51 protein-coding genes and 2 tRNA genes (1 of these 53 only partly in view) are annotated in these 57,228 nt (G+C 62.5%); 35 read left to right on the top strand and 18 right to left on the bottom strand.

Annotation, left to right across the window (positions count from 1 at the left end; translation table 11 throughout):
• The 3 genes in view from carB to TZ03_RS25970 are tightly spaced (each overlapping or abutting the next) and all read left to right on the top strand, a layout consistent with a single transcriptional unit that may run on beyond the window.
• On the top strand, positions 1-870 hold the 3' end of the coding sequence (gene carB / locus TZ03_RS25980; RefSeq protein WP_051101223.1) for a carbamoyl-phosphate synthase large subunit. 2,352 nt of this gene lie to the left of the window's left edge; only the last 870 of its 3,222 coding nucleotides appear in the window; the start codon falls outside the window, past its left edge; its stop codon occupies positions 868-870.
• Positions 867-1,349: a transcription elongation factor GreA gene (greA, locus tag TZ03_RS25975; RefSeq protein ID WP_082056730.1), complete on the top strand. Its 483-nt coding sequence runs from the start codon at positions 867-869 to the stop codon at positions 1,347-1,349. The genes carB and greA overlap by 4 nt, the downstream gene beginning before the upstream one ends.
• On the top strand, positions 1,327-1,767 hold the full coding sequence (locus tag TZ03_RS25970) for an MFS transporter (RefSeq protein WP_082056729.1): 441 nt from the start codon (positions 1,327-1,329) through the stop codon (positions 1,765-1,767). Before greA ends, TZ03_RS25970 begins: the two co-directional genes overlap by 23 nt.
• Positions 1,768-1,935: 168 nt before the next feature.
• Here the strand turns inward: TZ03_RS25970 and yhbY are convergent, their stop codons facing one another.
• On the bottom strand, positions 1,936-2,244 hold the full coding sequence (yhbY, locus tag TZ03_RS25965) for a ribosome assembly RNA-binding protein YhbY (RefSeq protein ID WP_051101222.1): 309 nt from the start codon (positions 2,242-2,244) through the stop codon (positions 1,936-1,938).
• A gap of 102 nt (positions 2,245-2,346) precedes the next feature.
• On the opposite strand from yhbY, the gene rlmE reads away from it, so the two are divergent.
• The 16 genes from rlmE to TZ03_RS25885 all read left to right on the top strand — a co-directional run bounded on the left by rlmE (position 2,347) and on the right by TZ03_RS25885 (position 18,314).
• Positions 2,347-2,973, top strand: a complete 627-nt coding sequence (gene rlmE, locus TZ03_RS25960) for a 23S rRNA (uridine(2552)-2'-O)-methyltransferase RlmE (RefSeq protein WP_051101221.1) — start codon at positions 2,347-2,349, stop codon at positions 2,971-2,973.
• A gap of 203 nt (positions 2,974-3,176) precedes the next feature.
• A complete protein-coding gene (ftsH, locus tag TZ03_RS25955; protein WP_051101220.1) occupies positions 3,177-5,081 on the top strand; it encodes an ATP-dependent zinc metalloprotease FtsH in 1,905 nt (634 codons plus the stop codon).
• A gap of 8 nt (positions 5,082-5,089) precedes the next feature.
• Positions 5,090-5,941 (top strand): dihydropteroate synthase, encoded by an 852-nt coding sequence (gene folP / locus TZ03_RS25950; RefSeq protein WP_051101219.1) that lies wholly within the window; start codon positions 5,090-5,092, stop codon positions 5,939-5,941.
• A 16-nt stretch (positions 5,942-5,957) separates the two neighbouring features.
• Positions 5,958-7,298: a phosphoglucosamine mutase gene (gene glmM / locus TZ03_RS25945; protein WP_051101218.1), complete on the top strand. Its 1,341-nt coding sequence runs from the start codon at positions 5,958-5,960 to the stop codon at positions 7,296-7,298.
• Between the two features lie 65 nt (positions 7,299-7,363).
• Positions 7,364-8,119 (top strand): triose-phosphate isomerase, encoded by a 756-nt coding sequence (tpiA, locus tag TZ03_RS25940; protein ID WP_051101217.1) that lies wholly within the window; start codon positions 7,364-7,366, stop codon positions 8,117-8,119.
• A gap of 4 nt (positions 8,120-8,123) precedes the next feature.
• A complete protein-coding gene (secG, locus tag TZ03_RS25935; RefSeq protein WP_051101216.1) occupies positions 8,124-8,522 on the top strand; it encodes a preprotein translocase subunit SecG in 399 nt (132 codons plus the stop codon).
• 21 nt (positions 8,523-8,543) lie between these two features.
• Positions 8,544-8,629 (top strand) — tRNA-Leu (locus TZ03_RS25930).
• Between the two features lie 100 nt (positions 8,630-8,729).
• Positions 8,730-8,806 (top strand) — tRNA-Met (locus TZ03_RS25925).
• 130 nt (positions 8,807-8,936) lie between these two features.
• On the top strand, positions 8,937-9,395 hold the full coding sequence (gene rimP, locus TZ03_RS25920; RefSeq protein WP_003249960.1) for a ribosome maturation factor RimP: 459 nt from the start codon (positions 8,937-8,939) through the stop codon (positions 9,393-9,395).
• Between the two features lie 59 nt (positions 9,396-9,454).
• A complete protein-coding gene (gene nusA, locus TZ03_RS25915) occupies positions 9,455-10,936 on the top strand; it encodes a transcription termination factor NusA (protein ID WP_051101215.1) in 1,482 nt (493 codons plus the stop codon).
• Between the two features lie 27 nt (positions 10,937-10,963).
• Positions 10,964-13,492, top strand: coding sequence for a translation initiation factor IF-2 (gene infB / locus TZ03_RS25910; protein ID WP_051101214.1), 2,529 nt, complete (start codon positions 10,964-10,966; stop codon positions 13,490-13,492).
• Positions 13,493-13,608: 116 nt separating this feature from the next.
• Positions 13,609-14,007, top strand: a complete 399-nt coding sequence (gene rbfA / locus TZ03_RS25905) for a 30S ribosome-binding factor RbfA (protein WP_051101213.1) — start codon at positions 13,609-13,611, stop codon at positions 14,005-14,007.
• A 3-nt stretch (positions 14,008-14,010) separates the two neighbouring features.
• Complete coding sequence (gene truB, locus TZ03_RS25900; RefSeq protein ID WP_051101212.1) at positions 14,011-14,928, top strand: tRNA pseudouridine(55) synthase TruB; 918 nt, start codon at positions 14,011-14,013, stop codon at positions 14,926-14,928.
• 147 nt (positions 14,929-15,075) lie between these two features.
• Complete coding sequence (rpsO, locus tag TZ03_RS25895; RefSeq protein WP_003249971.1) at positions 15,076-15,345, top strand: 30S ribosomal protein S15; 270 nt, start codon at positions 15,076-15,078, stop codon at positions 15,343-15,345.
• A gap of 250 nt (positions 15,346-15,595) precedes the next feature.
• Positions 15,596-17,701, top strand: a complete 2,106-nt coding sequence (pnp, locus tag TZ03_RS25890) for a polyribonucleotide nucleotidyltransferase (RefSeq protein WP_051101211.1) — start codon at positions 15,596-15,598, stop codon at positions 17,699-17,701.
• A gap of 262 nt (positions 17,702-17,963) precedes the next feature.
• On the top strand, positions 17,964-18,314 hold the full coding sequence (locus tag TZ03_RS25885; RefSeq protein WP_051101210.1) for a BON domain-containing protein: 351 nt from the start codon (positions 17,964-17,966) through the stop codon (positions 18,312-18,314).
• Between the two features lie 151 nt (positions 18,315-18,465).
• On the opposite strand, the gene TZ03_RS25880 is transcribed toward TZ03_RS25885, so the two are convergent.
• A complete protein-coding gene (locus TZ03_RS25880; RefSeq protein ID WP_051101209.1) occupies positions 18,466-18,768 on the bottom strand; it encodes a putative quinol monooxygenase in 303 nt (100 codons plus the stop codon).
• A 60-nt stretch (positions 18,769-18,828) separates the two neighbouring features.
• On the opposite strand from TZ03_RS25880, the gene TZ03_RS25875 reads away from it, so the two are divergent.
• Positions 18,829-19,242, top strand: a complete 414-nt coding sequence (locus TZ03_RS25875) for a VOC family protein (RefSeq protein WP_010955354.1) — start codon at positions 18,829-18,831, stop codon at positions 19,240-19,242.
• Positions 19,243-19,481: 239 nt separating this feature from the next.
• On the opposite strand, the gene TZ03_RS25870 is transcribed toward TZ03_RS25875, so the two are convergent.
• The 13 genes from TZ03_RS25870 to dksA all read right to left on the bottom strand — a co-directional run bounded on the left by TZ03_RS25870 (position 19,482) and on the right by dksA (position 38,269).
• A complete protein-coding gene (locus tag TZ03_RS25870) occupies positions 19,482-22,412 on the bottom strand; it encodes a DUF748 domain-containing protein (protein ID WP_051101208.1) in 2,931 nt (976 codons plus the stop codon).
• 77 nt (positions 22,413-22,489) lie between these two features.
• Positions 22,490-23,359: an oxygenase MpaB family protein gene (locus tag TZ03_RS25865; protein ID WP_051101207.1), complete on the bottom strand. Its 870-nt coding sequence runs from the start codon at positions 23,357-23,359 to the stop codon at positions 22,490-22,492.
• 42 nt (positions 23,360-23,401) lie between these two features.
• Positions 23,402-25,336: an acetate--CoA ligase gene (gene acs / locus TZ03_RS25860; protein ID WP_051101206.1), complete on the bottom strand. Its 1,935-nt coding sequence runs from the start codon at positions 25,334-25,336 to the stop codon at positions 23,402-23,404.
• Between the two features lie 201 nt (positions 25,337-25,537).
• Positions 25,538-27,202, bottom strand: a complete 1,665-nt coding sequence (pgi, locus tag TZ03_RS25855; RefSeq protein ID WP_051101205.1) for a glucose-6-phosphate isomerase — start codon at positions 27,200-27,202, stop codon at positions 25,538-25,540.
• A gap of 245 nt (positions 27,203-27,447) precedes the next feature.
• Complete coding sequence (panC, locus tag TZ03_RS25850) at positions 27,448-28,311, bottom strand: pantoate--beta-alanine ligase (RefSeq protein ID WP_051101204.1); 864 nt, start codon at positions 28,309-28,311, stop codon at positions 27,448-27,450.
• The gene (gene panB / locus TZ03_RS25845) at positions 28,308-29,108 is read right to left on the bottom strand and encodes a 3-methyl-2-oxobutanoate hydroxymethyltransferase (protein ID WP_051101203.1); all 801 of its coding nucleotides are present in this window, start codon (positions 29,106-29,108) and stop codon (positions 28,308-28,310) included. Before panB ends, panC begins: the two co-directional genes overlap by 4 nt.
• Before the next feature lie 260 nt (positions 29,109-29,368).
• On the bottom strand, positions 29,369-29,848 hold the full coding sequence (folK, locus tag TZ03_RS25840) for a 2-amino-4-hydroxy-6-hydroxymethyldihydropteridine diphosphokinase (protein WP_051101202.1): 480 nt from the start codon (positions 29,846-29,848) through the stop codon (positions 29,369-29,371).
• Positions 29,845-31,233: a polynucleotide adenylyltransferase PcnB gene (locus tag TZ03_RS25835; protein ID WP_051101201.1), complete on the bottom strand. Its 1,389-nt coding sequence runs from the start codon at positions 31,231-31,233 to the stop codon at positions 29,845-29,847. Before TZ03_RS25835 ends, folK begins: the two co-directional genes overlap by 4 nt.
• 812 nt (positions 31,234-32,045) lie before the next feature.
• Positions 32,046-33,491: a sigma-54-dependent transcriptional regulator gene (locus TZ03_RS25830; RefSeq protein ID WP_051101200.1), complete on the bottom strand. Its 1,446-nt coding sequence runs from the start codon at positions 33,489-33,491 to the stop codon at positions 32,046-32,048.
• A 4-nt stretch (positions 33,492-33,495) separates the two neighbouring features.
• The gene (locus TZ03_RS25825) at positions 33,496-36,471 is read right to left on the bottom strand and encodes a sensor histidine kinase (protein ID WP_177328508.1); all 2,976 of its coding nucleotides are present in this window, start codon (positions 36,469-36,471) and stop codon (positions 33,496-33,498) included.
• The gene (locus TZ03_RS30895) at positions 36,455-36,631 is read right to left on the bottom strand and encodes a hypothetical protein (RefSeq protein WP_003250005.1); all 177 of its coding nucleotides are present in this window, start codon (positions 36,629-36,631) and stop codon (positions 36,455-36,457) included. Before TZ03_RS30895 ends, TZ03_RS25825 begins: the two co-directional genes overlap by 17 nt.
• 243 nt (positions 36,632-36,874) lie before the next feature.
• On the bottom strand, positions 36,875-37,762 hold the full coding sequence (gene gluQRS, locus TZ03_RS25815; protein WP_177328507.1) for a tRNA glutamyl-Q(34) synthetase GluQRS: 888 nt from the start codon (positions 37,760-37,762) through the stop codon (positions 36,875-36,877).
• Positions 37,763-37,825: 63 nt separating this feature from the next.
• Positions 37,826-38,269 (bottom strand): RNA polymerase-binding protein DksA, encoded by a 444-nt coding sequence (gene dksA, locus TZ03_RS25810; RefSeq protein WP_012274224.1) that lies wholly within the window; start codon positions 38,267-38,269, stop codon positions 37,826-37,828.
• 210 nt (positions 38,270-38,479) lie between these two features.
• Between dksA and TZ03_RS25805 the strand changes: the two genes are divergently transcribed.
• Both TZ03_RS25805 and sfsA read left to right on the top strand, forming a co-directional pair.
• Positions 38,480-39,652: a pyridoxal phosphate-dependent aminotransferase gene (locus tag TZ03_RS25805; RefSeq protein ID WP_051101198.1), complete on the top strand. Its 1,173-nt coding sequence runs from the start codon at positions 38,480-38,482 to the stop codon at positions 39,650-39,652.
• Positions 39,652-40,365: a DNA/RNA nuclease SfsA gene (gene sfsA, locus TZ03_RS25800; RefSeq protein ID WP_051101197.1), complete on the top strand. Its 714-nt coding sequence runs from the start codon at positions 39,652-39,654 to the stop codon at positions 40,363-40,365. Before TZ03_RS25805 ends, sfsA begins: the two co-directional genes overlap by 1 nt.
• A 141-nt stretch (positions 40,366-40,506) precedes the next feature.
• On the opposite strand, the gene TZ03_RS25795 is transcribed toward sfsA, so the two are convergent.
• Positions 40,507-40,830, bottom strand: coding sequence for a Rieske (2Fe-2S) protein (locus tag TZ03_RS25795; RefSeq protein ID WP_051101196.1), 324 nt, complete (start codon positions 40,828-40,830; stop codon positions 40,507-40,509).
• Between the two features lie 148 nt (positions 40,831-40,978).
• Between TZ03_RS25795 and TZ03_RS25790 the strand changes: the two genes are divergently transcribed.
• From TZ03_RS25790 to TZ03_RS25775, 4 genes are all read left to right on the top strand, one after another.
• Positions 40,979-41,863 carry a heme/hemin ABC transporter substrate-binding protein gene (locus TZ03_RS25790; protein WP_051101195.1) on the top strand — a complete coding sequence of 295 codons (885 nt, stop codon included), beginning with the start codon at positions 40,979-40,981 and terminating at the stop codon, positions 41,861-41,863.
• Positions 41,864-41,913: 50 nt separating this feature from the next.
• Positions 41,914-42,897, top strand: a complete 984-nt coding sequence (locus tag TZ03_RS25785) for a FecCD family ABC transporter permease (RefSeq protein ID WP_177328509.1) — start codon at positions 41,914-41,916, stop codon at positions 42,895-42,897.
• A complete protein-coding gene (locus TZ03_RS25780; RefSeq protein ID WP_051101193.1) occupies positions 42,897-43,664 on the top strand; it encodes a heme ABC transporter ATP-binding protein in 768 nt (255 codons plus the stop codon). The genes TZ03_RS25785 and TZ03_RS25780 overlap by 1 nt, the downstream gene beginning before the upstream one ends.
• Positions 43,665-43,734: 70 nt before the next feature.
• A complete protein-coding gene (locus TZ03_RS25775) occupies positions 43,735-44,619 on the top strand; it encodes a ChaN family lipoprotein (RefSeq protein ID WP_051101192.1) in 885 nt (294 codons plus the stop codon).
• A gap of 296 nt (positions 44,620-44,915) precedes the next feature.
• Here the strand turns inward: TZ03_RS25775 and TZ03_RS25770 are convergent, their stop codons facing one another.
• Both TZ03_RS25770 and TZ03_RS25765 read right to left on the bottom strand, forming a co-directional pair.
• A complete protein-coding gene (locus TZ03_RS25770) occupies positions 44,916-45,194 on the bottom strand; it encodes a TfoX/Sxy family protein (RefSeq protein ID WP_051101191.1) in 279 nt (92 codons plus the stop codon).
• Positions 45,195-45,432: 238 nt separating this feature from the next.
• The gene (locus TZ03_RS25765; protein WP_051101190.1) at positions 45,433-46,995 is read right to left on the bottom strand and encodes an AAA family ATPase; all 1,563 of its coding nucleotides are present in this window, start codon (positions 46,993-46,995) and stop codon (positions 45,433-45,435) included.
• A 114-nt stretch (positions 46,996-47,109) separates the two neighbouring features.
• Here TZ03_RS25765 and mrcB point away from each other — a divergent pair, with 114 nt between their 5' ends.
• The 9 genes from mrcB to msrQ all read left to right on the top strand — a co-directional run bounded on the left by mrcB (position 47,110) and on the right by msrQ (position 56,971).
• On the top strand, positions 47,110-49,431 hold the full coding sequence (gene mrcB, locus TZ03_RS25760; protein ID WP_051101189.1) for a penicillin-binding protein 1B: 2,322 nt from the start codon (positions 47,110-47,112) through the stop codon (positions 49,429-49,431).
• A gap of 15 nt (positions 49,432-49,446) precedes the next feature.
• Positions 49,447-50,235, top strand: a complete 789-nt coding sequence (locus TZ03_RS25755; protein WP_051101188.1) for a tetratricopeptide repeat protein — start codon at positions 49,447-49,449, stop codon at positions 50,233-50,235.
• Positions 50,235-50,567, top strand: a complete 333-nt coding sequence (locus tag TZ03_RS25750) for a YqcC family protein (RefSeq protein WP_051101187.1) — start codon at positions 50,235-50,237, stop codon at positions 50,565-50,567. Before TZ03_RS25755 ends, TZ03_RS25750 begins: the two co-directional genes overlap by 1 nt.
• A 408-nt stretch (positions 50,568-50,975) precedes the next feature.
• Complete coding sequence (locus TZ03_RS25745; RefSeq protein ID WP_051101234.1) at positions 50,976-52,700, top strand: acetolactate synthase 3 large subunit; 1,725 nt, start codon at positions 50,976-50,978, stop codon at positions 52,698-52,700.
• Between the two features lies 1 nt (position 52,701).
• Positions 52,702-53,193 (top strand): acetolactate synthase small subunit, encoded by a 492-nt coding sequence (ilvN, locus tag TZ03_RS25740; RefSeq protein ID WP_003250040.1) that lies wholly within the window; start codon positions 52,702-52,704, stop codon positions 53,191-53,193.
• Between the two features lie 55 nt (positions 53,194-53,248).
• Complete coding sequence (gene ilvC, locus TZ03_RS25735; protein ID WP_051101186.1) at positions 53,249-54,265, top strand: ketol-acid reductoisomerase; 1,017 nt, start codon at positions 53,249-53,251, stop codon at positions 54,263-54,265.
• 150 nt (positions 54,266-54,415) lie between these two features.
• Positions 54,416-55,267 carry a CDP-diacylglycerol--serine O-phosphatidyltransferase gene (gene pssA, locus TZ03_RS25730; protein ID WP_003250045.1) on the top strand — a complete coding sequence of 284 codons (852 nt, stop codon included), beginning with the start codon at positions 54,416-54,418 and terminating at the stop codon, positions 55,265-55,267.
• 79 nt (positions 55,268-55,346) lie between these two features.
• Positions 55,347-56,360, top strand: coding sequence for a protein-methionine-sulfoxide reductase catalytic subunit MsrP (gene msrP, locus TZ03_RS25725; protein WP_051101185.1), 1,014 nt, complete (start codon positions 55,347-55,349; stop codon positions 56,358-56,360).
• Positions 56,360-56,971: a protein-methionine-sulfoxide reductase heme-binding subunit MsrQ gene (msrQ, locus tag TZ03_RS25720; protein ID WP_051101184.1), complete on the top strand. Its 612-nt coding sequence runs from the start codon at positions 56,360-56,362 to the stop codon at positions 56,969-56,971. Before msrP ends, msrQ begins: the two co-directional genes overlap by 1 nt.
• The last annotated feature ends 257 nt before the right edge of the window (positions 56,972-57,228 follow it).

Here is a 57,228-nt window from a genome sequence, read left to right as displayed (position 1 = left end):
GGCGTTCACTCCGGTGACTCGGCGTGCTCGCTGCCACCTTACTCGCTGAGCAAGGAAGTGCAGGACGAAGTCCGCGTACAGGTCAAGAAAATGGCCCTGGAGCTGGGCGTGGTCGGCCTGATGAACGTGCAGCTGGCCCTGCAGGGCGACAAGATCTACGTGATCGAAGTCAACCCGCGTGCCTCGCGTACCGTGCCGTTCGTGTCCAAGTGCATCGGCACTTCCCTGGCGATGATCGCGGCCCGCGTCATGGCTGGCAAAACCCTGAAAGAGCTGGGCTTCACCCAGGAAATCATCCCGAACTTCTACAGCGTCAAGGAAGCCGTCTTCCCGTTCGCCAAGTTCCCGGGGGTTGACCCGATCCTCGGCCCTGAGATGAAATCGACCGGTGAAGTCATGGGTGTCGGCGACAGCTTCGGTGAAGCCTTCGCCAAGGCCCAGATGGGTGCCAGCGAAGTGCTGCCGACCGGCGGTACCGCGTTCATCAGTGTGCGTGACGACGACAAGCCGCAAGTGGCTGGCGTTGCCCGCGACCTGATCGCCCTGGGCTTCGAAGTGGTTGCAACTGCCGGCACCGCCAAGGTCATCGAGGCGGCAGGCCTGAAAGTGCGCCGTGTGAACAAGGTGACCGAAGGTCGTCCGCACGTGGTCGACATGATCAAGAACGACGAAGTGTCGCTGATCATCAACACCACCGAAGGTCGCCAGTCGATCGCCGATTCCTACTCGATTCGTCGCAATGCGCTGCAGCACAAGATTTACTGCACCACCACCATTGCGGCCGGTGAAGCCATCTGCGAAGCGCTGAAATTCGGTCCGGAAAAGACCGTTCGTCGCTTGCAGGATCTGCATGCAGGACTGAAAGCATGAGCATTACCAAGTACCCAATGACCGTCCAGGGCGCGCGCGCCCTGGAAGAGGAGCACCTGTTCCTGAGCAAGACCGAGCGCCCGCGCCTGAGCCAGGCCATCGGCGAAGCGCGCGAGCTGGGCGACCTCAAGGAAAACGCCGAATACCATGCCGCCCGTGAGGAGCAGGGCATGGTCGAGGCACGTATCCGCGATATCGAAGGCCGCCTGCAGAACTCGGTGGTGATCGACGTGACCACCATTGCCCACACTGGCAAGGTTATCTTCGGCACTACCGTGGACCTGGAGAACACCGAGACCGGTGACCAGGTGACCTACCAGATCGTTGGCGAGGATGAAGCCGACATCAAGAAGGGCAAGCTCTCGGCGAGTGCACCGATCGCCCGCGCCATCATCGGCAAGGAAGAAGGTGATATCGTCGTCGTCAAGACGCCTAGCGGCACGGTCGAGTACGAGATTGTCGAAGTCAAGCACATCTGACCGGCGCCAGCGGGCGCCATCCCTTGAGGGGATCCTCTGGCAACTGGCCCAGGTTTTCTGGGTCGGGGGCCTGTGGGTGTTTCACGTGGGGCTGGTGCCTGCGCTCAAGGTCAGTGGCCTGGCGCCGCTGCTGGTGCAGGATATCGCCGGGCAGATCGACCGCTGGTTGATCGGCGTGGCGCTGCTAGGCTTGTTGACCCAGCTGGCAGTGCTGGCGAGGGTGGACGGTTTGGCGGCCTGGTGGCGGCAGTTCCGTGGCCAGATGCTGTTGCTCGGCTTCGGTGCCTGTGTGGGGTACTACACCTTGCGCTATGGCATTTCCGTGGGTGAGCGCTGGCAGATGTTCTGTTTCCTGGTATTGGGCTTTTCCGGCATCGTGCTGGTGGCCCAGCCGGTGCCGGTCAGGGCGCGGCGCTAGCCCAATGGCTCGGTTCCATGTGGGAGCGGCCTTGTGTCGCGAAAGGGCTGCAAGGCAGCCCCAGCAATATCTGCGCAAGTGCTGATATCCGGGGGGGCCGCTTTGCGGCCCTATCGCGACACAAGGCCGCTCCCACAGGTGCCCTGTCAGGCTGAGAACACCTTGCCGTTACTTGTAACGGTGGATGTTGGACAGCTGCTTGTTCGGCTGTGGGTTCTTGCGGTAGATCAGGGCTTTCTTGCCGATGGTCTGCACCAGCTCGGCGCGGCCGGCCTTGCACAGTTCTGCGATGGTTTCGGCGCGTTCTTCGCGGTCTTCCGAGCGAATCTCGACCTTGATCAGTTCATGGTCGGCCAGAGCGCGTTCCAGCTCGGCGATGACGCCTTCATTCAAACCGTTGCCAGCAACGATCAGGACCGGCTTCAGGTCATGACCAATGGACTTGTATTGCTTCTTCTGCTCGTTATTGAGCGGCATAATCTGACCCTTTCCGTCTGATTCTGTAAAATTGACCGGCATTTTACCCGAGGGCCACCGGCTCCGCCCAGTCAATCACGACGCATATCATCGAGGTGCCCCGTGGTACAACGTTCCAAAAGCAGCGCAAACTGGCTGCGAGAGCATTTCAACGATCCTTTTGTGAAACAGGCGCAGAAGGATGGCTACCGTTCGCGTGCGAGCTACAAACTGCTCGAGATCCAGGAGAAGGATCGCCTGATCCGTCCCGGCATGAGCGTAATCGACCTCGGTGCGGCCCCTGGTGGCTGGTCGCAGGTGACCAGTCGTCTGATTGGTGGCCAGGGCCGCCTGATCGCTTCCGACATCCTGGAAATGGACGCCATCGCCGACGTGACCTTCATTCAGGGCGACTTTACCCAGGACGAGGTGCTGCAGCGTATTCTCGAGGCGGTCGGCGATTCGCATGTGGACCTTGTGATTTCCGACATGGCCCCCAATATGAGTGGTACGCCCGCAGTGGACATCCCGCGTGCGATGTTCCTGTGCGAACTGGCCCTCGATCTGGCGACTCGCGTACTCAAGCCCGGCGGCGACTTCCTGATCAAGATCTTCCAGGGCGAAGGCTTTGACGTGTACCTCAAGGACGTGCGCAGCAAGTTCGACAAGGTACAGATGCGCAAGCCGTCGTCGTCGCGGGACCGTTCCCGCGAGCAATACCTGTTGGGCAGGGGCTTCAAAGGGGCGTGAAAGGTGTCAAGCGGGGTGGCCGATAGTTAATTCCAATCGGCCACTGCGTCAGGATCGTCCGAACTTCGTGTAGTCTAGCTTTCACAAAGGGTTACAGACGGTGCCTGCGTCTGCGTAGGTAATGTAGTAAGTTAGGGCGATGAATATCATGCGAGGCACGGCTGCGTCGTGCGCCGGCCTCAGAGGGTAGCGAATTGAACGACATGGCAAAGAATCTGATCCTGTGGTTGATCATCGCGGCTGTCCTGGTGACGGTGATGAACAACTTCTCCAGCCCTAACGAGCCGCAGACCCTCAACTATTCCGACTTTATCCAGCAGGTCAAGGATGGCAAGGTCGAGCGGGTTACCGTCGACGGCTACATCATTACCGGCAAGCGCGCCGACGGCGACAACTTCAAGACCGTGCGCCCGGCCATTACCGACAACGGCCTGATCGGCGACCTGGTCGACAACCACGTCATCGTCGAGGGCAAGCAGCCCGAGCAGCAGAGCATCTGGACGCAACTGCTGGTGGCGAGCTTCCCGATCCTGGTGATCATTGCCGTGTTCATGTTCTTCATGCGCCAGATGCAAGGCGGTGCGGGCGGCAAGGGCGGGCCGATGAGCTTCGGCAAGAGCAAGGCGCGCCTGCTGTCCGAAGACCAGGTCAAGACCACCCTGGCCGACGTGGCAGGTTGTGACGAAGCCAAGGAAGAAGTGGGCGAGCTGGTCGAATTCCTGCGCGACCCGGGCAAGTTCCAGCGCCTGGGTGGCCGTATTCCGCGCGGTGTGCTGATGGTTGGCCCGCCCGGTACCGGTAAGACCCTGCTGGCCAAGGCCATCGCCGGTGAGGCGAAGGTGCCGTTCTTCACCATTTCCGGTTCGGACTTCGTGGAAATGTTCGTCGGTGTCGGTGCCAGCCGTGTGCGCGACATGTTCGAGCAGGCCAAGAAGCACGCCCCGTGCATCATCTTCATCGACGAGATCGACGCCGTTGGTCGCCACCGTGGCGCCGGCATGGGCGGTGGTCACGACGAGCGTGAGCAAACCCTCAACCAGTTGCTGGTAGAGATGGACGGCTTCGAAATGAACGATGGCATCATCGTCATCGCCGCCACCAACCGCCCGGACGTGCTGGACCCGGCGCTGCTGCGCCCCGGCCGCTTCGACCGCCAGGTAGTGGTTGGCCTGCCGGACATCCGCGGTCGCGAACAGATCCTCAAGGTGCACATGCGCAAGGTGCCGGTCGGCGAGAACGTCAACCCGGCGGTCATCGCCCGTGGTACCCCAGGCTTCTCCGGTGCCGACCTGGCCAACCTGGTCAACGAGGCCTCGCTGTTCGCCGCGCGTTCCAACAAGCGCCTGGTCGAAATGAAAGAGTTCGAACTGGCCAAGGACAAGATCATGATGGGCGCCGAGCGCAAGACCATGGTCATGTCCGAGAAGGAAAAACAGAACACCGCCTACCACGAGGCTGGCCATGCCATCGTCGGTCGCCTGGTGCCTGAGCACGACCCGGTCTACAAGGTGTCGATCATTCCGCGTGGTCGTGCCCTGGGTGTGACCATGTTCCTGCCGGAAGAAGACCGCTACAGCCTGTCCAAGCGCGCCCTGATCAGCCAGATCTGCTCGCTGTACGGCGGCCGTATCGCCGAGGAAATGACCTTGGGCTTCGATGGTGTCACCACCGGTGCTTCCAACGACATCATGCGTGCCAGCCAGATCGCTCGCAACATGGTGACCAAGTGGGGCCTCTCCGAGAAGCTCGGTCCGCTGATGTATGCAGAGGAAGAGGGCGAGGTATTCCTCGGTCGCAGTGCCGGCAGCCAGCACGCCAGTGTATCCGGCGAGACAGCCAAGCTGATCGACTCCGAGGTGCGCAGCATCATCGATCACTGCTATGCCACTGCCAAGCAGTTGCTGATCGACAACCGCGACAAGCTCGAAGCGATGACCGAAGCACTGATGAAGTATGAGACCATTGATGCCGATCAGATTGACGACATCATGGCTGGGCGTACGCCACGCGAACCGCGTGATTGGGACGATGACAAGAACTCGGGCACTCCTGCGGCCCAGGATGATCGTCCGGAATCGCCAATCGGCGGCCCGGCAGCTCAACACTAAGGGCATCTATGAGCTCAGTGCAGTACCCAACCCGGTTGCCTTGCGGCAACCGGGTTCTTGATTTGTCGCGTACCCATGTCATGGGTATTCTCAATATCACCCCCGACTCCTTTTCCGATGGCGGGCGCTTCAACCAGCGCGACGAGGCGTTGCGTCATGCCGAAGCGATGGTTGCCGCAGGCGCCACGCTGATCGACATTGGCGGCGAGTCCACGCGCCCTGGTGCGCGCGCGGTGTCGGTGACCGAGGAGTTGGAGCGGGTGGCGCCCATGGTCGAAGCGATCAGCAGTCGCCTCGACGTGGTCATCTCGGTCGATACCTCCACGCCTGCCGTCATGCGTGAATCAGCGCGCCTTGGTGCCGGGCTGATCAACGACGTGCGTGCCCTGGAGCGCGATGGTGCCCTGGACGCCGCGGCGGATACCGGCCTGCCGGTGTGCCTCATGCACATGCGTGGCGAGCCGGGTAACATGCAGGACGACCCGCATTACGAAGATGTGACTGCCGACGTCACGCGTTACCTTGAGCAGCGCATGGCTGCCTGTGCTGCGGCGGGCATCGACGCGAACAGAATCATCCTTGACCCGGGCTTTGGTTTTGCCAAGACGCTGGCGCACAACCTGAGCCTGTTCAAGCACATGGAAGCGCTCTATCGGCTTGGGCGTCCGCTGCTGGTAGGCGTTTCACGAAAGAGCATGATCGGCCTGACGCTGGAACGTCCGGTCGGCGAGCGGTTGTACGGCAGCCTTGCGCTGGCGGCGTTGGCCATGACCAAGGGGGCGAGCATCCTCCGCGTCCATGACGTGGCCGAAACGGTCGATGTGGTACGCATGATTGCTGCGGTGCAAAACGCCGAATAAGAACATTGGAGTCGCTATGAGCAGAAAATACTTTGGTACCGACGGCATTCGTGGCCGCGTCGGCGAATACCCGATCACGCCCGACTTCATGCTGAAGCTTGGCTGGGCGGCCGGCATGGCCTTCCGCAAGCAAGGCCATTGCCGGGTGCTGGTGGGCAAGGACACGCGTATCTCCGGCTACATGTTCGAGTCCGCACTCGAGGCCGGCCTGTCCGCGGCAGGTGCCGATGTGATGCTGCTCGGGCCGATGCCGACACCGGCCATCGCCTACCTGACGCGTACTTTCCACGCCGAAGCCGGTATCGTCATCAGTGCCTCGCACAATCCGCATGACGACAACGGCATCAAGTTCTTCTCGGGCCAAGGGACCAAGCTGCCGGACGAAGTCGAGCTGATGATCGAGGAGCTGCTCGACCAGCCGATGACCGTTGTCGAGTCGAGCAAGCTGGGCAAGGTTTCGCGCATCAACGATGCCGCTGGCCGCTACATCGAGTTCTGCAAGAGCAGCGTGCCGACCAGCACCAGCTTTGAAGGCCTCAAGCTGGTGGTCGATTGCGCCCACGGTGCTACCTACAAGGTTGCGCCAAGCGTGTTCCGCGAGCTGGGTGCCGACGTGACCGTGCTGCATGCACAACCGGACGGCCTGAACATCAACGAAGGCTGCGGCTCGACCCACATCGAGTCGCTGCAGGCCGCCGTGCTGGTGGGGCATGCCGACCTGGGCATCGCCTTCGATGGTGACGGCGACCGCGTGCTGATGGTCGACCACACCGGTGCCATCGTCGACGGTGACGAGCTGCTGTTCATCATCGCCCGCGATCTGCAGGACCGTGGCAAGCTGCAGGGCGGCGTGGTCGGTACGCTGATGAGCAACCTGGGCCTGGAGCTTGCGCTCCAGGACCTGGGCATCCCGTTCGTGCGGGCCAAGGTCGGCGACCGTTACGTCATGGCCGAGCTGCTGGAGCGTGAGTGGCTGGTCGGTGGTGAAAACTCCGGTCACGTGGTGTGCTGCAACCACACCACCACCGGTGACGCGATCATTGCCGCACTGCAGGTGCTGATGGCGCTCAAGCGCCGTGGCGAAACCCTGGCCCAGGCCCGTCAGGCGCTGCGCAAGTGCCCGCAGGTGCTGATCAACGTACGCTTTGGCGCCAGCAAGGTCGACCCGCTGGAGCACCCTGCGGTCAAGGAGGCCAGTGCCAAGGTGACCGAGGCTTTGGCTGGTCGTGGTCGCGTGCTGCTGCGCAAGTCCGGGACCGAGCCGCTGGTGCGGGTCATGGTCGAAGGCGAAGATGAAAGCCAGGTGCGTGCACATGCCGAAGCACTGGCCAAACTGGTCGGCGAAGTTTGTGTCTGAAGGCGCTTGCCAGCGCAGATCTGGTTGGGTAAGATCTGCGCCCACTTTGACCGACGAGGTAAAGCATGCGTCGCCCCATGGTAGCTGGTAACTGGAAGATGCACGGTACCCGCGCTAGCGTCGCTGAGCTGACCGAAGGCTTGAGCAATCTCGCCTTGCCGAGCGGAGTGGAAGTCGCGGTATTTCCACCGGCCCTGTTCATCAATCAAGTGATCGATGGCCTGGCAGGTAAAGAAATTACTGTTGGCGCACAGAATTCAGCTGTACAACCCGAACAGGGTGCGCTGACCGGGGAAGTTGCTCCGGAACAGCTGGTCGAAGCAGGTTGCAAGTTGGTGTTGATTGGCCATTCGGAGCGTCGCCAGATCGTTGGTGAAACCGACGAAGTGCTTAATCGCAAGTTTGCAGCGGCCCAGGCCAAAGGTTTGAAGCCAGTGCTTTGCATCGGGGAAACCCTTGAAGAGCGCGAGGCTGGCAAAACGCTCGAAGTTGTCGGGCGTCAACTAAGCAGTATCATCGAAGCATTCGGTGTTAAGGCTTTTGCCAATGCAGTAATTGCCTATGAGCCTGTATGGGCCATTGGCACCGGCCTTACGGCCACGCCACAGCAGGCCCAGGATGTGCACGCCGCCATCCGCGGTCAGCTGGCGGCAGAAGATGCTGAAGTGGCTGCGAAGGTGCAGTTGCTCTACGGCGGCAGCGTGAAGGCGGCCAATGCGGCCGAACTGTTCGGCATGCCGGATATCGATGGGGGTCTCATTGGTGGGGCTTCCCTGAACGCAGACGAATTCGGTGCAATTTGTCGCGCCGCAGGAAACTGAACAAATGCTGGAAACAGTCATCGTTGTTTTTCATCTGTTGGCAGCGCTGTCGCTTGTAGTGCTGGTTCTGTTGCAACAGGGTAAAGGTGCCGAAGCAGGTGCATCTTTCGGCGCGGGTGCTTCAAACACCGTGTTCGGGAGCCAGGGCTCTGCAACGTTCCTGAGTAAATTAACTGCTATACTCGCTGCCACTTTCTTTTTGACAGCACTTGGGTTAGGATACTTCGCGAAGCAACAAGCTCACCAGCTTAGCCAAGCAGGTCTTCCAGATCCAGCAGTGCTAGAAGTGAAAGAGCCGCAGAAACCGGCAGTTAATGATGATGTACCGGTGCTCCAGCAACAGCAGAGCGAAACCACCAATAACACTGGTGATGTACCTCCTCCGGCGCAAGAGCAGAAGTAACGGGTTTCAAGTAGTAGTATTGCCGAGGTGGTGGAATTGGTAGACACGCAACCTTGAGGTGGTTGTGCCCATAGGGTGTAGGGGTTCGAGTCCCCTTCTCGGTACCAATTGAAGCTTGAGAGCCCGCTTTAGCGGGCTTTCTTGCAGGTGAAAGTTCGGATTTGACCCTCAAGCGGGTTCGGTCTTATACTTTTGCCCCAGCTTTGTCGCGGGGTGGAGCAGCTTGGTAGCTCGTCGGGCTCATAACCCGAAGGTCGTTGGTTCAAATCCAGCCCCCGCAACCAGCTTCAGCGGAGCCCCTTTTCAGGGGCTTTTTGCTAACCGCACAGTTTTCGGCGTCGTTGTCCAACGGCGCTTTCAGGGATGGGCGCTTCGCCCATTTTTTATTTGCACAGCATGCACGAGGGGGTTCAGGTGTCGAGCAAGCTAGAACAGTTGCAGGCCTTGTTGGCCCCGGTTGTCGAGGGTCTGGGCTATCAGTGCTGGGGGATCGAGTACGTTTCCCAAGGTAAGCATTCGGTACTGCGTATCTACATCGACAAGGAAGGCGGCATCCTGGTGGACGACTGCGAAGCGGTCAGCCGTCAGGCCAGCGCGATCCTCGATGTGGAAGATCCGATCAGCAGTGAATACACCCTCGAGGTGTCTTCTCCAGGCATGGATCGCCCACTGTTCACTCTGGAACAGTTTGCCTCGCATGCCGGCGAACAAGTGAAGATCAAGCTGCGCTCACCCTTCGAGGGTCGTCGTAACTTCCAGGGCCTTCTCCGCGGTGTGGAGGAGCAGGATGTGGTGGTCCAGGTGGACAACCAGGAGTTCCTGTTGCCGATCGACTCGATCGACAAGGCCAATATTATTCCCAGTTTTGACTGAGACGTGCCGGGCCCGGCGGACTATCCGGGCCCAATGGCTTGCGCAAGGCGAGGCGTACGATGAGCAAAGAAGTACTGCTGGTTGTTGAATCGGTATCCAACGAAAAAGGTGTACCGCCCGGCGTCATTTTCGAAGCGCTGGAAGTGGCCCTGGCCACTGCAACCAAAAAACGTTTTGAAGACGAAGTCGACTTGCGTGTGGAAATCAACCGCCACACCGGTAGCTACGAGACTTTCCGTCGCTGGACTGTAGTCGATGAGAACGACCTGGACGATCCAGCGATCGAGACCTGGCTGGACAAGATCAAGGACACCCATCCGGACGCCAAGATCGGTGACGTGATCGAAGAGAAGATCGAGTCCATCGAGTTCGGTCGTATCGCCGCCCAGACCGCCAAGCAGGTCATCGTGCAGAAGGTCCGCGAGGCCGAGCGTGCCCAGGTGGTCGATGCTTACCGCGAGCGCGTCGGCGAGATCATCTCCGGTACCGTGAAAAAGGTTACCCGCGACAACGTCATCGTTGACCTGGGCAACAACGCCGAGGCCTTGCTGGCCCGCGAGGACATCATTGCGCGTGAGACTTTCCGTGTTGGCGTGCGCCTGCGTGCGCTGCTCAAGGAAATTCGCACCGAAAACCGTGGCCCCCAGCTGATCCTGTCGCGCACCGCGCCACAGATGCTGATCGAGCTTTTCCGCATTGAAGTGCCGGAAATTGCCGAAGGCCTCATCGAAGTCATGGCTGCTTCCCGTGATCCGGGTTCGCGAGCCAAGATCGCCGTCCGCTCCAAGGACAAGCGCATCGACCCGCAAGGCGCCTGTATCGGCATGCGTGGTTCGCGCGTCCAGGCCGTATCCGGGGAGTTGGGTGGTGAGCGTGTGGATATCGTCCTGTGGGACGATAACCCGGCGCAGTTCGTTATCAACGCCATGTCGCCGGCTGAAGTCGCGGCGATCATCGTTGATGAAGATGCCCATGCCATGGACATCGCCGTCGCCGAGGACAACCTGGCCCAGGCCATTGGTCGTGGCGGTCAGAACGTTCGCCTGGCCAGTCAGCTGACCGGCTGGACCCTGAACGTGATGACCGAGAAGGACATCCAGGCCAAGCAGCAGGCCGAAACCGGTGACATCCTGCGCAATTTCATCGATGAACTGGAAGTCGACGAGGAGCTGGCCCAAGTGCTGGTCGACGAAGGCTTCACCAGCCTCGAAGAAATTGCCTACGTACCGTTGGAAGAAATGCTCAACATCGATGGCTTTGACGAAGATATCGTCAATGAGCTCCGCGCTCGAGCCAAGGACCGTTTGTTGACCAAGGCCATCGCTACCGAAGAAAAACTGGCAGACGCCCATCCGGCTGACGACCTGCTCTCCCTCGAGGGCATGGACAAGGACCTGGCGGCGGAACTGGCGGTGCGCGGCGTGGTTAACCGCGAAGACCTGGCCGAGCAGTCGATCGACGATCTGCTCGACATCGACGGCATCGACGAAGAGCGTGCCGGCAAGTTGATCATGGCCGCCCGAGCCCACTGGTTCGAGTAATTAGGCGCGGCCTGAGGAGAGAAGTGCATGACGCAAGTCACGGTGAAAGAACTGGCCCAAGAGGTCGAGGCACCGGTAGAGCGCCTGCTGCAGCAGATGCGTGAGGCAGGTCTGCCGCACACCGACGCCGGTCAGGTAGTGACCGACAATGAGAAGCAGACCCTGCTGACTCATTTGAAGAGCAGCCACAAGAGCAAGGCGGAAGAGCCGCGCAAGATTACCTTGCAGCGCAAAACCACCAGCACCCTGCGTGTCGCCGGTAGCAAGAGCATCAGCGTAGAAGTACGCAAGAAGAAAGTATTCGTGCAGCGCAGCCCGGAAGAGATCCAGGCCGAGCAGAAGCGTGAGCTGGAAGAGCGCCGTGCGGCTGAAAATGCCGCTCGCGAGAAGGTCGAGGCCGAAGTTCGCCAGCGCAACGAAGAGCAGGCTCGCCGTCAGGCGGCAGAAGCCCCTGCTGCTGCCCCAGCGCCTGCCGCCAAGCCAGCGCCAGCTCCGGCTGCTGCTCCGGCCCCGGTAGTCGCTGACGCACCTGCGTCGGAAGACGCTGCCGCGCGTGCCGCCGAGCGCAAGAAGGACGAGACCCGTCGCAACGAAAGCCGTACTCGCGATGACGACCGTCGTCGTGGCGAGGCTCCGCGTGTGTCGATCAAGGTCAAGGTCAAGGAGAAGGAAAAGGCGCCGACTCCACGTGCCGCTCCGCGTACCACCGACGAAGAGAGCGATGGCGCTCGTCGTGGTCGTGGTGGCAAGAGCAAGCTGAAGAAGCGTAACCAGCACGGCTTCCAGAACCCGACTGGCCCGGTCATTCGTGACGTGACCATCGGCGAGACCATCACCGTCTCGGAACTGGCCCAGCAGATGTCGGTCAAGGCCGCTGAAGTGGTCAAGTTCATGTTCAAGATGGGCACTCCGGTCACCATCAACCAGGTGCTCGACCAGGAAACCGCTCAGCTGATCGCTGAAGAGCTGGGCCACAAGGTCACCCTGGTCAGCGACACTGCCCTGGAAGACTCCCTGGCCGAATCGCTGAAGTTCGAAGGCCAGGCCGAGTCGCGTGCGCCGGTCGTTACCGTCATGGGTCACGTTGACCACGGTAAGACCTCGCTGCTCGACTACATCCGTCGTGCCAAGGTTGCCGCTGGCGAAGCCGGTGGTATTACCCAGCACATCGGTGCCTACCACGTGGAAACCGACCGCGGCATGGTCACCTTCCTCGATACCCCGGGCCACGCAGCGTTCACTCAGATGCGCGCCCGTGGTGCCAAGGCGACCGACATCGTCATCCTGGTGGTGGCGGCGGACGACGGCGTGATGCCGCAAACCCGCGAAGCCGTTCAGCATGCCAAGGCAGCTGGCGTTCCGCTGGTGGTTGCAGTGAACAAGATCGACAAGCCAGGTGCTGACCTCGATCGTATCCGTAACGAGCTGGCCGTCGAAGGCGTTACCTCCGAGGATTGGGGTGGTGACACGCCGTTCGTCAAGGTTTCGGCGAAGATGGGTACCGGTGTCGACGAACTGCTCGAAGCCGTCCTGCTGCAGGCCGAGATCCTCGAACTGACCGCAACCCCGACCGCTCCAGGTCGTGGCGTGGTCGTCGAATCGCGCCTGGACAAGGGCCGCGGCCCGGTGGCGACCATCCTGGTTCAGGACGGTACCCTGCGTCAGGGCGACATGGTCCTGTGCGGTTCCAACTATGGCCGCGTGCGTGCCATGCTCGACGAGAACGGCAAGCCTGTGAAGGAAGCCGGCCCGTCGATCCCGGTCGAAATCCTCGGCCTGGACGGTACCCCGGAAGCCGGTGACGAGCTGTCCGTGGTTGCCGACGAGAAGAAGGCCCGCGAAGTTGCCCTGTTCCGCCAAGGCAAGTACCGCGAGGTCAAGCTGGCCCGTGCTCATGCCGGCAAGCTGGAAAACATCTTCGAGACCATGGGTCAGGAAGAGAAGAAAACCCTCAACATCGTTCTCAAGACCGATGTGCGTGGTTCTCTGGAAGCACTGCAGGGTTCGCTTGGCGGCCTGGGCAACGACGAAGTGCAGGTACGCGTGATTGGCGGTGGCGTCGGTGGTATCACCGAGAGCGATGCCAACCTGGCACTGGCTTCGAACGCAGTACTGTTCGGCTTCAACGTACGTGCCGATGCCGGTGCGCGCAAGATCGTCGAGCAGGAAGGTCTGGATATGCGTTACTACAACGTGATCTACGACATCATCGAAGACGTCAAGAAGGCCCTGACCGGCATGCTCGGCAGCGATGTTCGCGAGAACATCCTGGGTGTCGCCGAAGTGCGTGACGTGTTCCGTTCGCCGAAGTTCGGCGCCATCGCTGGCTGTATGGTCATCGAGGGTACCGTGTACCGCAACCGTCCGATCCGCGTACTGCGCGACGACGTTGTGATCTTCGAAGGCGAGCTGGAATCGCTGCGTCGCTTCAAGGACGATGCCTCCGAAGTCCGTTCGGGCATGGAGTGCGGTATTGGCGTCAAGAGCTACAACGACGTCAAGGTCGGCGACAAGATCGAAGTCTTCGAGAAAGTCCAGGTGGCTCGTACCCTTTAAGGGCGAGCGAGCCGCAAGCCCCCGCTACAGGGCGGTTTGCGGCACCTCTTCAGGTAGCGCCCGGTCAGGCATTCGTCTGACCGGGCGTTTGCCGCTTTAAGTTACAGGTAGCAAGAATGGCCAAAGAATATAGCCGTACCCAACGTATTGGCGATCAGATGCAGCGCGAGCTGGCCGAGCTGATCCGTCGCGAAGTCAAGGACCCGCGTGTCGGCCTGGTGACCATCACCGCCGTCGACGTCAGCCGTGACCTGGGCCATGCCAAGGTGTTCATCACCGTCATGGGCGAGGAAACCCCGGACGCCGTGCAGCAGTCGCTCAAGGCACTGAACAGCGCTGCCAGCTTCCTGCGTTTGCACTTGGGGCGCTCGATGCAACTGCGCAGCGTGCCGCAACTGCACTTCCACTTCGATGAAAGTGTCAGCCGCGGTGTGCACCTGTCGGCGCTGATCGAGCGTGCAGTGGCCGAAGACCGCCTGCACAAGGAAGCCGACGAGCCGGACACCAAGGAGTAAGCGGTGGCCCAGGTCAAACGTATCCGCCGCAACGTCAGCGGCATCATCCTGCTCGACAAGCCGCTGGGCTTCACCTCCAACGCCGCCCTGCAAAAGGTGCGCTGGCTGCTCAACGCGGAAAAGGCCGGCCACACCGGTAGCCTCGACCCGTTGGCAACCGGTGTGCTGCCATTGTGCTTTGGCGAAGCGACCAAGTTTTCGCAGTACCTGCTCGATTCCGACAAGGGCTACGAAACCGTCATGCAGATGGGGCAGACTACCAACACCGGCGACGCCGAAGGCGAGGTGCTGCAGACCCGCGAGGTGACCGTTGGTCGTGCCGATATCGAGGCGCTGCTGCCACGTTTTCGTGGCCAGATCAGCCAGATACCGCCGATGTACTCGGCGCTCAAGCGTGACGGCCAGCCGCTGTACAAGCTGGCACGTGCAGGAGAGGTAGTGGAGCGCGAGGCGCGTTCTGTTATCATTGGCCGCTTGGAGTTGCTCGAGTGTGAAGGCACCCGTGCACGGTTGAGCGTAGGCTGCAGCAAAGGCACCTATATCCGCACCCTGGTGGAGGATATCGGTGAGGCCCTTGGTTGCGGCGCCTATGTCGCCGAGCTGCGCAGGACCCAGGCCGGGCCCTTCGCGCTGGCACAGACGGTCACCCTCGAGGAACTCGAACAAGCCCACGCCGAAGGCGGCAACGAAGCGCTCGATCGCTTCCTGATGCCATCGGACAGCGGCCTGCAGGACTGGCCCCTGGTGTGCCTGTCCGAGCACAGCGCGTTCTACTGGCTGCATGGGCAGGCGGTACGCGCACCGGACGCGCCACAATTTGGCATGGTCCGGGTACAAGATCACAATGCGCGCTTCATCGGTATCGGTGAGGTGAGCGAAGACGGGCGCATTGCGCCGCGTCGGCTGATTCGGTCGGAATGACCGAAACCGCGGGGTAAGGCCGTTGCCGAACCCCACGGCATCAAGGGTGGCTGTCAGTAGGCACGGTCACACCTTTTTTATTAATACAGGGATTTGTCCCTGGCCTATTGGACCCCGCGTGCGGGATCCGTTATCAGGAGAAGCCAAATGGCCCTCAGCGTTGAAGAAAAAGCTCAGATCGTTGCCGAATACCAGCAAGCCGCCGGCGATACCGGTAGCCCGGAAGTGCAGGTTGCTCTGCTGACCGCCAACATCAACAAGCTGCAAGGCCACTTCAAGGCCAACGACAAAGACCACCACTCCCGTCGTGGTCTGATCCGTATGGTCAACCAGCGTCGTAAGCTGCTGGACTACCTGAAGGGCAAAGACACCACTCGTTACAGCGCCCTGATCGGTCGCCTGGGTCTGCGTCGCTAATAGCGGCCTGGCCAGTGGTGTGCATGGCGTGTCGCAGGCTTCGGCAGGGCTGTTTTACAGCGCTGCCGTTGGACACGCCACGCGTATCTCCGAGGTTGGCAGCCTGGCAATGCTGAGCGGTTTTTCCGCTTGGCGCCAGGCTCCCAGCCTCGTGTTGTATCTGGACGGTCAATGGGGCCGACTCCCCGTTCTGCCCAAGAATTCGCAAGAAACCAGTTCCCCCAAGAGCCACTGAAAAAGGTAGGAAACCGTGAACCCGGTAATCAAGACTTTCCAGTTCGGTCAATCGACCGTTACTCTCGAAACGGGCCGTATTGCCCGTCAGGCAACCGGCGCCGTGCTGGTTACCGTCGACAACGACGTCACCGTGCTGGTGACCGTGGTCGGCGCCAAGCAGGCTGATCCAGGCAAGGGTTTCTTCCCGCTGTCGGTTCACTACCAGGAAAAGACCTATGCCGCCGGCAAGATCCCAGGTGGCTTCTTCAAGCGTGAAGGCCGTCCTTCCGAGAAAGAGACCCTGACCTCGCGCCTGATCGACCGCCCGATCCGTCCGCTGTTCCCGGAAGGCTTCATGAACGAAGTGCAGGTCGTCTGCACCGTGGTTTCCACCAGCAAGAAGACCGACCCGGACATCGCTGCGATGATCGGTACCTCGGCCGCCCTGGCCATTTCCGGCATTCCGTTCGAAGGCCCGATCGGCGCTGCCCGCGTTGCCTTCCACGAAAGCACCGGCTACCTGCTGAACCCGACCTACGAGCAACTGGCTGCCTCGAGCCTGGACATGGTCGTTGCCGGTACCTCCGACGCCGTACTGATGGTTGAGTCGGAAGCTCAAGAGCTGACCGAAGACCAGATGCTGGGTGCGGTGCTGTTCGCCCATGACGAATTCCAGGCTGTTATCCAGGCTGTCAAAGAGCTGGCTGCCGAAGCTGGCAAGCCGACCTGGGACTGGAAGCCAGCCGTTGCCAACACCGAGTTGTTCAACGCTATCCGCGCCGAGTTCGGCGAAGCTGTTTCGCAGGGCTACACCATCACCGTCAAGGCCGACCGCTATGCGCGCCTTGGTGAACTGCGCGACCAGGCGATCGCCAAGTTCTCCGGTGAAGAAGGCCAGCCTTCGGCTGCGGAAGTAAAAGACATCTTCGGCGAAATCGAATACCGCACCGTTCGCGAAAACATCGTCAACGGCAAGCCACGTATCGACGGCCGCGACACCAAGACCGTTCGTCCGCTGAACATCGAGGTGGGCGTTCTGCCGAAGACTCACGGTTCGGCACTGTTCACCCGTGGCGAAACCCAGGCCCTGGTCGTTGCGACCCTGGGTACTGCCCGTGACGCCCAGCTGCTGGATACCCTCGAAGGCGAGAAGAAAGACCCCTTCATGCTGCACTACAACTTCCCGCCGTTCTCGGTGGGCGAGTGTGGCCGCATGGGCGGTGCTGGCCGTCGCGAAATCGGTCACGGCCGTCTGGCCCGTCGTTCGGTCCAGGCCATGCTGCCTGCCGCTGACGTGTTCCCGTACACCATCCGTGTGGTTTCGGAAATCACCGAATCCAACGGTTCCAGCTCCATGGCTTCGGTTTGTGGTGCTTCCTTGGCGCTGATGGACGCTGGTGTGCCGATGAAGGCGCCGGTTGCCGGTATCGCCATGGGCCTGGTCAAGGAAGGCGACAAGTTCGCGGTCCTGACCGATATCCTGGGTGACGAAGACCACCTGGGCGACATGGACTTCAAGGTAGCCGGTACCGCCAAAGGCGTCACCGCGCTGCAGATGGACATCAAGATCAACGGCATCACCGAAGAGATCATGGAAATCGCCCTGGGCCAGGCCCTGGAAGCGCGCCTGAACATCCTCGGCCAGATGAACCAGGTCATTGGCCAGTCGCGTACCGAACTGTCGGCCAACGCCCCGACCATGATCGCGATGAAGATCGACACCGACAAGATCCGTGACGTCATCGGTAAAGGCGGCGCCACCATCCGCGCCATCTGCGAAGAGACCAAGGCTTCGATCGACATCGAAGACGACGGCTCGATCAAGATCTTCGGCGAAACCAAGGAAGCGGCAGATGCTGCCAAGCAGCGCATCCTGGGCATCACTGCCGAGGCCGAGATCGGCAAGATCTACGTCGGCAAGGTCGAGCGCATCGTCGACTTCGGCGCCTTCGTCAACATCCTGCCTGGCAAGGACGGCCTGGTGCACATCTCCATGCTGAGCGATGCTCGCGTCGAGAAAGTCACCGACATCCTGAAAGAAGGCCAGGAAGTCGAAGTGCTGGTACTGGACGTGGATAACCGCGGCCGTATCAAGCTGTCGATCAAGGACGTTGCCGCGGCCAAGGCCTCGGGCGTCTAAGCGACTGCCACGCAACAAGAAAAGGGTTCTTCGGAACCCTTTTTTTGTGGGCGACGGGAACTGTTTGCGGACTTGCATCTTGCATGCAGGTTTACCGCATGGATTGCAAAATGCACGACTTCGAGAATAGCGGTTTATTTATAACTGTTTGATTTAAAAGGAAATAAATGGGGCAGAAAAGCTGGCACAGCACATGCAACTACCTTCATACCTGCCGCCAGGACATACGGCGCAGACCTTTCGAAAAACAGGAGTGACTCACATGAAGAAGTTCGCCATTGCTGCCGCTACTGCTACCGCTCTGACCCTGACCATGGCTAACGCGGCATTTGCCCAGCAATCCACCCAGGCCCCGATGACGCTTGCGGCCGGTGAGGTGACCAAAACCAAGGAAGCGGCCTCCGATACCTGGATCACCACCAAGGTGAAGGCTGACCTGATGACCGAGAAAGGTGTGCCTGGCAGCGATATCAAGGTTGAAACCAACAAGGGTGTCGTGTCGCTGTCTTCTGACACGGCGGTAACCGATGCACAGAAAGAAATGGCAATTGCCATTGCCAAGAAGATCAAAGGCGTGCAGGCCGTATCGGCTGATGGCCTGAAATCCGAATAAGGGACGTCCCATCGGCCAAACGGACTTGGCCACCATTCAGAAAAGGGGCCGCTTTGCGGCCCTTCGCGGGCACGCCCGCTCCCACAGGGATCGCGCTGACCCTGTGGGAGCGGGCGTGCCCGCGAAGGGCTGCAAAGCAGCCCCTTTTCACTTAATACACCGGATTACGCGCAACCACATCACTCTCGAAGCATTTCTGTTCAACGATCAGCGGGTCCACCAGCGGCCGGCTGTCGCGAAAGTGGGCAGTCTGGGTATGCGCTTCATACGCCGCATCATCGCGGTAGATTTCGTACAGGTAGATCACCTCGGGGTCGACCCGGTCCTGCGACACATCGAACACCAGGCAGCCTGGTTCGGTGGCGACGGAGGCCGCGGCGTTGACCTTGATGGCAGTCAGAAAATCCTCCGCGCAACCGGGTTTCACGCGTGTCTTGATGAACAGGCTATACACATGGCTCTCCTTTTGTTTTAAATTCAATATTGAATTGTATACAAAAATGGAGTTTCGCTAATGTCCGAATTGCCTGCACGCCCTGGCCGCCTCAACGGCCTGCGCCATATTGCCTTGCTGGTGCCCAACCTGGAGGAGTGCGAACGTTTCTACGTCGATGTGCTGGGCATGGAAGTGCTGAACCGCGCCAACGAAGACCTGGTTTACCTCACCTGTGGCAACGACAACCTGTCGCTGGGGCGCGGGGCAGGGGCGGCCAATGGCCTGCAGACCTTGGACCATTACGGCTTCATCGTCGATAGCGTGGAGGAGCTGGAGGCCTGGTACCAGTACTTCAAGGCCCATGGCGTAACCTTGCTGGACCGGCCGTTCAACCACGGTGACGGCGCGCGCAGTTTCCATTTGCTGGACCCGGCGGGGAACAAGGTACAGCCGCTGTATCACCCGGCGGTGTCGGGGCAGCGGTTGGTTTGACGCCTGTCAGGACCTCTTCGCGGCTGAAGCCGCTCCCACAGGTATAGCGTGAGTCCAAAACCTGCACAGTACCTTGTAGGAGCGGGCTCGCCCGCGAAGAATCCAGCGCGGGGGATGGCACCGGCTTTGCCGGTGTTCGCGGGCATGCCCGCTCCCACAGGTACTGTGCAGGTTTTGGGCTCACGCTATCCCTGTGGGAGCGGGCGAGCCCGCGAAGAGGTCGGTCCTGTTAGCGGAGACTATTCGGCATCCAAGTGCATCGGCGTCACCACCCGCCCATCGCTTTCAGGCTGCCCCAGGCTGGTATCGATGAAGTACACCCGGTCATCCTCCAGCTTGCCCTTGTCCACCAGATAGTCCTTGATGCTGCTGGCCCGGTCCTGGCCCAGGGTGCGCAGCAGGGCGGTACTCTCGGCCCAGGACTTGATCACCGCCTCGCGCAGCTTGGCGGTGCGCTCGTCGCGGCCCAGTTGCTCCCATTCGGCAGGCGGTTGCTGCTTCAGGCGGGTGCGGTAGATGCCTTCGAGCATCGCCGGCTTGTCGCTGTCGTCGACCACCAGCATCGAGGCATTGGCCGGCACCTTGTCACCCCGGCGCTGCAGTATCTTGTACCAGGTGGCCTGGTATTCACGCTCCAGGCGCTGCTGGGCAATCAGCGGGCCATCGCTGGCCTGGGCGCTGGTGCCTTCGATTTCCAGGCGCAGTTCCGGGCGCTCTTTCAGGGCCGCCGCCAGCTTGTCCAGGGACGCCTGGGCATCGCCACTGAGCTCGCTGGAGCCCGGGGCGAAGGCCACGTTGCCCAGGTCTTCCGAGCCACCGCCAGCAACCAGCCCGCCAATGAACTTGAATGGCGCCTGCGCCGCGCGCAGCACCAGGTTGCGCAGGGTTTGCCAGACGATCGGCATGACGCTGAACTGCGGGTTGTTGAGGTCGCCGGACACCGGCAGCTCGATCGAGATCTTGCCCTCGGTATCCTTCAATAGTGCTACCGCCAGGCGGATCGGCAGGTCGACCGCGTCCGGGCTGTCGACCTTCTCGCCCAGCTGCAGTTGCTCCACCACCACCTTGTTCTCCGCCTTGAGCTGGCCCTTGGTGATCAGGTAGTGCAGGTCGAGGTTGAGCCGGCCCTTGCGAATGCGGAAGCCCGCGAACTTGCCGGAGTAGGGCGTCAAGGTGGTCAGCTCGACGCGCTTGAAGCTGGTGGCGATGTCCAGGCTGGCCAGCGGGTCGAACGGGTTGAGGGCGCCCTTGATGGTGACCGGGGCGTAGCGGTCGACCTTGCCCTTGACGTCGACCTTGGCCGGCACCGGCTTGCGGTTGTCGATGGTGCCGATCTGGCCGTTGAGCTGCTGGATGGCGGTGGCGAAGTGGGGGGTGAGGGACAGGTCGGCGAAGTTGGCCGAGCCGTCGTTGATGTCGATCTGGCCGATGTGGATACCCAGCGGCTTGTCGCTGCTGGCCGGCTTGGCCTGGCTGGCCGTCGGGGCGCTCGCCGGCTGCGGGATCAGCAGGTCATTGATGTTGGTGGTACGGTCTTCGTTGATGATGAAGCGCGCATAGGGCTGTCGCAGGGTCACCTTGTCGATCGACAGCGCATCGCCGTGCACGTAGGACAAACCGTCGACGTTGACCTGCTGCCATTTGACGAAGTCGCGGCTCTTGATGGTGTCCAGGGTGTGCAGCTGGCTCACCTGTGCCTTGCCAGTGACGCTGAAGGCCAGCGGTGCGGTGTTCTTCAGGTCCACCTTCAGGTCGCTGGCGAGCATGCCGCTGCGCAGCTCCAGGAGGATGAACGGGCTGATATAGGCTTGCGCCACACGCAGGTCGATGTCGCGGATGCTCACGTCCAGCTTGGCCCATATGGGCGCCAGGTTGACCTGCCCGGCCGCCTGCAGCTTGCCTTGCTTGCCCACGCCGGTATCGAGCTTGATGGTGAAGGGCGACTGGTTGAGGCTGTCGAAACCTTGCAGGTCGGCGTTGAGCGGGCCGATATCCAGGGCTACCGGCTCCTTCTGGCTGCGGTCTGCCAGATGCACCAGATAGTTACGCAGCTGGACGTCCTTGAGCAGCACTTGCCACGGCTTGTTCGGCGCTTTGGCGGCTTGTTCTTCGGGCGTGGGCTCGGCGGCGGCTGGCTTGGCCTTTTCCTGCGGCGTGGCTTTGGCGGGCTGGCTGGCAAACAGCTTCTGCCAGTCGAGCTGGCCGTCCTTTTCCAGTGCAGCCCAGGTTTCCAGCTTTTCGCTGCGGATCTTGCCCACGGTGACCAACTGCTTGACCAGGTCGACGGATGTCTCGCTCACCTCCAGGCTGGCCAGGCGCGCCAACGGACGGCCATCCGGTGCCTTGATGGCGAACGGCGCGATGCGGACCGAAGCGTTGTCCAGCAGCAGCTCGGTTTGTTTGGCGAGGTTGAGCTTATAGTGGGTGTCGAGGTTGAACACGCCGTCTTCCAGCACCAGTGGCACGGCATCGCGTACATAGGGCCAGAACAGCTTCATCTTGCCGTCGGTGACCTTCAGCGTGCCCTCGGAGGCGATCGGCGACAGGCTCAGGGTGCCTTTCCAGTCGATGCGCCCGCCGTTCGGGCCCAGGGCCACCAGGGTCATGTCGGCATTGTCGTTGGGCAAGGTGCTGAGGTTGTTCAGCTCCAGGTTCATGTTGTCGTAGAGGAACTCGATCGGCTCGCTCGGGCGTTGGTCCTGGAAGTGCAGGTAGCCGTCGCTGAGCTTGATGCTGCCGATACGCAGCGGGAACGGGTCGCTGGGCGGCTCATCAGGCTTGGTTTCGCTGGCGGGCAGCTTGAACAGGCGAGTCAGGTTGAGCGTACCGTCCTTGGCGAACAGCACTTCGTTGCGTGGCTTGTCGAGCTCCACCGCGTCCAGGTGCAGGGCACGCGTCCACAGGCTGTCGAGCGAGAGGTTGGCGTACAAGCGGTCGAAGCCGACCTGCTCCTTGCCGGGTTCGCCAATCTGTAGGCCCCAGAGCGTCAACTCCAGGCTGAAGGGGTTTAGCTCGACCCGTTCGAGATGCGCCGGCACGGTCGCGTACTGGGCCAACTGCTGGTTGGCGATGCGCAGCGCGACACCGGGGAGAATGAAAAAGCCGAGAAGGCTGTACAGCGCTACGAGAGCTAGCAGGGCGCCAACGGCGCGAGTCAATCCTTTGTACATGTGTCGCTTCGTCTGTCTAAGCAAGAGTGCTTGGAGTATGGCAGGTTAAATCAGTTCCGCTGGCGCGACCATTTCGCTCACTCGATGCCCATGCGGCGTTTGGCCCGGTGTGCCGAGCCGTCGCGCATGGCCCAGCGCAGTATCGGTGCGGTGCGTCGCAGGCCCAGGCGGATCATGCGCTGCTGCAGCGGGCCCTGCTGCAGGCCGAGCATGGCCTGGGCCCAATCAGGCAGCAGGTCGATGCCGGCGTACAGCATCAGCTTGCCCACCGGCTGTGCCAGGCGGCTGGGGGCCGGGGCGTCGAGCAGGATGTCGACTACCTGGTGGCTGCGGGCGTCGCATTGCAGGTGCGGGCGCATGCGCTGCAGGTAATCCTCGACCTGCAGGCACGAGCGCGGTACGTCACGGGCGCCCAGGCGCTCGGCGATCAGGGCGATTTCGTCGTAGTAGGCATCCTGTCCGGCGCGCGTCAGGTGCGGGTCACGGTAGCGAATATGGGCGGCGAGGAAGCTGCTGACTTCGGCAACATGAACCCAGGTCAGCAAATCCGGGTCGCTGGCCGCATAGGGGCGGCCGTCCGGTGCGGTGCCGGTGACTTGCAGGTGAATGGTGCGTACCTTGTCGATCAGCCATTCGGCATCGCGGCTGGCGCCGAAGGTGGTGCCAGAGATGAACTGGCTGGTGCGGCGCAGGCGGCCGAGCAGGTCTTCACGGAAGTTGGAGTGGTCCCACACGCCGGCCAGGGCCAGCGGATGCAGTAACTGCAGCATGAGCGCGCTGATGCCGCCCACCAGCATGCTCGGGAAGTCGCCGTGCACCCGCCAGCTGATGCTGTGCGGGCCGAACAGGCCGGGGTCGCCCTTGGGCGATTCCAGGTCGAGCTGGCCGAGGGCCAGCCCGGTTAGGCTCATGACCTGGGTTTCGATGCGGCGTCGAAGGGCTTCCATGGCGACCTGTGGCTCAGGGCGGCCACGAGCAGCGGCCGCCGGTTACTGGTTGAGGCGTTTGTCGATCAGACCCTGCACCACGCTGGGGTCGGCCAGGGTCGAGGTGTCGCCCAGGTTGTCCAGCTCGTTGCAGGCGATCTTGCGCAGTATACGCCGCATGATCTTGCCTGAGCGTGTCTTGGGCAATGCCGGGGCCCACTGGATCAGCTCGGGTTTGGCGAAGCTGCCGATTTCCTTGCTGACCAGGGCCAGCAGCTCGGCTTTGAGCGCACCGTCCGGGGTCACGCCATTCATGGGGGTGACGAAGGCGTACACGCCCTGGCCCTTGAGGTCGTGGGGGTAGCCGACCACGGCGGCCTCGGCGACGCTGTCATGCAGCACCAGCGCGCTTTCCACTTCGGCGGTGCCGATGCGGTGGCCGGAAACGTTGATCACATCGTCGATGCGCCCGGTGATCCAGTAGTCGCCATCGGCATCGCGGCGGGCACCGTCGCCGGTGAAGTAATAGCCGGGCATGGGCTTGAAGTAGGTGTCGACCATGCGCTGGTGGTCGCCATAGACGCTGCGGATCTGCCCGGGCCAGCTGGCCTTGATCACCAGCAGGCCGGCGCCGGGGCCTTCGATGAGTTTGCCTTTGTCATCCAGCAGCACCGGTTGCACGCCGAACATGGGTTGGGTGGCGCAACCGGGCTTGAGCGCCTGGGTGCCGGGCAGCGGGGTGATCATGATGCCGCCGGTTTCGGTCTGCCACCAGGTATCGACGATGGGGCAGCGCTTCTGGCCGACTTCCTCGAAGTACCATTCCCAGGCTTCCGGGTTGATCGGCTCGCCGACGCTGCCGAGCAGGCGCAGGCTTTGCCGCGAGGTGCCCTGCAGCGGCCCTGAGCCTTCGCGCATCAAGGCACGCAGGGCGGTCGGCGCGGTGTAGAAGATGTTCACCTGGTGCTTGTCCACCACCTGCCAGAAGCGCGAGGTGTCCGGGTAGTTGGGCACGCCTTCGAACATCAGCGAGATCGCGCCATTGGCCAGCGGGCCAAAGACGATATAGCTGTGGCCAGTAACCCAGCCCACATCAGCGGTGCACCAGAACACCTCGCCGTCGCGGTAGTCGAACACCACCTTGAAGGTGAGGGTGGCCTGCAGCAGATAGCCGCCAGTGGTGTGCAGCACGCCCTTGGGCTTGCCGGTGCTGCCGGAGGTGTAGAGGATGAACAGCGGGTCTTCGGCGCCCATCGGCTCGGGTGGGCAGTCGTCGCCGGCCTTTTCGGTCACCTCGTGGTACCACAGGTCGCGGCCTTCGGCCCAGGCGACATCGCCGCCGGTGCGGCGCACGACGAACACGCTGCTGACCGCGGGGCAGCTGGCCAGGGCTTTGTCGACGTTCAGTTTCAGTGGGATGCGCTTGCCACCGCGCACGCCTTCATCGGCGGTGATCACGGTGCGGCAGTCGGCATCGAGAATACGGTCGCGCAGGGCATCGGGCGAGAAGCCGCCGAACACTACCGAGTGGATAGCACCGATGCGCGTGCAGGCGAGCATGGCGAAGGCGGCTTCGGGGATCATTGGCATGTAGATGCACACTCGGTCGCCCTTCTTCACCCCGCGCGCTTTCAGGGCATTGGCCAGGCGGCAGACCTGGCGGTGCAGTTCGCGGTAGCTGATGGCCTTGGCGTCCTTGGGGTCGTCGCCTTCCCACAGCAGGGCAGTCTGTTCGCCGCGTTGGGCCAGGTGGCGGTCGATGCAGTTGGCGCTGACGTTGAGCTGGGCACCGTCGAACCAGCGGGCCTCGCCAGTCTTCAGGTCGCATTGCTGCACGCTTGACCAAGGCTTGATCCAGTCCAGGCGCTTGGCCTGTTCGGCCCAGAAGGTGTCGGGGTCGTCGACCGACTGGCGGTAGAGGCGGCGGTACTCGTCGGGGGTGAGAGCGGCGGACTGGCTGACGGCCAGGGCCTGGGGGTAGTTGCGGATATCGAACATGGCGGGTGGTCCTGCTCTTGTAAGGGGCGATGGACTGCTAACGGCTATTCGATAAGACAGTGTAGCTGGGGGAGGTGTTCAACCTGTACCGGCCTCTTCGCGGGCAAGCCCGCTCCTACAAGGGACCGCACAATCCTTGAAATTTGTGCGGTCCCTTGTAGGAGCGGGCTTGCCCGCGAAGAGGCAGGTACAGGTTTTGGATCACCCGCGATGACGGCCGCGGAAGTAGTTGATCAGGCCTTGGGTGGAGCCATCTTCGGCGCTGTCTTCCAGGCTGCCGACCAAACGCTGGTAAACGCCCTTGCCCAGCTCCTTGCCCAGTTCCACGCCCCACTGGTCGAAGGCGTTGATACCCCAGATCACGCTCTGCACGAACACCTTGTGCTCGTACATCGCTACCAGCGCGCCCAGCCGGCGTGGGCTGATGCGTTCGACCACCAGGGTGTTGCTCGGGCGGTTGCCCGGGATCACCTTGTGTGGGGCCAGCTTTTCGATGTCCGCTTCGTTCAGGCCTTTGCCGCGCAGCTCGGCTTCGGCTTCTTCACGGGTTTTGCCCAGCATCAGCGCCTGGCTCTGCGACAGGCAGTTGGCATACAGCCACTGGTGATGGTCGGCCACCGGGTTGAAGCTCACCACCGGGACGATGAAGTCGGCCGGAATCAGCTGGGTGCCCTGGTGCAGCAACTGGTGGTAGGCATGCTGGCCGTTGCAGCCGACGCCGCCCCAGATCACCGGGCCGGTATCGGTCTTCACCGGGGTACCGTCCTGCAGCACGCTCTTGCCGTTGGACTCCATGTCCAACTGCTGCAGGTGCTTGGTGATGTTGCGCAGGTAGTGGTCGTACGGCAGGATCGCGTGGCTGCTGGCACCCCAGAAGTTGCCGTACCACACGCCCAGCAGGGCCAGCAGCACGGGCATGTTCTTGTCGAACGGCGCGGTCTGGAAGTGCTGGTCCATGGTATAGGCACCGGACAGCAGCTCCTTGAAGTTGGCCGTGCCGATGGCCAGGGCGATCGGCAGGCCGATGGCCGACCATAGCGAGTAACGCCCGCCGACCCAGTCCCACATCGGGAAGATGTTCTCTTCGCGGATACCGAAGGCCACGGCGGCGGCCTTGTTGCTGGAGACGGCGATGAAGTGGCGGTACAGCTCGGCTTCCGAGCCGCCCTGGGCCAGGTACCAGGTCCGCGCGGCCATGGCGTTTTTCAGGGTCTCGAGGGTGTTGAACGACTTCGACGAGACGATGAACAGGGTGGTTTCGGCGCGCAGGTTGGCCGACAGCTCATGGAATTCACTGCCGTCGATGTTCGCCAGGTAGTGGCAGCGCACGCCGCGCTGGGCGTAGGGCAGCAGTGCCTCGGAGACCAGCTCGGGGCCGAGGAACGAGCCGCCGATGCCGATATTGACCACGTCGGTGATCGGCTTTTCGCTGTAGCCGCGCCACAGGCCATCGTGAATGCGGCCGACCAGTTCGGTGATCTGGTTGAGCACCTTGTGCACTTCCGGCATGACGTTCACGCCATTGACGCTGAGCTTGTCGCCCACCGGCCGGCGCAGGGCCGTGTGCAGCACCGGGCGGCCTTCGGAGGCGTTGATGATTTCGCCGTCGAACATCGACTTGATGGCGTCCTGCAGGCCCACTTCGTTGGCCAGGTTGACCAGCAGGTCGCGGCTTTGCTCGGTGATCAGGTTTTTCGAGTAGTCGAGGAACAGGCCGCAAGCGCTAAGGGAAAACTGGTCGAAGCGTTTGGCATCGGCGGCGAAGGCTTCGCGCATGCTGAAACTCTGCATGGCGTCGCGGTGTTGCTGAAGCGCCTGCCAGGCGGGCAGGGCCGTCACATCATGGGGTGTACGGTAATACGCCATTGCGCTGGGTTCCCTTAATGCGTGGTGGTGGCTTGGACATGGCAGTCATTGCCGGGTTCAGGCTGGCACCATTATAGGCAAAGGCCACTTGCAGGGAATGGGTATGGCGGGGGGAATTTGGGGGCGCTTTGCGCGCCAATCGCCGGCAAGCCAGCTCCCACAGGTACTGCACAGGGCTTGAGACTCATGCGGTCGAGGTGGGAGCTGGCTTGCCGGCGAATGGGCTGCAAGGCAGCCCCAGGCTGTTACGCGGTCTTCTCTTCCACATGCAGGTACAGGTTGTCGATCAACCGTGTGTTACCCAGGTACGCCGCGGCAATCACCACCAGGTCGCGGTCATCGATCATTGCCGGTCGCAGGGTAAGCGCATGGCGCACTTCCAGATAATCCGGACGCAAGCCAGCAGCGCTCAGTTGCGCCTGGCCTTCGCTGACCAGTGCGGCAAAATCACGCTGGCCATGGCCGATGGCTCCAGCGATGTGCTGCAGTGTGCGGTACAGCGCCGGCGCGGCAGCGCGCTGCTCAGGCGTGAGGTAGCCATTGCGCGAAGACAGCGCCAGGCCATCCTCGGCCCGCACGGTGGGTTCGCCGATGATCTGGATCGGCATGTTCAGGTCGCGCACCATGGCGCGGATTACCGCCAACTGCTGGAAATCCTTTTCGCCGAACACCGCAAGGTCGGGCTGGACCATGTTGAACAGTTTGCTGACCACAGTGGCCACGCCTTCGAAATGCCCAGGCCGGCTGGCGCCGCACAAGCCTTCGGAAAGCTGCGGCACGCTGACGCGGGTTTGCACGCTCATGCCATCGGGGTACATCTCTTCGACGGTGGGCGCGAACAGCAGGTTGCAGCCGGCCTGCAGCAGGCACTCCTGATCGGCGGCCAAGGTGCGCGGGTACTTGTCGAGGTCTTCGTTGGCGCCGAACTGCAGCGGGTTGACGAAAATGCTGGCCACCACGAAGTCGGCGCGCTGCGCGGCCTTGGTCACCAAGGCGGCGTGGCCGCTGTGCAGGTTGCCCATGGTCGGCACGAAGCCGATGCGCTTGCCTTCACTGCGGGCGCGGGCTACTGCGGCGCGCAATTCGCGGACGGTCTTGACTGTATTCATGCACTGAACCCGTGTTCGCTGCCTGGGAAGCTGACTTGCTTGACCGCCTCGACGTAAGCGACGAGGGCGCTGTGGATATCCGCCTGGCCTTGCATGAAGTTCTTCACGAACTTCGGCACCCGGCCACTCAACGACAGGCCGAGCATGTCGTGCAGGACCAGCACCTGGCCATCGGTGGCGCTGCCGGCACCGATGCCGATCACCGGGATGCCCACGGCACTGGTGATTTCCGCCGCCAGTTCGCTAGGCACGCATTCAAGCAGCAGCATGGCCGCACCGGCCTGCTCCAGGGCGATGGCATCGGCGCGCATCTGCCTGGCCTGGGCTTCCTGGCGGCCTTGTACCTTGTAGCCGCCCAGCACGTTGACGGTTTGCGGGGTCAGGCCCATGTGCGCGCACACCGGCACGCCACGCTCGGCCAGCAGGCGGATGGTCTCGGCCAGCCAGGCAGCGCCTTCGATCTTGATCATGTGGGCGCCGGCCTGCATCAGCGTGGCGCTGTTGGCAAAGGCTTGCTCCGGGGTAGCGTGCGCCATGAACGGTAGGTCGGCGAGGATCAGTGCGCCGTCGTTGCCGCGTTTGACGCAGGCGGTGTGGTAGGCCATATCCGCCGTGGTTACCGGCAAGGTGCTGTCGTGGCCTTGCAGGACCATTCCCAGCGAGTCGCCCACCAGCAACACTTCGACACCGGCCTGGCTGGCGGCCTTGGCGAAGGTCGCGTCGTAGCAGGTCAGCATGGTGATTTTTTCACCCTTGGCCTTGAGGCCATTGAGGGTGGTCAGGGTTACTTCAGGCATGTAGGAAATTCCTCGTTCAGGCGCTGTAAAAAACGACTGCAGTCAACGCGTGTAGTCATCTTCCGGAGCGGCACATCATCGCGTGTGATGTTCGGGCACAGGTCCGTCCGGGCCTAAATACGGGTATGCGGCACTTTGGTGCCACACGGGACGCCTATAGTCGTGAGCGAGGTGGGGGAAGTCAATCACCCTGTTACCGCATTGTTACGATCAGGGTGTTACTGGCGTTACCGTGCTGGCGTGAGGCTGGAACGACCGGCCTACAGGCGCTCCAGGCCGACGAACGGGCAGTCGTCAAGCAACTGCGCGAGGGCGCGGCCATCGGCCAGGCGGAAATCGCCCGGTACCAGTTCGGCCAGTGGGTACAGCACGAAAGGCCGGGCATGCATGTGGTAATGCGGCACTTTCAGGCGTGGCTCGTCGAGCACGTGGTCGCCGAATAGCAGGATGTCCAGGTCCAGCGTGCGCGGGCCCCAGCGCTCCTTGCGCACGCGGCCCTGGTCGTTCTCGATGGCCTGCAGCGCATCGAGCAGGGCCAGGGGCGGCAGGGCGGTGTCCAGCGCGGCGACGGCGTTGGTGTAACGCGGCTGGCCGGGCAACAGCGAGTCGCTGGTGTACAGGGCCGAGGCCGCCACCAGGCGCGTGCCTTCGACCTGGTCCAGCGCCTGCAAGGCGCTGCGCAGTTGCTCGGCAGGAGCGTCCAGGTTACTGCCCAGGCCGACGTAGGCGCGGGTGTTCACTCGAACGCCTCGTCGCCACTGCGCTTGCGTTTGCCGCCGCTGCGCTTGCGTTTGCGCGGGCCGGCGCCGGTGCCTTCGTCACGGCTGCCCAGCTCGCGGATCATCTCGCGGCGCTCGCTGTCGTTGGCATCCTGATAGTCGGTCCACCACTGGCCGAGGTCGTCGGTTTCTTCGCCGGCGCTCTCACGCAGTAGCAGGAAGTCGTAACCGGCGCGGAAGCGTGGGTTGTCCAGCAGCACGTCGGCACGCTTGCCGCTGCGCCGTGGCAGGCGCTCCTGCATGTCCCAGATCTCGCGGATCGGCAGGGTGAAACGCTTGGGAATGGCGATGCGTGCGCATTGCTCGGCGATCAGGTCGTGGGCCGCACCGTTCATGGCCGGGATCGGCGGCACGCCCTGGTTCTGCAGGTGCAGTACACGGGCCGGCAGGGCAGGCCAGAGCAGTGCAGCGAACAGGAACGCCGGGGTCACTGGTTTGCCCTGCTTCACGCGCAGGTCGGTGTTGTGCAACGCCTGGCTGATCAGCGTGTGGGTGTAGGTCGGGCGTTCGTCCAGGGCGTGCGAGCTGCCCGGGAACAGTGGCTCGAACAGCTGCAGGTCGACCAGCATCTCGAAGGCGATGGCACCCTGGCCAGAGAGGAACAGCTTGAGGCTCTCTTCGAACAGGCGCGCCGGCGGAATTTCGCGCAGCAGCGAGGCCAGCTGGCGAATCGGCTGGACCGTGTGCTTCTCGATGCCGAAGTCGAGCTTGGCGGCGAAGCGCACCGCACGCAGCATGCGCACCGGGTCTTCCTGGTAACGGTGGGTAGGGTCACCGATCAGGCGCAGCAGGCGGTTGCGAATATCGTGCACGCCATTGGCGTAATCGAGAATGCGCTCGCTGACCGGGTCGTAGTACAGGGCGTTGATGGTGAAGTCGCGGCGTTGCGCGTCTTCTTCCAGGGTGCCGTACACGTTGTCACGCAGGATGCGGCCACTGGCGTTATGCGACGAACGGTGGCTGTCGCCCTGGTCGTCTTCCGAGTGGTGGGCGCGGAAGGTGGCGACTTCGATGATCTCACGGCCGAAATGCACGTGGACCAGCTTGAAGCGGCGACCGATGATGCGCGCGTTGCGGAATTCGGCACGGACCTGTTCGGGGGTGGCGCTGGTGGCGACGTCGAAGTCTTTCGGCGTAATGCCCAGCATCAGGTCGCGGACGCAGCCACCGACCAGGTAAGCCTGGTAGCCGGCGCTTTGCAGGCGCTCCACGATGTTCACCGCATGGCGGCTGAACTGGTGGCGCTGCAGCGAGTGCTGGCTTTTGTTGATCACCTCAGGCGTGGTGCGCCTGTGGTGCTGGCCCGGTACGGGCGGGCGGAACGACTGGAACAGCTTCTTCAGCATGGGATGCACTGTTTGAAGGAATGTTCGGCCAAGAATAGGAGAATGGCCGCATGATGGGCGGGGATTCTAGCATTTACTCAAGGAATGGTGTAGGCGGGTAGCAGGATGCCTGCCGGAAGGGTAGAAACGACAAGGGGAGCCTAAGCTCCCCAAGAAGTGTCGTTGCGTGCTCTTATTATTTTTTTGCTGGGCTTCTTGTTTTTGTTGAGTGCCCTGCCCACAAATCTCGAAGCTTGTGGACGACCCCCAATCCAGGGGTTAAGAGCAAACGGATTGCTTTGGTCGCTGATGTCACGTTGATCTGTCGATCCAACCAGTTCAGGCGCTGCTTTTTAGTGCAGTTTTTGTTGTTCTCTGCCTGGTTGTGGGGCAAGCCCCAAACACGCATCCTCTCCAAAAGAATCAGTTAGCTGCGCCTCCGCCGTCTTGTTTTTATTGTGCGTGAGCCGTTTCGTCTTGTTCTTATTTTGAGTTGCAGTGCTTGTTATTGTTCTTGTACCAGACATATAGCAGGTGCCGTGCCAACTTTTCGAAGCCTAGTAAAATCAAGGGGTTGAGACGTTCAGGCAAAATTTTGCAGGCTGAAAATGGCGAAATTTCGTTACCGTATGCCTCGGCAACTGTTACGGGGGAAAGGTTGGGTAACAGATTTGCGGGGCAGGTGAGGTGTTACCTGGGATCCGTGTGCTAGCCTTTCTGGCCCCTTCGCGGGTAAACCCGCTCCTACACAGGTATGCACAACCCTGTGTACTCGCGAAAGGGCCGGGGAGGCTTATAGAGAAGGGGCAGGAGGAACCTCCTGCCCAGGCCGGTCAATTGTCGCTGGTAGCGTTGCTCTTGCGCCGTGGAATGCCCAGGCGCTGGCGGCGTTCCCACAGGCACTTGCGGCTGACCCCGAGCTTGCGGGCCAGTTCGGTCTCGGTCATGTGGTCCTGGTGCTCGAGGACGAAATGCTGGAAGTAGTCCTCAAGCGACAGGTCTTCGGTCGGTTCATGGCTGGCATTGGCACCACTGGTCACGGCCAGGGCGTTGTCGAGGATCTCGTCCTCTTCCAGGTCGCTCAGCTCGATGTCAATACCCAGCAGGTCGGCGGAAATTTCTGCGCTCTCGCTGAGAATCACCGCGCGCTCCACGGCGTTTTCCAGTTCACGCACGTTACCCGGCCAGCTGTAGTGACGAATGGCCTGCTCGGCTTCGGCCGAGAAATGCAGGTCGTCGCGGCCGATACGTGCGCTCTGGCGGGCGAGGAAGGCGCTGGCGATCTCGTTCACGTCGCTGCCGCGTTCGCGCAGGGCCGGCAGTTTCAGGGCGATCACGTGCAGGCGGTAATACAGGTCTTCGCGGAACTGGCCGGCCTTGGCCAGGTTCTTCAGGTCACGGTGGGTTGCGGCGATCAGGCGCACATCGACCTTTTGCGACTGCACCGAACCTACTCGGCGAATCTCGCCTTCCTGCAGCACGCGCAGCAGGCGGGCCTGGGCTTCCAGTGGCAGCTCGCCGATTTCGTCGAGGAACAGCGTGCCGCCGTCGGCAGCTTCCACCAGGCCGGCTCGCCCGGCGCTGGCGCCGGTGAACGCACCTTTTTCGTGGCCGAACAGCTCGGACTCGATCAGTGTCTCGGGGATGGCCGCGCAGTTCACCGAGATCATCGGTGCCTTGGCCCGCCGCGACAGGTTGTGCAGGGCGCGGGCCACCAGCTCTTTACCTGTGCCCGACTCGCCCTGGATCAGCACATTGGAGTCGGTGGGCGCGACCTTGCGGATCTTGCTGTACATGTCCTGCATTGGCGGGCACGAGCCAATGATGCCGATTTCGCCATTGGCCGGCGCCGCGCTGCCTTTGTCGGCCGGGGCGGCCTTGCCGTTGCTGGAGCGTGGCTCGGCGACCGCTGCGGCGGCTGGGGCGTTTTGCCGGTCGCGCAGGATACGCGCCACGGCCTGTAGCATCTCGTCGTGGTCGAAGGGCTTGGCGATGTAGTCCACCGCGCCCATTTTCATTGAGTCCACCGCCGAGCGCAGGCTGGCGTAGCTGGTCATGATCAGCACCGGGGTGCCCTGGCCGAGCTTGATCAGTTCGGTGCCGGGCGCGCCAGGCAGGCGCAGGTCGCTGACGATCAGGTCGAAGGTGGCAATGCTGAAGCGTTCCTGGGCTTCCTGCACCGAGCCGGCTTCGCTGACCTGGTACTGGTTGCGTTCGAGCAGGCGACGCAAGGCCGAGCGGATGATGGTTTCGTCTTCGACGATCAGAATGTGCGGCATTGATTCAATTCTCTCGACGGTCTCGAATTTCAGGGGACGTCGCTACGACATGCCGGGGCAGGGTCACGCGGATCCGTGTGCCACGTTGCCGTTCGATATCGGCCGGGCTGTCGATGGTGATTTGCCCATAATGCTCTTCCACGATGGAATAGACCAGAGCGAGCCCCAGTCCGGTTCCTTCGCCCGGGTCCTTGGTGGTGAAGAAAGGTTCGAACAGGCGGTCCTGGATGTTCTTCGGGATCCCGCTGCCCTCATCCTCGACGATCAGGTCGACGGTGTGCTCGCTGACCTCGCTGCGCACGCGCACAGCGCTGCCGGGCGGCGAGGCGTCGCGGGCGTTGGAGAGCAGGTTGATCAGCACCTGGGCCAGGCGCTGCGGGTCCCCTTCGGCCCAATGTTCCGGGTCGCAGAGGTTGTAGAACTGTACTTCGAAATTGCGCCGGTTCAACGCCAGCAGACCGATGGCGTCCTGCGCCACTTCGGCCAGGCACACCGGCTCTTCACTGTTCTGGTGACTGCCGCCGGCATGGGCGAAGCTCATCAGCGACTGGACGATGCGCGACACGCGCTTGGTCTGGTCGAGGATCTGGCTGGACAGCTCGATGATTTCGCCATCGTCTTCGCGTTCCTCGCGCAGGTTCTGCGCCAGGCAGGCGATGCCGGTGATCGGGTTGCCGATTTCGTGGGCCACGCCGGCGGCCAGGCGGCCGATGCTGGCCAGGCGTTCGGAGTGCACCAGCTTGTCTTCCAGTGCCTGGGTTTCGGTGAGGTCTTCGACCAGCAGCACCAGGCCGCTGTTACCCGGGGCCAGCGGCTCGTCGATGGCCGCCTTGTGCAGGTTCAGCCAGCGTGTCTGGCCATCCAGCGCCAGGCGCTGCTTGTGCAGGTGTTCGTCAGGCACGTTGATGAAACCCTGCAGCAGGCCGCGCCAGGGTTCGCCGATGGTGACCAGGCGCGAGCCGACCACGTGCTTGGCGGCGATACCGGTCAGTTCTTCCATGGCCTTGTTCCACATCAGGATTTCCTGGTCCTTGGCCAGCGAGCAGACGCCCATGGGCAGTTCCTGCAGGGTCTGGCGGTGGTAGCGGCGCAAGGCATCGAGCTCGGCGGCCAGGCCGGTCAGGCGTGAGTGGTAGTCTTCCAGGCGGCTTTCGATGAAGTGGATGTCTTCGGTCACGTAGTTTTCGTTACCGGACTTGTACGGCAGGAAGGTCTCGACCATGTCCTGGGCCACGCTCGGCCCCATCAGGCCGGACAGGTTGGCCTCGATGCGGTCGCGCAGGCGGCGCAAGGCATAGGGGCGACGCTCGTCGAATGGCAGGTAGAGGTCGCGCAGGGCCTGTTCCACCTCCTTTTGCGCGGCCTTGGCGCCCAGCGGCTTGGCCAGCTGGGTGGCGAACTCCTGCGGCGAGGCGGCATGCAGCTCGCGGCGCTGCGGGCGGCGCACGTTGTCCACCGCGCAGGCTTCGGCCGCGCTGACCTCCTCGGTGCTGGCGTTGGTGAACAGCGAGATCAGGGTGAACAGCAGCACGTTGGCCGCCAGCGAGGCGATTGCTGCCATGTGCCAGCTGGTGTCGTCCAGCACATAGATCATGTCCAGCAGCGGGATATAGAAGCCCTGCAGGTTGCCCAGCAGCGGCAGCAGCATGGTCACCATCCACACCAGGGTGCCGGCCAGCAGCCCGGCGATGAAGCCGCGGCGGTTGGCGGTAGGCCAGTACAGCACCGACAGCACCCCCGGCAGGAACTGCAAGGTGGCGACGAAGGCGACGATGCCCAGGTTGGCCAGGCTCTGGTGGTTGTTCTGGGTCAGGTAGAACATGAAGCCGGCGGTGATGATGGCGACGATCAGCGCGCGGCGGGTCCACTTCAGCCAGCGGTAGATGTTGCCCTCGGCCGGTGGCTGGTACAGCGGCAGCACCAGGTGGTTGAGGGCCATGCCCGACAGCGCCAGGGTGGTGACGATGATCAGGCCGCTGGCTGCCGACAAGCCGCCGATGTAGGCCAGCAGCGCCAGTGCCTGGTTGTTGGCGGCAATCCCCAGGCCCAGGGTGAAGTACTCGGGGTTGGTGCTGGCGCCCAGGCGCAAGCCGGCCCACAGCACCAGCGGCACGGCCAGGCTCATCAGCAGCAGGAACAGCGGCAGGCCCCAGCTGGCGCTGACCAGCGAGCGCGGGTTGAGGTTTTCGGTGAAGGCCATGTGGTACATGTGCGGCATGACGATGGCCGAGGCGAAGAACACCAGCAGCAGGGTGCGCCATGGGCCTTCCTGCAGTGGGGTGTGCAGGGCCGCCAGGGCGGTCTGGTTCTGCAGCAGCCAGACTTCCAGCTCGTGCGGGCCGCCGAACACGCCGTACAGGGCATACAGGCCGATACCGCCCAGGGCCAGCAGCTTGATCACCGACTCGAAGGCGATGGCGAACACCAGCCCTTCGTGTTTTTCGCGCGTGGCGATGTGCCGCGAGCCGAAGAAGATGGTGAACAGGATGATCAGAGTACAGAAGGCGAAGGCCACCCGGGCTTTGACCGGTTCACCGGTGAGGATGCTGATCGAGTCGGCCACTGCCTGGATTTGCAGGGCCAGCAAGGGCAGCACGCCGATCAGCATGATGATCGTGGTCAGCGCGCCGGCCCAGGTGCTGCGAAAGCGGAACGCCAGCAGGTCGGCCAGCGATGACAGCTGGTAGGTGCGGGTGATCTTGAGGATCGGGTACAGCAGCACCGGCGCCAGCAGGAATGCGCCGGACACCCCCAGGTAACAGGCGAGGAAGCCGTAGCCGTACTGGTAGGCCAGGCCCACCGAGCCATAGAAGGCCCAGGCACTAGCGTACACGCCCAGCGACAGGGTGTAGGTCAGCGGGTGACGAATGAGCGAGCGCGGGATCAACCCACGCTCGCTGATCCAGGCCACGCCGAACAGCACCATGAGGTACCCGGCGCTGATCAGGATCATCTGGGTCAGGCTAAAGCTCATCGGCATCTCGTTGGCTCTGCAGGATGAAGGTGACGACGATCAGGATCAGCCAGAGCAGGTAAGGGCGGTACCAGGCTCCGGTCGGTTCGATCCACCAGTCCATGATGGCCGGGGAGAACAGGTAGATCCCCACGACCAGAAGCAGGACCAAACGATAGATGTACATGCTGGCCTCGATGGTTGGGCGCTGCGGGCTTGGACTTATTATTGGCGCAAATGGCTGGGGGGATGCTAGCGGGAATCCATAGGGTTAGCCAAGAGTTTGAATTTATTGGGCTTTTGATTTTAGAGAAGGGTTGCCTGTTCTGGCCCTATCGCCGGCAAGCCAGCTCCCACAGGATTACCACAGGACCTGAGCGTTGCGCCGTACCTGTGGGAGCTGGCTTGCCGGCGATAGGGCGGTAAAGCCTCAGTGCAAATCAGCCTCTGGCACCGTAGTCTTCCGTGCAATCGCTTCTGGTCGCCACTGCTGGCGCGCTACTGCCAGCACTTCAGCCGGTGTTGCCAGCAAAAGCTCCGGGTCGGTGTCCTGCCCCAGCGCCCGCAACGCCCGCAGCAACAACGGCGTCGCATGCTCCACCTGCAGCGGCGGCGAACGGTACGACTTGCCCAGCTTGTGCCCGTCCGGTTGCACGATCAGCGGAATATGCAGGTAACGCGGCTGCGAGAAGCCCAGCAGCTCCTGCAGGTACAGCTGGCGCGGGGTGTTGTCGAGCAGGTCGGCGCCGCGCACGATGTCGGTGACACCCTGCCAGGCATCGTCCAGCACCACTGCCAACTGGTACGCATACAGCCCGTCGCGGCGCTGGATGACGAAGTCACCCACCTCACGCCCCAGGTGTTGCTGGAACTCGCCCTGCACCCGGTCGGTAAAGCGGTAGATCAACTCCGGCACCCGCAAGCGGATTGCCGCGCCTTCGCGGGCATGCCCGGCGTTACGGCACAAACCTGGGTAGATGCCGTGGTAGCCCTCCAGCTGCTTGCGCGAGCAGGTGCAGGCATAGGCCAGGCCCATGTTGAACAAGCGGTCGACCACCGCGGCATAAGCGTCGTGACGTTGGCTTTGGCAGACTACCTCGCCATCCCATTCCAGGCCGTAGCGTTCCAGGGTCTGCAGGATCGCATCGCGGGCGCCGGGCATTTCCCGGGGTGGGTCGGTGTCTTCCATGCGCAGCAACCAGCGGCCATTGACGGCGCGGGCATCGAGCCAGGAGGCGAGGGCGGCGACCAGCGAGCCGAAGTGCAGGAAGCCGCTGGGGGTAGGGGCGAAACGCCCGATATAACTGGAGTCGGTCATGGTCATGCTGGGCATATAAATGAAACGGGGCGCATGATGCGCCCCGTTCAAATAGAAGAAGGATCAGCCTTTGCCGACCGTTTTTTCCTTTTTCTCGGCGATTTCCTTGCAGTCGAAGCACAGGTCTGCGGTGGGGCGGGCCTCCAGTCGACGCAGGCCAATCTCGATGCCGCACGATTCGCACCAGCCGTATTCGTCGGCCTTGATCTTGTCGAGGGTCTTGTCGATTTTCTTGATCAGCTTGCGCTCGCGATCGCGGTTGCGCAGCTCCAGGGCGAATTCTTCTTCCTGGCTGGCGCGGTCGGCCGGGTCGGGGAAGTTGGCCGCTTCATCCTTCATGTGGTCCACAGTGCGGTCCACACTGGTCATCAGCTCTTGCTTCCAGGCGCCGAGAAGCTTGGTGAAGTGCTTTTTCATGGGCTCGCCCATGTACTCTTCACCCTTGGTTTCTACGTAGGGCTCGACACCGTACATGGTCTGGGCTTTTTGCTTTTCTACGGTGGACATGAATAGACCGCCTCTCACTCATCTGATCCAATGCGCAGGATGCTCCATCTCCGGCACCCGCCGGCCCTGCGACTGCGAGCCGCCGAACTTACCAGATAGATCGGGGGTGCGCTACCCCGCCCGATCCTGGCAATTGACAGCGGCGCGAGCCGCACGTTCGGTGGCGTGCAGAGGTAGAATCTCCAGTTTAGCCCCATTTGAGAGAAGGTCATGGCCCACCCCTACAGTGCGCGCAGCCGCGCCATCGAACCCTTCCATGTCATGGCACTGCTGGCCCGGGCCAACGAGCTGCAGGCGGCCGGGCACGACGTGATCCACTTGGAAATCGGTGAGCCGGACTTCACCACCGCCGCGCCCATCGTCGCCGCCGGCCAGGCGGCACTGGCCGCCGGGCACACCCGCTACACCGCAGCGCGCGGCCTGCCGGCGCTGCGTGAAGCCATTGCCGGATTCTACGGCCAACGCTATGGCTTGAATGTCGACCCGGAGCGCATCCTCATTACCCCGGGTGGCTCCGGCGCGCTGCTGCTGGCTAGCAGCCTGCTGGTCGACCCGGGCAAGCACTGGCTGCTGGCCGACCCGGGCTACCCGTGCAACCGCCACTTCCTGCGCCTGGTCGAAGGCGGCGCGCAACTGGTGCCGGTAGGGCCGGAGGTGAATTACCAGCTGACGGCAGACCTGGTCGATCGTTACTGGGACAAGGACACGGTCGGCGCTTTGGTCGCCTCGCCAGCCAACCCCACCGGCACAGTGCTGGGCCGTGACGAGTTGGCCAGCCTTGCCCAAGCCACCCGTGAGCGCCATGGCCACCTGGTGGTGGACGAGATCTATCACGGCCTGACCTATGGCATGGACGCGCCGAGCGTGCTGGAAGTGGACGACTCGGCGTTCGTCCTGAATAGTTTTTCCAAGTATTTCGGCATGACCGGTTGGCGCCTGGGCTGGCTGGTGGCGCCCCCCGGCGCCGTGGCCGATCTGGAAAAGCTGGCGCAGAACCTGTACATCAGCGCACCAAGCATGGCCCAGCACGCCGCGTTGGCGTGCTTCCAGCCCGAAACCCTGGCCATTTTCGAAGAGCGCCGCGCCGAGTTCGCCCGCCGCCGCGACTACCTGTTGCCGGCCTTGCGTGAGCTGGGCTTCCGCATTGCCGTCGAGCCGCAGGGGGCGTTCTACCTGTACGCCGATATCAGTGCCTTTGGTGGGGATGCGTTCGCCTTCTGCCGGCACTTCCTGGAAACCGAGCACCTGGCCTTCACCCCGGGGCTGGACTTTGGCCGCCACCTGGCCGGGCACCATGTGCGCTTTGCCTACACCCAGAGCCTGCCGCGCCTGGAAGAGGCGGTGCAGCGTATTGCCCGTGGCCTGCGGAGCTGGCAAGGCTGATGCGCTTTTCTCCCTCACTTGAGCAGGGCCGCCTGCTGCGCCGCTACAAGCGTTTTCTGGCGGACATCGAACTGGCCAACGGCGAGCAGATGACCATCCACTGCCCGAACACCGGCTCCATGCTCAACTGCATGCGTGAAGGCGGGCAGGTATGGTTCAGCCGCTCCAACGACCCCAAGCGCAAGCTGCCGGGCACCTGGGAAATCAGCGAAACCCCACAGGGGCGGCTGGCCTGCGTGAATACCGGGCGGGCCAATACGCTGGTCGAAGAGGCCCTGCGGGCCGGCACCATCGCCGAGCTGGCCGGCTTCACCGCGCTAAAGCGAGAAGTGGCCTATGGCGAGGAAGGCAGCCGCATCGACTTTCGCCTGGAATTCGACGGTGTTCCCGCTTTTGTCGAGGTCAAGAGCGTGACTCTGGGCTATCCCGACAGCCCCGTGGCGGCCTTCCCCGATGCGGTGACCCAGCGTGGCGCCAAGCACCTGCGCGAGCTGGCGAAACTTGCCCGGCAGGGCGTGCGGGCTGTGCAGTTGTACTGCGTCAACCTGACCGGCATCGAAGCCGTGCGCCCGGCCGAGGAAATCGACGCAGCTTATGCCCAGGCCCTGCGCACCGCAGTGGCGGACGGGGTGGAAGTGCTGGCCTACGGTACCCGCCTGGACGCTGAAGGCATCGTCATCGATCGCCGTTTGCCGGTACTGCTCGGCCCTTGACCAATGGGGCCGCTGTGCGGCCCATCGCCGGCAAGCCAGCTCCCACAGGTATTGCGCAAACCTTGAGCTGCTCGCAATACCTGTGGGAGCTGGCTTGCCGGCGATGGGCTGCGCAGCAGCCCCAATAGCTGCCCCCATGGCTTATCTGGCGGGCATCAACCAGATGCCCTGGCTGTCTTCGTGGCAGCCCAGGGCTTGCAGTTGTTCGCCCTCGCAGGGCCCGGCCACGCATTCGCCGCTTTCGATCAGGAACAACGCACCATGGTGGGCGCAGTGGATGAGGCTGGCGCTGTCATCGAGAAACGCGTCTCGCGCCCAGTTCAGCGGGATGCCCCGATGCGGGCAACGGTTGCGGTAGAGGTACACCTGGCCCTGGCGGCGCACGCCGAACAGCTCGGTGCCGTCTACGCTGAAGGCGCGGCTTTGGCCTTCGGCCAGGCCGTGGGAGGTACAAAGGAAGTGCATGGCAAGGACGGCTCGTGAAACAAGGGATGGCTTGACGCTTCAATGCGAATAATTATCAAATTGCCCGCATTCGCTGCGCCCGGCTGTCTATGGTGCGCAGTTCCGCCGCCCGCCACAAGGTGCGCGGCCCGCCTGCAGAAGGAACCCGATGATGCGCCGTCCTGTCGCCTTGCTTGCGCTGTGCGCAAGCCTTGTGCTTTCCACCCAGGCCTTGGCTGCCGAGCTGCCGCAGCGCTGGGTCAGCGCCGGTGGTGCATTGAGCGAGTGGATAACCGCGCTAGGCGGGGAAGCGCGCCTGGTCGGCGTGGACACCACCAGCCAGCACCCGGCATCGCTGAAATCATTGCCCAGTGTGGGTTACCAGCGGCAGCTGTCGGCTGAAGGCATTCTCAGCCTGCGCCCGGACGTGCTGGTGGGCACCGAGGAAATGGGCCCGCCGCCGGTACTGGCGCAAATCCGCAAGGCTGGCGTGCAGGTCGAGCTGTTCTCCAGCAAGGCCGAACTGGCTGCGGTGGATGAAAACCTCAAGCACCTGGGGCAGTTGCTCGGCGCAGAACAGCAAGCCGGGGAGTTGGCGGCAGGCTACCATCAGCAGCTCGATGCCTTGCAAGCCAAGGTCAAGCAGGCCCAGGCCGGGCAGAAGGCGCCGGGGGTGTTGCTGCTGGTCGGGCATGCCGGGGCCAAGCCGCTGATCGCCGGGCAGGGCACCGCTGGTGACTGGCTGCTGGGCCAGGCGGGCGGGCGCAACCTGGCAGAGCATCAGGGCTACAAGAATTTTTCCAACGAAGCGCTGGCGGCATTGGACCCGGATGTCATCGTGTTTTCCGACCGGGCACTGGCTGACGAGCAAGCCTTGCAGGCACTGCTGAAAGAAAACCCGGCGTTGGCGGTGTCCCGCGCTGTGCGTGAGAAACGCCTGGTATCGCTCGACCCGACATTGCTGGTAGGTGGGCTCGGGCCGCGCCTGCCGGCGACCTTGCAGTCGCTGGCAGCCACCTTCTACCCGGCAGCCAAGGCCAGCTTCGCGCAATGAAACAACGGGTCCAGCCACGTACGTTGTTCATTTGCCTGAGCCTTTTGTGCCTGTTGGCGATCTGGCTGTCACTGGCCCTGGGGCCGGTCAGCCTGCCACTGTTCGATACGCTGCGTGCCGGCCTGCGCCTGTTGGGGCTGCCCATCGCCGCTGACGGCCTGCAGCAGGCCGAGATGATCCTGGGCCAGATCCGCTTGCCGCGTACCCTGCTGGGGCTGGCGGTGGGCGCGGTGCTGGCGCTGTCGGGCGTGGCCATGCAGGGGTTGTTCCGCAACCCGCTGGCCGACCCCGGGCTGGTGGGGGTGGCTGCTGGGGCGGCAGTGGGCGCGGCGGTGGCCATCGTGAGTGGCAGCTGGCTGGGCGGTATGCCGGATGCATTCGCCCCTTATTTGCTGTCACTGTGCGCCTTCATTGGCGGGCTGGGGGTGACCGCGCTGGTCTATCGCCTGGGGCGGCGCGATGGCCAGACCAACGTCGCCACGATGCTGCTGGCCGGGGTGGCCATGACCGCGCTGGGTGGCGCTGCCGTGGGGCTGTTCTCCTACCTGGCCGATGACGCTGCCCTGCGCACGCTGACCTTCTGGAACCTGGGCAGCCTCAATGGCGCCAGCTACGAGCGGCTGTGGCCGTTGCTGCTGGTGGCGGCGGGGGTGGCACTGTGGTTGCCACGCCGGGCCAAGGCGCTGAATGCCCTGTTGCTGGGTGAGTCGGAGGCGCGGCACCTAGGGGTCGACGTGGAGCGGCTCAAACGCGAGCTGGTGTTCTGCACGGCGCTGGGCGTGGGCGCTGCGGTGGCTGCGGCTGGGCTGATCGGCTTCATCGGCCTGGTGGTACCGCACCTGGTGCGGCTGCTGGCGGGGCCCGATCATCGCGTGGTGCTGCCGGCCTCGTTGCTGGCCGGGGGCGTGCTGATGCTGTTCGCCGACCTGGCGGCGCGGCTGCTGCTGGCGCCTGCCGAGCTGCCGATCGGTATCGTCACGGCCTTCATCGGGGCGCCGTTCTTCCTGTTCCTGCTGATACGAGGGCGCAGCTGATGTTGCAAGTCGAGGGCCTGCACCTGCGGCGGGGCGGCAATGAGGTGCTGCACGACATTCACCTGCAACTGAGCCCAGGGCAGGTCGTGGGGGTGCTTGGCCCCAATGGTGCAGGTAAGAGCAGCCTGCTGGGTGTGTTGTGTGGCGAGCTGGCGCCCGACCGCGGGCAGGTGACGCTACAGGGCCGACCACTGGCCGACTGGGCCGGACAGGAACGGGCCAGGCGCCTGGCGGTGCTGCCGCAGGTTTCCAGCCTGGGTTTCTCGTTCCGGGTCGAGGAAGTGGTGAGCATGGGCCGCATGCCCCATGGCACCGGGCAACGGCGCGATGCAGAAATCGTCGAGGCGGCCTTGCACGCGGCGGATGCCTGGCACCTGGTGGAGCGCAGCTACCTGGCGTTGTCCGGTGGCGAGCGGCAAAGGGTGCACCTGGCCCGCGTGCTGGCGCAGCTGTGGCCGGGGGAGCGGGGCACCACGCTGCTGCTCGACGAGCCGACCTCGATGCTCGACCCGCTGCACCAGCACACCACCCTGGAGTCCGTGCGCCGCTTCGCCGACCGTGGCGCTGCGGTGCTGGTGATCCTGCATGACCTGAACCTGGCGGCGCGCTACTGTGACCGTATCCTGCTGCTGGAGCAGGGTCGCTGCCATGCGTTCTCCTCGCCCGAAGAGGTGCTGACGCCGGTGGCGTTGAAGGCTGTATACGGGATCGATGTGCTGGTACAGGCGCACCCGGAGCGTGGGCATCCGCTGATCATCACCCGCTGAGAGGCATGTTGCGCTCCCACAGGAAATGGTGCAGGCCGGGTCAATTGTGAATGACATGGAGGCAATGCCAATGCGACACCCGCTGCTTTTCGGTTTCTCGCTGTGCCTGCTGCTGGCGCTGGGCGGCTGCCAGGCCAGCCTGCCGCCGTTGCCCGCCTGGCAGAGCAGTGAAGGGCGCACGCATGCCGAGCTGGGGCGCATCATCGATCTTGCCGATGGGCAACCGATAAGCCCTGAGCAGTTGGTACAGCGCCTGGCTGTCGCCCCCCGCGTGCTGGTTGGCGAGAAACACGACAACCCCGACCACCACGCGCTGCAACTGTGGCTGCTGCGTGCCCTGCAAGGCCAGCGTGCGCAGGGCAGCCTGCTGCTGGAGATGCTGCAACCCGAGCAGCAACCGTTGCTGGACCAGCTTGCCGGGCAACCCTTGCCGACGGACCTGCCCAAGGCCCTGGCCTGGCAAGAGGGCTGGGACTGGCAGTTGTACGGGCCAATCGTGACTGAAGCCTTGCAGCAGCGGGTGCCACTGCTGGCAGCCAACCTGTCGCCTGGCGAGATGCGCCAGGCCTATCGACAGCCGGTTGCGTTAACCGGCAAAAATTCCAATGCGCCAGCGGTAAAGGCCGCCTTGCTCGAACAGGTTCGCGCTGGGCATTGCGGCATGCTGCCGGAAAGCCAGTTGCCGGCGATGCTGGCCGTGCAGCAGCAGCGCGACCGGCGCATGGCCGAGCGCTTGCTGGCGGCGCCGCAACCGGCACTGCTGTTTGCCGGTGCCTATCACGTGCGCAAGGACCTGGGTGTGCCATTGCACTTGAGTGATCTGGGCGCGCAGGGGGAGAGCAAGGTGCTGTTGCTGGTTGAAGTGGGCGAGCAGGTCGAGGCAGGGCAGGCCGATTACCTGTGGTACACGGCGGCGATGCCGGAACAGGACTATTGCGCTCAACTGCGGCAGTAGCGTCACCAGCACTGGCCCTATCGCCGGCAAGCCAGCTCCCACAGGGACAGTACAAGACTCAAGGCTAACGCTGTACCTGTGGGAGCTGGCTTGCCGGCGATAGGGCCTGGCCTGGCGGCACAAAACCTACAGGCAAAAAAAGACCCGGCAAATTGCCGGGTCAATAACCGTGATTAGCCTGATGAGGAGATAATCTGAGAGTCCGAACCAGGGGCTCTTAGCTTATCCAACCAGTCTCGCGACCAGTTGTGATAATCATAACGATTCTCATTTCGGAGTCAATCCCCTTTCCGCGATTATTTTGGATTTTTTTGCGGAGGGCTTTTCGCATCCAGTTGTTGGTTGAGCGCTTCTTTGCGTTCGAGCGGCAAATCGTTCCAGTGCATGTCCAGCAGGGCGCCTTCAATGGCGTACAACAGCACCTTCGATGCGCGGAACCCCCGGGTCTTCACGGCCTGGTACGCACCCACCGCGCCCAGGCGGCGCAAGTCCGAGGCACTATGGATACCGGCTGCATGCAGCCACTGCGCAGAGGTCTTGCCAAGGTTCTTCAGATGCTGCAATTCATCGTTCATCGAGCCTCCTTGCGATGGCTGAACGGGGATTGGGGGATAAATCGCGAGCAGGTCAGAGAGGAGTGTAGCGGGGGTTGGGGAATATGCGGCTTTTTGCCATCGGCGCGATGAGATGCCCTGTGCCGACCTCTTCGCGGGCTCGCCCGCTCCCACAGGTTCGGCGCAGCCTTCAAGGACTGTGGTTTACCTGTGGGAGCGGGCAAGCCCGCGAAGGGGCCAGCCCAGGAAATCAGTTAGCTTACAGGCCAGGCAGACGCTGGCGAATCTGCTCGATCACCTGGTTCATGCTGCCAGCAGTCTGAGTATCGACCTGGGTGCTGTGCACCTGTTCCTGCGCATCCAGCGGTTCACGGCTGGCCTGCTGGGCCTTGACCACCTCCAGGGTGGCATCCGATGGGTCGCTGTTTTCTGCCTGGCGCTGCTCCAGCCAGCTGGCGATGACCGCGTCTGGCGCATGGCAGTCGAGGATCAGGAACGGCACCCCGGTCTGGCTGGCGACGTCCGCCGCGGCCTGGCGCTGCTCACGCTTGAGGTAGGTGGCATCCAGCACCACCGAGAAGCCGGCGCGCAGCACGGTTGCCGCCACTTCGTGCAGGCGCTGGTAGGTCGCCGCATTGGCATCCTGGTCATAGATGCCGGCACTCAGCTGGCCAGCGTCGGCCTGCTGTTGTTCACCGAACAGGCGCTTGCGCTCCACGTCCGAACGCACGCGGACCGCGCCCAGGGCCTCGACCATGCGCATGGCCACATGGCTTTTGCCCACCGCCGAAACACCGTGGGTAATGGCCAGCAGGCGCGACGGGATGGCACTGTAGCTTTCTGCCAGGTTGGCGTAGTTGCGGTAGGTGCGCAGGGTGGTGGCACGCTGCACACCATCGGCGTCGGCCGGCATGCTGAACAGCGCGACCTTGGCCCGCACCAGCGCGCGGTAGGCTTTGTAGAAGTTGAGCAGTTCCAGGCCTTCGTAGTCGCCGGTCAGCTCCAGGTACTGGCTGATGAAGCGTCGGGCCAGGCATTTCAGGCCGCGGTCTTCCAGGTCCATGGCCAGGAAGCCGGTGTCGGCGTAGACGTCGGTCAGGCGGAACGGTTCGTTGAACTCGATGCAGTCGAAGATCACCACCTTGCCATCGATCAGGGTGGCGTTGCCCAGGTGGATATCACCGTGGCATTCACGGATGAAGCCGTTGGCCTTGCGCTTTTCCAGCAGGCCATGCAGGCGTTCGAAGCTGCTGCGTGCCCAGGCCTGCAAGGCGTCGAGTTGCTGCAGGTCGGCCTTGTCGCTGAGGAACGGGCGAATCTGTTCGAAGTTCTGCTCCACTGGCGCCATCACGCTTTCTGGCGTGCCCAGCGGGTGCTCCACCGGTACGCGCGGGGCCTGCAGGTGGAACTCGGCGATTTGCCGGGCCATCTGGTCGATGTGCGCGGCGTTCAGCTCGCCATTGGCCTGCAGGGTGCTGAGCATCTGCCCCTGAGGGAACTGACGCATCTTCAATACGTATTCGATGGCTTCGCCTTCGCCACCGATCTGCGGTGCTTCAGCGCTACCGGTGATCGGCAATACTTCCAGGTACAGGCCGTCGGTCAGGCGCTGGTTCAGGCGCAACTCTTCGTTACAGAAGTGCTGGCGCTGATCCAGGCTGGTGAAGTCGAGGAAGCCGAAGTTCATTGGCTTCTTGACCTTATAGGCGTATTCGCCAGTGAGCAGGACCCAGGAGATATGCGTCTCGATGAGCTGGAACCCATCCACGGGATGAGGGTACAGGGCAGGGTTCTGCAATGCAGCGATAAGGGCTTGGCTCACGGGAAATCCTTCCGGGGCAGGGAATTCGAATGCGCCATTATGGTCAATGGTGCCGTCCCTGCCTACCGCCGGGCCGTCTGCCCAGCCTTTATAAAGTGCGTATAATCCGCCGCCATGACCCGAACCCGAAATCCCCGTACCCCTAAGAAACGCCCGACCGGCCGCTCCCGCGCCTGGCTGGGCTGGGCGTTGAAGCTCAGCCTGGTCGGCCTGGTGATCGTTGCCGGTTTCGCGGTTTACCTCGATGCCGTCGTCCAGGAGAAATTCTCTGGCAAGCGCTGGACCATCCCGGCGAAGGTGTATGCCCGGCCGCTGGAACTGTTCAGCGGCCAGAAGCTGAGCAAGAACGACTTCCTCACCGAACTCGATGCGCTCGGCTACCGGCGTGAAAGCGCGGCCAACGGCCCGGGTGCGGCGGCAGTCAGTGGCAATACTGTCGACCTTAACACCCGTGGCTTTCAGTTCTACGAGGGCATGGAGCCAGCGCAGTTCGTGCGCGTGCGTTTCTCCGGCGATTACGTGGCGGGGCTTTCCGGTGCCAACGGCAAGGCGCTCGATGTGGTGCGCCTGGAGCCGCTGATGATCGGCGGCATCTACCCGAAAAACCTCGAAGACCGCATCCTGATCAAGATCGACCAGGTGCCCAAGTACCTGCTGGAAACCCTGGTGGCCACCGAAGACCGCGATTTCTACAGCCATTTCGGGGTATCGCCCAAGTCCATCGCCCGAGCCATGTGGGTCAATACCTCGTCCGGCTCGATGCGCCAGGGCGGCAGTACCCTGACCCAGCAGTTGGTGAAGAACTTCTACCTCACCAGCGAGCGCAGCCTCAGCCGCAAGCTGACCGAGGCGATGATGGCCATGCTGCTGGAGCTGCACTACGACAAGCGTGAAATCCTCGAGGCCTACCTCAACGAAGTGTTCGTCGGCCAGGATGGCCAGCGGGCGGTGCACGGCTTCGGCCTGGCCAGCCAGTTCTTCTTCAGCCAGCCGCTGTCGGAGCTGAAGCTGCACCAGATCGCCTTGCTGGTGGGCATGGTCAAGGGCCCGTCCTACTACAACCCGCGCCGTTACCCTGAGCGCGCATTGGCTCGGCGCAACCTGGTGCTCGACCTGGTGGCCGAGCAGGGCGTGGCCAGCCAGGCGGAAGTCGATGCGGCGAAGAAGATGCCGCTGGGCGTGACCAAGCGCGGCAGCCTGGCCGACAGCTCGTTCCCGGCGTTCCTCGACCTGGTCAAGCGTCAACTGCGCCAGGATTACCGTGACGAAGACTTGACCGAAGAAGGCCTGCGCATTTTCACCAGCTTCGACCCGATCCTGCAGATGAAGGCCGAAACCTCGATGAGCGAGACCTTCAAGCGCCTGGCCGGGCGCAAGGGGGCTGACGAGGTGGAATCGGCGATGGTCGTGACCAACCCGGAAACCGGTGAGGTGCAAGCATTGATCGGTAGCCGCCAGGCGGGCTTCGCCGGCTTCAACCGCGCCATCGACGCCGTGCGGCCGATCGGTTCGCTGGTCAAGCCGGCGGTGTACCTGACCGCACTGGAACAGCCGAGCAAATATACCCTGACCAGTTGGGTGCAGGACGAGCCGTTCTCGGTCAAAGGTGCCGACGGCCAGGTCTGGCGCCCGCAAAACTACGATCGCCGCCCGCACGGCACCATCTACCTGTATCAGGGGTTGGCCAATTCCTACAACCTGTCGACCGCCAAGGTCGGCCTGGAAGTGGGCGTGCCTAGCGTGATCAAGACCATTGGCCGGCTGGGGGTGAATGTCGACTGGCCTGCCTTCCCGGCGATGCTGCTGGGCGCCGGTGGCATGTCGCCGATGCAGGTCGCGACCATGTACCAGACCATCGCCAACGGTGGCTTCAACACGCCGATGCGCGGTATCCGCAGCGTGCTCACCGCCGAGGGCGAGCCGCTCAAGCGCTACCCGTTCCAGATCCAGCAAACCTTCGACCCAGGTGCCATCTATCTCGTACAGAACGCCATGCAGCGGGTAATGCGCGAAGGTACTGGCCGTTCGGTGTACAACACCTTGCCGCGCACGCTGACCCTGGCGGGCAAGACCGGTACCAGTAACGATTCGCGCGACAGCTGGTTCTCCGGTTTCAGCCAGGACCTGCTGGCGGTGGTGTGGATGGGCCGTGACGACAACGGCAAGACGCCATTCACCGGTGCCACCGGTGCCCTGCAGGTGTGGACGAGCTTCATGAAGAAGGCCGACCCGCTGCCGCTGGACATGCCGCAACCGGACAACGTGGTGCAGGCCTGGATTGACCCGTACAGCGGCCAAGGGTCCGATGGCAGCTGTCCGGGAGCGGTGCAGATGCCGTATATTCGCGGGAGTGAACCGCCCGCCGGCGCGACCTGTGGCGGCGAGCAGAATCCGGCAGAATCAGTCATGGACTGGGTCAAAGGCTGGATGAATTAAGCACAGGCTGCATTGATGAGGTGTGACGTGAACAAGTGGCTGTTTCCTGCCGTGACGGCGCTGGCTGTGCTCCAGGGGTGCTCCAGCGTCCCGCGCGGCAATATCCCGGTGGTCGACTCGAGCACCCGCGTGTCCAACAGCGAACGCGTGACGGCCAACCGCGCGGCGGCTGGCTATAACACGGGCACCGCGCAAGCGCAGACGTTGCCTGAGGAGTCCGGCGTCACCGTGATGATCCCGCAGGGCGCTGGCGCTTCAGGCATCCAGACGTTCCCAGCGGCCAATGGCGCGGCGCCGATCAGCACCTCGCCGATCACCCCGGGGCCGGTCACTTCGGCACCGATGACCACCAATCCAAACCCGATCGCCGACGAACCGTTCGACATCGCGGCAATGAACAGCGCCTCGCAAAGTGCCAGCGCGCCAACCGGCATTCCACGTAGCGGCGCCGCTACAGGTGGCCTGTCGGCCGATGAGCAACTGGACGGCCCGGTGCTGGCGTTGCTGACCACCGCGCAGACGCAGCAGGGCAGTGGTGACTTCAACGGTGCCGCCTCGAGCCTGGAGCGTGCCCAGCGCATTGCCCCACGCGAGCCGCAGGTGCTGTACCGCCTGGCCCAGGTGCGCCTGGCGCAAGGTGATGCAGCACAGGCCGAGCAACTGGCGCGTCGCGCCCTGACTTACGCCAACGGCCGCCCGAGCCTGCAGGCCGAGTTGTGGAACACCATCGCCCAGGCCCGTGAAAAGCAGGGTGACAGCGCTGGTGCCGCACTGGCCCGGCAAAAGGCACGGGTCAATTCGTGATGATCGAGCAACGCGTTCTGGATATTGCCGACCACTTGCTGCTGATCGAGCGTGAGCTGCAGGTGCAAGGCTGGTGGGATGACGAGCCGCCAAGCGACGAGGCCCTGGCCAGTACCGTGCCGTTCGCCGTCGATACGCTCAGTTTCGAGCAGTGGCTGCAATGGATTTTCCTGCCGCGCATGAAGATCATCATCGAGCTGGGCCACCCGCTGCCCAGCGCCTCTGGCATCCTGGTCATGGCCGAAAGCGTGTTTGTCGACCGGCCAGAGCAAAGTCGTGAGCTTCGCCGCCTATTGGCAGCATTCGATCAATTGATTGCTCCTTCCGCCTGATTTCTTCAGTTTTTCCTTCAAGGGCCGCAGATTGTGGCCCTTTTTTGTGGAAATCTTATTAATTCTGCTGCTGAAGCGTTTTTTAGTGGTGGCAGGAATTCATCTTGAGGAAAAATTGGCAATAATTTTTCTTGACTTGTAGCCGCCAAATCACAAGAATCCAACTTCCGCTGTAGAGGGACTGCCAGAAGCAGACCCGCTAAGCAGATCATGAGGTGCACACCCGCGCCGACCTGTTACACCCCGCAACGCGTTACCTCGCGCTGGGTGGGAAAACCCCGCAACACTCTGGGGCGCTCCCAATACTTGCTCAGTCAGTGCTGACGTTCGCTCATGCTCTGCTTGGCAGTAAACCTATTAAGACCCGTCCACTAGGGACGGTATTCTGGCGTTTTAGAGGTGAACAACGTGGAGCTTTTATCTGGCGCTGAGATGGTCGTCCGCTTCTTGCGTGACGAAGGCGTTAAGCACATCTACGGGTACCCTGGTGGTGCTCTCCTGCATGTTTACGACGCGCTGTTCAAGGAACCGGAAGTCGAGCACATCCTGGTTCGTCACGAGCAGGCGGCTACCCATATGGCGGACGGCTATGCCCGCGCCACCGGCAAGGCCGGTGTGGTGCTGGTAACCTCCGGCCCGGGCGCGACCAATGCCATTACCGGCATTGCCACCGCCTACATGGACTCGATTCCGATGGTCATCCTGTCTGGCCAGGTGCCTAGCACCATGGTGGGTACCGATGCCTTCCAGGAAACCGACATGATCGGTATCTCGCGGCCGATCGTGAAGCACAGCTTCATGATCAAGAACCCGACCGAGATCCCTGAAATTCTGAAAAAAGCTTTCTACCTGGCGCAATCCGGTCGCCCAGGTCCGGTCGTGGTCGACATTCCAAAAGATATGACCAACCCGGCCGAGAAATTCGAATACGTCTACCCGAAAAAGGTCAAGCTGCGCTCCTACAGCCCGGCAGTGCGTGGCCATTCCGGCCAGATCCGCAAGGCTGCCGAGATGCTCCTGGCCGCCAAGCGCCCGATCGTCTACTCCGGTGGTGGCGTGATCCTCGGCGGTGGCTCCGAAGCCCTGACCGAAATCGCCAAGTCGCTGAACCTGCCGGTCACCAATACCCTGATGGGCCTGGGTGGCTTCCCGGGTACCGATCGCCAGTTCCTCGGCATGCTCGGTATGCACGGCAGCTTCACCGCCAACATGGCCATGCACAACGCCGACGTGATCCTCGCGGTCGGTGCCCGTTTCGACGACCGCGTGGTCAATGGCCCGGCCAAGTTCTGCCCGAACGCCAAGATCATCCACATCGACATCGACCCGGCGTCGATCTCCAAGATGATCAAGGCCGACGTGCCGATCGTCGGCCCGGTCGACAGCGTGCTCAGCGAAATGCTCGGCATCCTCAAGGAAATCGGCGAGCAGCCTGACCAGGCGGCGCTGGATGCCTGGTGGAAGCAGATCGACGAATGGCGTGGCAATGGCGAGCTGTTCCCTTACGACAAGGGCGACGGCAATGTCATCAAGCCGCAGAAAGTCATCGAAACCCTGTGCGAAGTGACCAATGGCGATGCCTTCGTCACCTCCGACGTGGGCCAGCACCAGATGTTCGCGGCGCAGTACTACCGCTTCAACAAGCCGAACCGCTGGATCAACTCCGGTGGCCTGGGCACCATGGGCTTCGGTTTCCCGGCGGCGATGGGCATCAAGCTCAACTTCCCGGACCAGGACGTAGCCTGTGTGACTGGCGAAGGCAGCATCCAGATGAACATCCAGGAGCTGTCCACCTGCATGCAGTACGGCCTGCCGGTGAAGATCGTCAACCTGAACAACGGTGTGCTGGGCATGGTCCGCCAGTGGCAGGATATGGCCTACAACGGTCGTCACTCACACTCGTACGTCGAGTCGCTGCCTGATTTCATCAAACTGGCCGAGGCCTATGGCCATGTGGGTATCCGCATCACCAGCCTGAAGGACCTCAAGCCGAAGCTGGAAGAAGCGTTCGCGATGAAGGACCGCCTGGTGTTCATCGACATCGCGGTTGACCGCAGTGAGCACGTCTATCCGATGCAGATCAAGGATGGCTCGATGCGTGACATGTGGCTGAGCAAGACGGAGCGTACCTGATATGCGGCACATCATTTCCCTGCTGCTGGAAAACGAACCAGGTGCGTTGTCCCGCGTGGTCGGCCTGTTCTCCCAGCGCAACTACAACATTGAAAGCCTGACCGTGGCGCCGACCGAAGACCCGACCCTGTCGCGTCTGACGTTGACCACCGTTGGCCATGACGAAGTGATCGAACAGATCACCAAGAACCTGAACAAGCTGGTCGAAGTGGTCAAGCTTGTCGACCTGTCGGAAAGCGCTCATATCGAGCGTGAACTGATGCTGGTCAAGGTCAAGGCCACCGGTGCCCAGCGCGCCGAGATCAAGCGCACCACGGACATTTTCCGTGGCCAGATCGTCGACGTGACCGCCAGCGTGTACACCGTGCAGCTGAGCGGTACCAGCGACAAGCTGGACAGCTTCATCCAGGCGATCGGCACTGCATCGATTCTCGAAACCGTGCGCAGCGGCGTTACCGGCATTGCCCGTGGCGACAAAGTGCTCAGCATCTAAATTCAAAAATTAGCGATGGCTCCGCAGGGGCCGAGATATAACCAGGGGTATTTTCATGAAAGTTTTCTACGATAAAGACTGCGACCTTTCCATCATCCAGGGTAAGAAAGTCGCCATCATCGGTTACGGTTCCCAGGGCCACGCTCAGGCGTGCAACCTGAAGGACTCCGGTGTAGACGTTACCGTCGGTCTGCGTAAAGGTTCGGCTACCGTTGCCAAGGCTGAAGCCCACGGCCTGAAAGTTGCCGACGTGGCTACCGCCGTCGCTGCTGCCGACCTGGTCATGATCCTGACCCCGGACGAATTCCAGGGCCAGCTGTACAAGAGCGAAATCGAGCCGAACATCAAGAAGGGCGCTACCCTGGCCTTCTCCCACGGCTTCTCGATCCACTACAACCAGGTCGTTCCGCGTGCCGACCTCGACGTGATCATGATCGCGCCGAAGGCCCCGGGCCACACCGTTCGCTCCGAGTTCGTCAAAGGCGGCGGCATCCCTGACCTGATCGCTATCTACCAGGACGCTTCGGGCAACGCCAAGAACGTCGCCCTGTCCTACGCCGCTGGCGTCGGTGGCGGCCGTACCGGCATCATCGAAACCACCTTCAAGGACGAGACCGAAACCGACCTGTTCGGTGAGCAGGCCGTTCTGTGCGGCGGTACCGTCGAGCTGGTCAAAGCCGGTTTCGAAACCCTGGTCGAAGCTGGCTACGCGCCAGAAATGGCCTACTTCGAGTGCCTGCACGAGCTGAAGCTGATCGTTGACCTCATGTACGAAGGCGGTATCGCCAACATGAACTACTCGATCTCCAACAACGCCGAGTACGGTGAGTACGTAACCGGTCCGGAAGTCATCAACGAAGAATCCCGCAAGGCCATGCGCAACGCTCTGAAGCGCATCCAGGACGGCGAGTACGCGAAGATGTTCATCTCCGAAGGTGCTACCAACTACCCATCGATGACCGCCAAGCGTCGCAACAACGCCGCTCACGGCATCGAAATCATCGGCGAGCAACTGCGTTCGATGATGCCGTGGATCTCGGCTAACAAAATCGTCGACAAGACCAAGAACTAAGTCTTATCGAAAGATGAAAAGCGCGGCTTCGGCCGCGTTTTTTCGTTCTGGCAGTCAGCATCTGGTATAAAGCAGACCAGTGGCCTGCTGTCAGAACCTGTTTCGCGGGCCCGTGTCGAACATTTTCCATCCTGTTGCAAGGTACCCTCCATGAGCGAACGTCCCGAAGAGCCGAACAAGCCCTCCGACGCCGAAAGCCTGCTACCTGTCGATGAGCACGTTGAAGAAGGGCATGACGCCGAAGGGCGCAAGGTGCGCCACCGCGGCATCTACCTGTTGCCCAACCTGTTTACCACCGCCAACCTGTTTGCCGGCTTCTATTCCATCATCAGCTCGATGAGCGCACAGAGCGCCCTGAGTGCCGGTGACCCGCGTGAAGCGAGCAAGTACTTCGCCTTTGCCGCCATCGCCATCTTCGTGGCCATGGTGCTCGACGGCCTGGACGGCCGCGTTGCGCGCATGACCAATACCCAGAGTGCCTTCGGGGCTGAGTACGACTCGCTGTCGGACATGGTCGCCTTCGGCGTGGCCCCGGCCTTGTTGGCCTTTGGCTGGGCGCTGGGCGACATGGGCAAGGTCGGCTGGATGGTCGCCTTCATCTACGTGGCCGGTGCGGCGCTGCGCCTGGCGCGTTTCAATACCCAGGTAGGCACCGCCGACAAACGCTACTTCATCGGCCTGGCCAGCCCGGCTGCTGCGGGTGTGGTTGCAGGTACCGTGTGGGCGTTCAGCGACTACGGTATCCAGGGCTCCAAGCTGTCGTTCCTGGTGGCGCTGCTGGTGGCTGCGGCCGGCATGCTGATGGTCAGCAACATCAAGTACAACAGCTTCAAGGAACTGGACCTCAAGGGCCGCGTGCCGTTCGTGGCGATCCTGGCCGTGGTGCTGGTGTTTGCCGTGGTGTTCAGCGACCCACCGCGCATCCTGCTGCTGATCTTCCTCGCCTATGCGGCTTCGGGGCCGATCCAGTTCTTGTTGAAGGCGCGTCGGCGCAAGGCGTGAAAATCGCTTAACGCTGGAATAACCTTCCGGCTCCATAGTCTTACTGGTACATCCGTTATCCAGTGCTGTGGAGCCGCCCATGCTCATCAAGCTTCCCAGGTCTTCCGAGTGCAAGGCATCGGAGATCACCCCCGAAGACATCTACTTTTCCCGTCGCGCTCTGCTGGGCGGTTCCCTGGCTGGCCTTGCCCTGGGTGCGTTGCCGGGCGGGGTGGGGGCCGCTGAGGTCTCGCGTTATGCCGATGTGCAGGCCGGAGCCGCACCGGCCTGGTTCACCGACAAGCTCGTGGCCACGCGCTGGCAGGCGGTGACGGTGAAGGATGAGGCGATCACGCCATTCAAGGATGCTACCCACTACAACAACTTCTATGAGTTCGGGCCTGACAAAGGGGACCCGGCAGCCAATGGCGACAGCCTGAAAACCGAACCATGGAGCGTGGTAGTTGATGGCGAGGTGGGTAAGCCGGGGCGCTATGCATTGGAAGACTTCGTCAAACCTTATCAGCTTGAAGAGCGCATCTATCGACTGCGTTGCGTAGAGGCGTGGTCGATGGTCATTCCGTGGCTGGGGTTCCCTTTGGCTCAGGTGCTAAAGCAGGTCGAGCCGACTTCCAAGGCGCGCTACGTACGCTTCGAGACCTTGAAGGACCCGCAGCATATGCCGGGGCAGCGGTCGGGGTTCGCCTTGATCGACTGGCCTTATAGAGAAGGGTTGCGCCTGGACGAGGCGATGCATCCGCTGGCGATTCTGGCGGTGGGGATGTATGGCCGGGAGCTGCCCAACCAGAATGGCGCGCCGTTGCGCTTGGTGGTGCCATGGAAGTATGGCTTCAAGAGCATCAAGTCGATCGTGCGCATCAGCCTGGTGGCCGAGCAGCCCGGCACTACCTGGGAAGGGTTGGCACCGGATGAGTATGGTTTCTATGCCAACGTGAACCCGACGGTGGACCACCCGCGCTGGAGCCAGGCGCGCGAGCGGCGCTTGCCCAGCGGGTTGTTCAGCCCCAATGTGCGGGAAACACAGATGTTCAATGGCTACGCCGATGAAGTGGCGTCGCTGTATACCGGGCTCGACCTGCGGAAGAACTATTGATGCGCTATCCCTGGTTTCGTCTGGCCATCTTTGTCGTGGGGTGCCTGCTCCCCGCGTGGTGGTTGTATGAGGCGGCGATGAACCAGCTCGGGCCAGACCCTGGGAAGATCCTGATGGACCGCCTGGGGCTGGGCGCGTTGACCTTCCTGCTGGTCACCTTGAGCATGACACCGCTGCAGAAACTCTCCGGGTGGTCGGGCTGGATCGTGGTGCGCCGGCAGCTGGGGTTGTGGGTTTTTGCCTATATTGTGCTGCACATCCTGGCTTATCTGTTCTTTATCCTGGGGCTGGACTGGGGGCAATTGGCGGTGGAGTTGCGCAAGCGGCCCTACATTATTGTGGGGGCGCTGGGGTTTCTTGGGTTGCTGGCGTTGGCGGTTACCTCGAACCGGTATAGCCAGCGGCGGTTGGGGGCCAGGTGGAAGAAGTTGCACAGGTTGGTGTATGTGATTCTTGGTTTGGGGTTGCTGCATTTTTTGTGGATTGTTCGCTCGGATCTGCGGGAGTGGGCGGTTTATGCGGGGATTGGGGCGGTGTTGATGGTATTGCGTGTGCCTGTTGTTGCGCGGCTGCTGCCCAAGGTTGGCAGGAGGCAGGGGAGGGCGATTTGAGAGTGGGGTGGAGGCGCTAGGTGCCTGCCTCTAGATGGCATAGGCTTTGAGAGGTGCCTGCCTTGGGTTCTCTGGCGCCTACCAGATCGAGCGCCGCCCGCGCGGCGCATCGCCGGCAAGCCGGCTCCCACATTTGTTTCGGGCCAGTCCAGCCTGTGCCATTGGCGCGCGCGCCCTTTTCTCTTCTCTTCACTATCGAGGGTTGCGCCACTGCCCTTCAGCAATCTCCAGCCATAGACCCAGGGAGCGAGTGCGGA

Source organism: Pseudomonas sp. 10-1B (genome assembly GCF_000935045.1).
Taxonomy (GTDB): domain Bacteria; phylum Pseudomonadota; class Gammaproteobacteria; order Pseudomonadales; family Pseudomonadaceae; genus Aquipseudomonas.
This window is presented reverse-complemented; position numbering and strand designations above follow the sequence as displayed.

What these genes read in the sequence shown, in the direction of transcription:
- greA (WP_082056730.1), top strand. Translation starts at nt 867, where the DNA reads ATGAGCATTACCAAGTACCCAATGACCGTCCAGGGCGCGCGCGCCCTG.
- yhbY (WP_051101222.1), bottom strand. Translation starts at nt 2,244, where the DNA reads ATGCCGCTCAATAACGAGCAGAAGAAGCAATACAAGTCCATTGGTCAT.
- ftsH (WP_051101220.1), top strand. Translation starts at nt 3,177, where the DNA reads ATGGCAAAGAATCTGATCCTGTGGTTGATCATCGCGGCTGTCCTGGTG.
- folP (WP_051101219.1), top strand. Translation starts at nt 5,090, where the DNA reads ATGAGCTCAGTGCAGTACCCAACCCGGTTGCCTTGCGGCAACCGGGTT.
- glmM (WP_051101218.1), top strand. Translation starts at nt 5,958, where the DNA reads ATGAGCAGAAAATACTTTGGTACCGACGGCATTCGTGGCCGCGTCGGC.
- tpiA (WP_051101217.1), top strand. Translation starts at nt 7,364, where the DNA reads ATGCGTCGCCCCATGGTAGCTGGTAACTGGAAGATGCACGGTACCCGC.
- secG (WP_051101216.1), top strand. Translation starts at nt 8,124, where the DNA reads ATGCTGGAAACAGTCATCGTTGTTTTTCATCTGTTGGCAGCGCTGTCG.
- nusA (WP_051101215.1), top strand. Translation starts at nt 9,455, where the DNA reads ATGAGCAAAGAAGTACTGCTGGTTGTTGAATCGGTATCCAACGAAAAA.
- infB (WP_051101214.1), top strand. Translation starts at nt 10,964, where the DNA reads ATGACGCAAGTCACGGTGAAAGAACTGGCCCAAGAGGTCGAGGCACCG.
- rbfA (WP_051101213.1), top strand. Translation starts at nt 13,609, where the DNA reads ATGGCCAAAGAATATAGCCGTACCCAACGTATTGGCGATCAGATGCAG.
- rpsO (WP_003249971.1), top strand. Translation starts at nt 15,076, where the DNA reads ATGGCCCTCAGCGTTGAAGAAAAAGCTCAGATCGTTGCCGAATACCAG.
- TZ03_RS25885 (WP_051101210.1), top strand. Translation starts at nt 17,964, where the DNA reads ATGAAGAAGTTCGCCATTGCTGCCGCTACTGCTACCGCTCTGACCCTG.
- TZ03_RS25875 (WP_010955354.1), top strand. Translation starts at nt 18,829, where the DNA reads ATGTCCGAATTGCCTGCACGCCCTGGCCGCCTCAACGGCCTGCGCCAT.
- TZ03_RS25870 (WP_051101208.1), bottom strand. Translation starts at nt 22,412, where the DNA reads ATGTACAAAGGATTGACTCGCGCCGTTGGCGCCCTGCTAGCTCTCGTA.
- TZ03_RS25865 (WP_051101207.1), bottom strand. Translation starts at nt 23,359, where the DNA reads ATGGAAGCCCTTCGACGCCGCATCGAAACCCAGGTCATGAGCCTAACC.
- acs (WP_051101206.1), bottom strand. Translation starts at nt 25,336, where the DNA reads ATGTTCGATATCCGCAACTACCCCCAGGCCCTGGCCGTCAGCCAGTCC.
- pgi (WP_051101205.1), bottom strand. Translation starts at nt 27,202, where the DNA reads ATGGCGTATTACCGTACACCCCATGATGTGACGGCCCTGCCCGCCTGG.
- panC (WP_051101204.1), bottom strand. Translation starts at nt 28,311, where the DNA reads ATGAATACAGTCAAGACCGTCCGCGAATTGCGCGCCGCAGTAGCCCGC.
- panB (WP_051101203.1), bottom strand. Translation starts at nt 29,108, where the DNA reads ATGCCTGAAGTAACCCTGACCACCCTCAATGGCCTCAAGGCCAAGGGT.
- TZ03_RS25835 (WP_051101201.1), bottom strand. Translation starts at nt 31,233, where the DNA reads ATGCTGAAGAAGCTGTTCCAGTCGTTCCGCCCGCCCGTACCGGGCCAG.
- TZ03_RS25830 (WP_051101200.1), bottom strand. Translation starts at nt 33,491, where the DNA reads ATGCCGCACATTCTGATCGTCGAAGACGAAACCATCATCCGCTCGGCC.
- TZ03_RS25825 (WP_177328508.1), bottom strand. Translation starts at nt 36,471, where the DNA reads ATGCCGATGAGCTTTAGCCTGACCCAGATGATCCTGATCAGCGCCGGG.
- TZ03_RS30895 (WP_003250005.1), bottom strand. Translation starts at nt 36,631, where the DNA reads ATGTACATCTATCGTTTGGTCCTGCTTCTGGTCGTGGGGATCTACCTG.
- gluQRS (WP_177328507.1), bottom strand. Translation starts at nt 37,762, where the DNA reads ATGACCGACTCCAGTTATATCGGGCGTTTCGCCCCTACCCCCAGCGGC.
- dksA (WP_012274224.1), bottom strand. Translation starts at nt 38,269, where the DNA reads ATGTCCACCGTAGAAAAGCAAAAAGCCCAGACCATGTACGGTGTCGAG.
- TZ03_RS25805 (WP_051101198.1), top strand. Translation starts at nt 38,480, where the DNA reads ATGGCCCACCCCTACAGTGCGCGCAGCCGCGCCATCGAACCCTTCCAT.
- sfsA (WP_051101197.1), top strand. Translation starts at nt 39,652, where the DNA reads ATGCGCTTTTCTCCCTCACTTGAGCAGGGCCGCCTGCTGCGCCGCTAC.
- TZ03_RS25795 (WP_051101196.1), bottom strand. Translation starts at nt 40,830, where the DNA reads ATGCACTTCCTTTGTACCTCCCACGGCCTGGCCGAAGGCCAAAGCCGC.
- TZ03_RS25790 (WP_051101195.1), top strand. Translation starts at nt 40,979, where the DNA reads ATGATGCGCCGTCCTGTCGCCTTGCTTGCGCTGTGCGCAAGCCTTGTG.
- TZ03_RS25780 (WP_051101193.1), top strand. Translation starts at nt 42,897, where the DNA reads ATGTTGCAAGTCGAGGGCCTGCACCTGCGGCGGGGCGGCAATGAGGTG.
- TZ03_RS25775 (WP_051101192.1), top strand. Translation starts at nt 43,735, where the DNA reads ATGCGACACCCGCTGCTTTTCGGTTTCTCGCTGTGCCTGCTGCTGGCG.
- TZ03_RS25770 (WP_051101191.1), bottom strand. Translation starts at nt 45,194, where the DNA reads ATGAACGATGAATTGCAGCATCTGAAGAACCTTGGCAAGACCTCTGCG.
- mrcB (WP_051101189.1), top strand. Translation starts at nt 47,110, where the DNA reads ATGACCCGAACCCGAAATCCCCGTACCCCTAAGAAACGCCCGACCGGC.
- TZ03_RS25755 (WP_051101188.1), top strand. Translation starts at nt 49,447, where the DNA reads ATGAGGTGTGACGTGAACAAGTGGCTGTTTCCTGCCGTGACGGCGCTG.
- TZ03_RS25750 (WP_051101187.1), top strand. Translation starts at nt 50,235, where the DNA reads ATGATCGAGCAACGCGTTCTGGATATTGCCGACCACTTGCTGCTGATC.
- ilvN (WP_003250040.1), top strand. Translation starts at nt 52,702, where the DNA reads ATGCGGCACATCATTTCCCTGCTGCTGGAAAACGAACCAGGTGCGTTG.
- ilvC (WP_051101186.1), top strand. Translation starts at nt 53,249, where the DNA reads ATGAAAGTTTTCTACGATAAAGACTGCGACCTTTCCATCATCCAGGGT.
- pssA (WP_003250045.1), top strand. Translation starts at nt 54,416, where the DNA reads ATGAGCGAACGTCCCGAAGAGCCGAACAAGCCCTCCGACGCCGAAAGC.
- msrP (WP_051101185.1), top strand. Translation starts at nt 55,347, where the DNA reads ATGCTCATCAAGCTTCCCAGGTCTTCCGAGTGCAAGGCATCGGAGATC.
- msrQ (WP_051101184.1), top strand. Translation starts at nt 56,360, where the DNA reads ATGCGCTATCCCTGGTTTCGTCTGGCCATCTTTGTCGTGGGGTGCCTG.